Source organism: Streptomyces sp. NPDC007808 (assembly GCF_042868655.1).
Taxonomy (GTDB): Bacteria; Actinomycetota; Actinomycetes; order Streptomycetales; family Streptomycetaceae; genus Streptomyces.
Genome location: NZ_JBIAEQ010000004.1, coordinates 566100 through 623145 on the forward strand (window position 1 = coordinate 566100; position 57046 = coordinate 623145).

Below are 57046 nucleotides of genomic sequence, written 5' to 3' on the forward strand. Positions count from 1 at the left end.
GGTGGTGAAGGGGCTCATGGACAAGATCAAGCCGGAATCCGCCTACTTCACCACCGACCACGGGGTCCGCACGATGTACATGGTCTTCGACCTCCAGGACCCGTCGGAGATGCCGTCGATCGCCGAGCCGCTCTTCTACGAGCTGGGCGCCGATCTGGACTACACGCCGGTGATGAACGCCGAGGACCTGCAGAAGGGTCTCGCCAAGATGAAGTAGGGCGGCTCCGGACGGGTCAGCTGAAGACGATCATCGACCCCTGCGCCAGGCTTCGCGTCGCCGCCGCGTGCAGCCCCAGCCACACATGCCGTTCGCGGGCGAAGGGGCTCGGGTCGTAGGGAGCGGGGACGGCCGGTTCCTCCAGGGCCGTGGGGCCCTGCGGGGGTTGGGGGGCGGCCGGAGGGTTGGCCGGGTCGATGCCGATCGCCTGGCCCACGAACTCCAGCTCGCGCAGGAGGGACTGGGAGGAGCCGAGCGGGCCGCCGCCCGCCAGGAGTTCATCGCTGGAGAGCGGGTCCGGGAAGTCGACGGGTACGTAGGCGCCCGCGTGGTCGTAGTGCCAGACCAGGTGCGACTGCTTGGCCGTCGACTCGAACATCTCCAGAAGCTGCTCGTAGTCGCCGCCCAGTTCGTCGACCGGGGTGACGGGCAGGCCGCAGACCTGGAGCAGGTAGGCGCGGCGCAGGAAGTGCAGTGCGTCGTAGTCGAATCCGGCGACCGGCGCGACGTCACCGGACAGGCCAGGCATGTACTGGTACACCGGCACCGGCGGCAGTCCGGCCTCGGCGAGCACGGTGTTGTATTGCGCGAGTTCCTCGGCGAACGGGTTGTCGGGCGTGTGGCACAACACGTCGACGAGCGGTACCAGCCACAGGTCACAGGCCAAAAGAGGGCTCCTCACACAGCGGTCGCACGGCGTGGCTCAGGCGTAGCACAGTGGTCAGGGAAGGGTAGTCGGTGCGGCTAGGGGGCGGATCCCCTCGCGCGGGCTCGATGTGCGGGTCCTCGCGCGGACTCCACGCGGGTTTCTCATGCGGGTCCCCCTTCGTGCAGGTCCCATACCCATACTCCGTGGCCCGCCTACCGGGTCCGCCCACCGGCTTTTCCGAGCCGTCCCGCGGGGCGCCGTCGTCCGCTCGCGGGACCGGCACCGGCAGGCCCGCTCGCCGGTACGCCGGGAGGATCCGCGCTCACCCGGACGCCAGCCGCTCGATCAGGGCGAGGGAGTCGGCGTCGTAGGCGGCGATGATCGCGCGGGCCGTCACCAGGTCCCGGCGCATCAGGGCCTCGACCAGTTCGGTGTGCCGGGACCACAGCCGGCCGCGCAGGTCGTCCAGGCCGCGCAGGTGCTGCACCGCGCAGACCCAGGACTCCACGCGCAGCCGGTGCAGGAAGTCGGCGAGGTACGGGTTGCCGAAGAGGGCGCCGAGCTCGCGCCAGAAACGCAGGTCGTAGCCGATCAGCACGGTCAGGTCGCCGGCGAGGGCGGCCCGCTGCGCCTCCTCGGCGCGGCGGCGTACGCCGACGACGGCGGCGTGGACGCGCGGGTCGTCGGGGTCACGGGTGCCCGCGGGGTCGGCGGACAGGACCTGGAAGATGCCGTCGACGACCAGGCCGCGGGCCTCGAGGATGCCGCGGTAGTCCTCGACGGAGTACTCGTGCACCCGGAACCCGCGGTGCTGGTCGGCCTCCAGCAGGCCCTGCGCGGAGAGGTCGACGAGCGCCTCGCGGACCGGTGTCGCGGAGACGCCGTACTGCTCGGCGATCTCCTTCACGGTGAATTCCCGCCCCGCCTGCAGCCGGCCTGCCAGCACCTCGTCCCGCAGCGCGTCCGCGATCTGCTGCCGCAGGGTGCTCCGCGTCACGGAGCCGTTGCTGCCGGTGCCGGGCATGGTCAGGACGTCTCCCGTCGTGGCGATGAGGTGGCGTGTGCGTACATGTCTACGAGCACGCCACCTTACGCGTTCGGCCTTCGCCGGACTTTTCGCGGCGAACGGCGTCCGAGCCGCCCCGGCGCCTACTCGGTGTACTCGTCGGCCACGGACAGCGCGGCGTCCAGCACGGCCAGGCCCTCCTTCAGCTCGGCCTCGCTCACGTTGCACGGCGGGACCACGTGCGTGCGGTTCATGTTCACGAACGGCCACACCCCGCCGGCCTTCATGGCGGAGCCGAACGCGGCCATGGGGGCGTTGGCCTCGCCGCTCGCGTTGTACGGCACGAGCGGTTCGCGGGTCTGTCGGTTCTTCACCAGCTCGACGGCCCAGAACATGCCGACGCCGCGCACCTCGCCGACGCTCGGGTGCCGCTCGGCCAGTTCGCGCAAGGCCGGTCCGACCACGTCGGCGCCGAGCCGGGCGGCGTTCTCGACGATGCCCTCCTCGGCCATCACGTTGATCGTGGCGACGGCGGCGGCACAGGCCAGTGGATGGCCCGAGTAGGTCAGACCGCCGGGGTAGGGCCGCCTGCCGAACGTCTCGGCGATCGCGGCGGAGATGGCGACGCCGCCGAGCGGCACGTATCCGGAGTTCACGCCCTTGGCGAAGGTCATCAGGTCCGGCGTCACGTCGTACAGGTCCGCGGCGAACCACTCACCGGTGCGTCCGAACCCGGCCATGACCTCGTCCAGGACGAAGACGATCCCGTACTTGTCGCAGATCTCGCGCACGCCCGCCAGGTAGCCGGGCGGTGGCAGCATGATCCCGGCCGTTCCGGGGATCGTCTCCAGGATGATCGCGGCGACGGTCGACGGGCCCTCGAAGGCGATCGTCGTCTCCAGGTGTTCGAGCGCCCGCGCGCACTCCTGCTCCTCGGTCTCCGCGTAGAAGCGGGAGCGGTAGTGGAAGGGTGCCCAGAAGTGCACCACACCGGCGGTGGCGCTGTCGGAGGCCCAGCGGCGGGGGTCGCCGGTGATGTTGACGGCCTGCTGCGTACCGCCGTGGTACGAGCGGTACGCCGAGAGCACCTTCGGGCGCCCGGTGTGCAGCCGCGCCATCCGCACGGCGTGCTCCACGGCGTCCGCGCCGCCGTTGGTGAAGAAGATCTTGTCCAGGTCGCCCGGCGTCCGCTCGGCGATCAGCCGGGCCGCCTCGGAGCGGGCCTCGACGGCGAAGGCGGGCGCGAAGGTGGACAGGTGTGCGGCCTGCTCCTGTATCGCGGCGACGACCTTCGGGTGCTGGTAGCCGACGTTCGTGTAGACGAGGCCGCTGGTGAAGTCCAGGTAGCGGTTGCCGTCGTGGTCCCAGAAGTACGACCCCTCGGCGCCGGCGACGGCGAGCGGGTCGATGAGCTCCTGCGCGGACCAGGAGTGGAAGACGTGCGCACGGTCCGCGGCCTTCACGGCGGCGCCGACCTCGGGATTCGGATGAGGGGTCATGCGGGCGAGGGTACGGAGCGCGGGGCCGGCCGCGGTATCGGCGTCCTGTCTGCGGTCGCGGGGTTTCCGCGACAGGGTGTCGACGGCACCGTCCACCCAATTGACAGCAGCCTGTCGAACTGACAGTATGTTGTCATATAGGGACGGCGAAGCCTCCAGGAGGAGTCATGGCCAGCAACACCGGCACCACCCGTAAGCCCGTGTACCTCGCGGTCTACGAAACCCTGGCCGACTGGGAGCCCGGCCACGCCACCGCGCAGCTGGCCCGCGCCGGCTACGAGATCCGCACGGTCGGCCCGACCCGCGAGCCCGTCACCACCGTCGGCGGCCTGCGCATCCAGCCCGACCTGGCCCTGGCCGACGTACGGCCGGCCGACGCGTGCCTGCTGATCCTGCCGGGCGCCGACCTGTGGGACGCGGGCGACGAGCTCGCGCCGTTCGCGCGCACGGCCCGCGCCTTCCTGGAGGCCGGCGTGCCGGTGGCCGCGATCTGCGGGGCGACGGCCGGCGTGGCCCGCGAGGGCCTGCTCGACGACCGGGACCACACCAGCGCGGTCTCCTTCTACCTGGCCGCGACCGGATACGGCGGCGGCGCGCGGTACGTGGAGGCCGACGCCGTCACCGACGGCGGGCTCGTCACCGCCGGTCCGACCGAGCCGGTCGCCTTCGCCAGGGAGATCCTGCGGCTTTTGAAGGTCTACGACGACGAGGCCGTGGACGCCTGGTACGGCCTGTTCCACGACTCCGACGCCGAGGCGTACGCGGTGCTGGAGAAGGCGGGCGTCCTGTGAACCGCGAGAACCAGGACCTGCTCAGCCGCAGCGCGCTCGGTGTCTTCCGGCTGAACGGCCAGTTCCTCGGGGTCGCCGAGGAACTGGCCCGGCCCTCCGGACTGACCGCGGCGTGGTGGCAGGTCCTGGGCGCGGTGCTGGGCGAGCCCCTCCCCGTCTCCGGTATCGCCCGCGCCATGGGCATCACCCGGCAGAGCGTGCAGCGCATCGCCGACCTGCTGGTGGACAAGGGCCTCGCCGAGTACCGGCCCAACCCCGCCCACCGCCGTGCGAAGCTCCTCGCGCCCACGGACGAGGGCCGCGCGGCGATCTCCCGCATCGACCCCGGCCACGCGGCCTTCGCGGACCGGCTGGCGAAGGAGTTCGGCGAGGCGGAACTCGCCGATGCCGTCCTGGTTCTGGAACGGTTGTCGGAGGTCCTCGACCAGATCGCCGTTCCTGTCACGGAACCGTAGACCCGGCCCCGTTCACCTCCCCACGGGCCGCACTATCGTGGGGCCGTCGCGTGGGCGGGGGCTTGCGCAGGCGGGGTTGGGGGGCGCGTGATGGAGAAGCTGGGGCCGGGGGATCCACCGCAGATCGGGGCGTACCGGCTGCTGGCGCGGCTGGGCGCGGGCGGCATGGGGGACGTCTATCTCGCCCGCTCCGACCGCGGCCGTACCGTCGCCGTCAAACTCGTCCGGCGGGAGCTGGCCGCGCAGGAGGAGTTCCGGGCCCGCTTCCGGCAGGAGGTGCAGGCCGCACGGCAGGTCGGCGGGTTCTGGACCGCGCCGGTGCTGGACGCGGACACCGAGGCCGAGGTGCCCTGGGTCGCCACCGGGTACGTGGCCGGGCCCAGCCTCCAGCGGGTCGTCGGACACGACCACGGGGCGCTGCCCGAGCGGTCGGTGCGGATCCTGGCGGCCGGGCTGGCGCACGCACTGGGGGACATCCATGCCGCGGGGATGGTGCACCGGGACCTGAAACCCTCGAACGTCCTGGTCACCATCGACGGACCGCGCGTCATCGACTTCGGGATCGCGCGGGCGCTGGAGACGGTCGGCGAGAGCGGGCTCACCCGCACCGGCGCGCTCATCGGCTCACCCGGGTTCATGGCGCCCGAGCAGGTGCGCGGGGACCGGATCACCCCCGCGTGCGACGTGTTCTGCCTGGGCTCGGTCCTCGCGTACGCCGCGACCGGCAAGCTGCCCTTCGGCTCCGTCGACAGCGGCGCGCACGCCGTGATGTTCCGGATCGCCCAGGAGGAACCCGATCTGGAGGGGATGCCCGAGGGCATCGCCGAGCTGGTCCGCGACTGCCTGCGCAAGGACCCCAGGGCCCGGCCGACGCTGGACCGCATTCTCGCGCGCACGGGCGCCGAGGACACCGTCGCCGACGGACGCTCCCGGGACCCGTGGCTGCCGAGCGCGCTGGTGGCCCAACTCGGGCGGCACGCGGTGCGGTTGCTCGACGCGGAGGACCCGGTGTGCCCGGCTGGTCCGGGTGGGGGCGGGCAGCCCGCGGCGGGCCCGCCGGAGCCGACCCCGGCGGCCTCCCCCGAGCACGCGCCGGCCGGCGAAACACCGCCGGACCGACTCCCCACGGTGTCCGCCCCGCAGAGCGGCCCGCCCGCCCCCGCGCGGTCGGGGCCCCCGCCGCACCCGGCGTACGGCTCCGCGCAGCAGCACCCGCAGCAGCCGGCGTACGGCTACCCGCCGGGGGACGTGAACCGGCCCCAGGGCTCGACGCCGCCGTACGGGCCGAACGAGCCGTTCGGCCCCAACCCGCCCCACGCCCAAGGTCCTTACGCCCAGGGCCCGGGACACGGCCAAGGGCCTTCCCGCCCTGCGGGACCGCCGTACGGCCCCCTCCCGCCGCACGACGCGCCCCTGCCGTACCTCCTGCCCGCCGCCCCACCCGAACCGCCCGCCCGCAGTGGCCGTTCCACGGCGGCGCTCGTCCTGGTCGCACTGGTCGTCGCGCTGGCGGCCGGCGGCTCGGTGTACGCCCTCATGAGCGGCGGGGGAGAGAAGCGAGCCGGTGACGACCCGGCCCCCTCGCCGACCGCCACGGCCACCACCACCGGCTCCTCGCCCTCCGCCCCGACGCCGTCCCCGACCCGGCCGGCGCCGGCGGACGGCGTGATCCCCACGGGGTACCTGGGCACCTGGACGGCCTCGATCGACAACGCCTCCGGCGCGAACAAGCGCCGGCTGACGATCCGGCAGGGCGACGTCGGCGACACGGTCCTCAGCCTCGTCGCCGACGGTCCGGCCGGCACCGGCACCTACCACTGCGTGTTCGAGGCGCGTCTGGCCGGACGGCCGGGCGCGCAGGGCCCGTTGGAGATCGGCCCGTCCACCGTGTCCTCCGGCGCCCCGGCGACCGCCTGCTCACCCGGCGCCGCCACCGAGATCACCCTGCTCCCGGACGGCCGTCTGGAACGCGTGAACACGAGCACCGGGGAGAAGCTCACGTACACCCGCCGGTGACGCCGGGCGCTTGTGCCGAGGAGCGCCCGCGGGCGGGTCCCCCTCGGTCAGCGGGGCTCCGGTGGCCGCTGGCGAGGCATGTTCGGCCGCGTCCCGTTCGACGGCGGCACCGAGAACCGCCCCGTCCCCACACCCGCGTCCTGCCGGGGTCCCCCGGCCAGCGCCGACTGGGTCCCCATGGGCGCGGACCCCGTCCGGAACTCCACCATCCAGTCGGCCGTCTCCGCCCGCACCAGCTCCGCCACGTCCTCCGAGAACCGCCGCAGCACCCCCAGACACCGCTCGGCCGCCTCGCTCGCCGTGCCCTCGGTCGGCCCCAGAACCTCCCGCACGCTCTCCGTCGCCCAGTCGAACTGCAGTACCTGAAGCCGCCGCTGCACCGCCTGAGCCGTGGCGACGTCCCTTATCCACCCGGACGTCACCCCGAAGAACCGGTCGACCGCGACACACGCCACCGCCAGCAGCAACGCCAGATACCCCCATGGCGCCGCCCCGCTCACCACGCCCGTCACATCCAGCAGGGGCAGCGCGGCCCCCACCACCGCCCCCGTCGCGGCCCCGCACCGCAGCGCCCGTGCTCCCCGCCGCTTCCACACCCGATCCGCGAGATACCACGTCGCCGTGTCCAGCGCTCCCCGCTCCACCCATCGGTACAGCTCGTGCAGCCGTACCGCGGGCTCCCCCCAGTCCCCGAGCGGAAACGCCCGCCCTCGAAGATCGCCCGGCCGCAGTCCGGCCGCCCCTTCGCCGCCCCGCCCGTCCCGAGGCGACCTGTCGGGCTGCATCTCCGGCTGACCCACCCGGCACTCCCTACTGATCACGGAGCGTGACCCCACGTACGAGCCGGGTACGACCCCCGCCACGTACACGACGTCACGCCACACCTGAGGCTGACGCGCCGGACCCTTCCTACCGCCCAATGGGTGGCGAAGAGATGCCTTTCGCCTCTTTTCCGCCCGGAAGTGGGGTCTTGGTCAGGTATAGGACTCCAGTTCCTCTCACTCGAAAGAGTGCTGCGGCGACGGCTGCCCGGACCACGTAGGCTCGTGCTGAACGGGAATCCGAGCGGGAAGACCCGTACAGAGCCCCGTTGCAGACCCGTACAGAGGCAAGGAGCTGATCGTGATCCCCGGTGGTGGCCAGCCCAACATGCAGCAGCTGCTCCAGCAGGCCCAGAAGATGCAGCAGGACCTGGCGCGGGCGCAGGAGGAACTGGCGCAGACGGAGGTCGAGGGCCAGGCCGGCGGCGGTCTGGTGCAGGCGACCGTGACGGGCTCCGGCGAGCTCAGGGCGCTGCGGATCGACCCGAAGGCGGTGGACCCGGAGGACACCGAGACCCTCGCCGACCTGGTCGTCGCGGCCGTCCAGGCGGCCAACGAGAACGCGCAGAACCTCCAGCAGCAGAAGCTGGGCCCGCTGGCCCAGGGCCTGGGCGGCGGCAGCGGCATCCCCGGTCTGCCCTTCTGACTCTCCGGGCGTTCCCCGCCTTGTCTTTCTAAGAGGGGCCGCCGCCAACTACCGTACGTACCGTAAGGAACCCCAGGAAGGACGGCAGTCCGTTGTACGAAGGCGTGGTCCAGGACCTCATCGACGAGCTGGGGCGGCTGCCCGGCGTCGGTCCCAAGAGCGCGCAGCGGATCGCCTTCCACATCCTCCAGGCGGAACCGACGGACGTACGGCGCCTCGCCCATGCCCTGCTGGAGGTCAAGGCGAAGGTCCGCTTCTGCGCGACGTGCGGGAACGTCGCACAGGAGGAGCTGTGCAACATCTGCCGGGACACGCGTCGTGACCCGGCGGTCATCTGCGTGGTCGAGGAGCCGAAGGACGTCGTGGCGATCGAGCGGACCCGGGAGTTCCGCGGTCGTTACCACGTCCTCGGCGGGGCGATCAGCCCGATCGAGGGTGTCGGGCCTGACGACCTGCGTATCCGGGAACTTCTCGCGCGGTTGGCCGACGGGACGGTCACGGAGCTCATCCTGGCCACGGACCCGAATCTGGAAGGCGAGGCCACGGCCACGTACCTCGCCCGCATGATCAAGCCCATGGGCCTGAAGGTCACCCGCCTGGCCAGCGGCCTCCCGGTGGGTGGCGACCTGGAATACGCGGACGAGGTGACCCTCGGCCGCGCCTTCGAGGGGAGACGACTCCTAGATGTCTGACGCCACGCTGCACGCGACCGGCCGGAATCCGGACGACTTCGCGGTCCAGATCGCCGACCAGATCGAGAGTTTCCTGGTGGCCGTGACGGAGGTCGCGAAGGGCGACGAGCCTGGCTCGACCGTGCCCTTCCTGCTCCTGGAGGTCTCCCAACTCCTCCTGGCCGGCGGCCGCCTGGGTGCGCACGAGGACATCGTTCCCGATGAGCGCTACGAGCCCGACCTGGGCCCGGAGCCGGACGTCGACGAACTGCGCGAGCACCTCGCCCGGCTGCTGGACCCGGTGGACGTCTACTCGGAGGTCTTCGACCCCTACGAGCCCCGCAAGGCCCCGGTCCCGGCCCGTATCTCCGACGACCTGGCCGACGTCATCACCGACCTCCGCCACGGCATGGCCCACTACCGTGCCGGCCGCACCACGGAGGCCCTGTGGTGGTGGCAGTTCTCGTACTTCTCCAACTGGGGGAGCACCGCGTCGGCGACCCTGCGGGCCCTGCACTCGGTCCTGGCCCATGTCCGCCTGGACCAGCCGCTGGAGGAGCTGGACGGCCTCGACACCGACCAGGCGATGGGCGACGACACCCTGGAGTTCGAGGCCGGCAAGGTGATGGAACAGGAGATCGGCGGCCCGCTGGGCCTGCACTCGGCGCAGTGAACTCGCCTTCTCGGGCGAGCGGTTGACGGCGGCGGGCCCGGCGGCCCGGCACGCCGTGACCTCGACTTCCGTGTGTGATCGGGTCGGTACACGCCGTGAATTGGGTCGGCCTTGTCCCGGGCCTGTACGTCCGCTGCACGGACGCTAACCGGCCGAAAGCGAGTCTGGAGTCACTCCCGCAGAGAACACCGCAGACGAAGCGGAGGGAGTCCACCCCCACCACGACTCGCTCGGAGACGCGATGACCCGTCGTTCCCTACGCAAGCACGCCGCTCTCGCCGCCGTAGCGACCCTGGCCGCCGCCGGCACCCTCGCCGCCGGTGTCGGCGTCGCCGGAGCCTCGCCCGCCGCGAAGCCGCAGACGAGGCACGGCAAGCCGGTCACCGAGGCGCAGGTGCTCGGGCTGTTCGACGAGTGGAACGCGGCTCTGCAGACCGGCGACCCGCAGAAGGTGGCCGCCCGGTACGCGAAGGACGCGGTCCTGCTGCCGACCGTCTCCGACGACGTCCGCTCGGACCGCGCCGAGATCGTCGACTACTTCGAGCACTTCCTGCGGAACAAGCCGGTCGGCACGAAGATCGAGTCGCACGTCGACGTCCTCGACAGGAACACGGTCATCGACGCCGGTACCTACGAGTTCGCGCTCACCGACCCAAGGACGGGCCGGGAGAGCACCGTCGAGGCCCGCTACACGTACGTGTACGAGAAGCAGGCGAACGGGCAGTGGCTGATCGTCAACCACCACTCCTCGAAGATGCCCGAAGGCTGATCGTCACCGACAGCCCGCCCCCGGGCGCGTCCCCGAGGGCGACGGTCCCGCCGTCGTCGGTCACCAACTGCCTGACGACGGCGAGGCCGAGGCCGGAGCCGGCCTTGCCGGTCAGGCCCTGGCCGCGCCAGAAGCGGTCGAAGGCGCGGGACTTCTCGGCGTCGGACATGCCGGGACCCTCGTCCAGGATCGAGACCCCGACCACGTCGCCGTGGGGCTCCACGAGGACGGTGATCGTCCCCCCGTCCGGTGAGACCTCCAGCGCGTTGGAGAGCACGTTGTCCAGTACCTGGTCCAGAGCACCGGGACTGGCCAGCACAGACAGCCGGCCGTCGATACTCCCCCTGAGCGTGATGGTGACTCCACGCTCGTCGGCGGCCGGCCTCCACACCGCGAGCCGTTCCCGCACGACGTCCATCAGCGGGAGCGGCTCGGCCGCCGCCACCTGGGCCTCGGCCCTGGCCAGTACCAGCAGGCCGTTGACCAGCCGGCTCATCCGGACGACCTCCGCGGTCGCCTGCTCCACGTCCTCGCGGACGAACTCGTCGTCCACGCCGTCCGCGATGTTGTCCAGGGACAGCCGCAACGCCGTGAGCGGCGTCCGCAGCTGGTGCGAGGCGTCCGCGACGAAGATGCGCTGGGCCGCGATCAGCGTGTCCAGACGTTCGGCGCCCTGGTTGAGGGTGCGCGCCAGCGTCTGGGTCTCCGGTGGGCCCGTCACGGGGGAACGGGCCGTCAGATCGCCGTCGCTGAACTTGCTTGCCATCTCGTTGAGTTGACGCAGGGGCCGGGTGAGCCGGCGGGCGGCCACGGCACCGATGACAGCGGCCACACCGAGCACCAGCAGCGCGAGGATCGCCCGGAAACCCCAGATCGTCCACAGGCGGCGGGTCATCTCGTCGGTCTGGTAGACGATGCGTACGGCCCCGACCACCGGGCCGTCCTTGCCGCCCGCTCGGGCGGGGACCGTGATCACCAGCTCGGGGCCCCAGATGAAGGACGAGCCCCAGTCGGTCGTGGCACCGCCCCGGTCGAGCGTCTTGGCCAGGGCCGCGTCCCGCCGCGGGCGTTCCAGGTCGGGCGCACAGTCCGCGGAGCCGGACACCTGGACGTCGCCGGGTGTCTCCTTGGCGTAGGCGACGGCCATCTTCTGCAGGGCCTGGCAGGAGGTGGGGTCCCCGTTGGCCAGCAGCAGGGCCATGGTGTTGGCCTCACGCACCACGGACGCCCTGGTGTCGCCCCGCAGCTGGGCGGTGAGCGAGAAGGCCACCGGCACCGTGAACAGGGCGACAGCCACCGCGACGAGCAGGATGTAGCTGCGGACGAGCTGGCGGATCATGAGGCGTCGCTGCCGCTCTCGCCGGCCCTGACGACCTCCAGCCGGAAGCCGACCCCGCGCACCGCCTCGATCGTGATCGCGCCGGCCAGCTTGCGGCGCAGCGCCGCCACATGCACGTCCAGCGTCTTCGTCGGCCCGAACCAGTTGGCGTCCCAGACCGCTTCCATGATCTGTTCACGCGACATCAGGGCCCCTGGCTCCTCGGTGAGGAAGGCCAGCAGGTCGTACTCCTTGGGCGCGAGGGCCACCTCCGTGCCGTCCAGACGGACGCGGGCGGCCTTGCGGTCGATGGTCAGGCGCGGGCCGTAGCGGTCCGGGCCGGCCTCGGCGGCGGCAGCGGGAGTACGGGGCTGCATCCGGCGCATGACCGCCCGTATCCGCGCGATGACCTCGCGGACGCCGAACGGCTTGGACACGTAGTCGTCCGCCCCGATCTCCAGCCCGACCACGCGGTCCGTCTCGTCGCTGCGGGCGCTGATCACGATGATCGGCACATCGCCGCGCTCGCGCAGCGCCTTGCAGACGTCGAGCCCGTCGGTGTCGGGCAGGCCGAGGTCGAGGAGTACGACGTCGTAGGGATCGTCGTGGCTCAGCGCGGCGGCACCCGTGCTGACCCACGCCACCTCGAAGCCGTAGCGCAGCAGCCCTCTTCGCAGGGACTCGGCGACCGGTTCGTCGTCTTCCACCAGCAGTACGCGCACATGCGAACCATAGTGTTTGAACTTTAAAGACGTCCGGCCGCCTGGCCCGGCAGTGATCAATGGGGGGACATCACGCGTCGCGTCCCGCTCACCACATCATCGGCAGCCGTTCCGGGATGCGCTTCATGAACCCGGTCCGCCACACCAGCTGCTCGATCGGCACCGCGAGCCGCAGCCCGGGCATCCGCTCCAGCAGGACCTCCAGGGCGATCTCGGCGTGTTTGCGGCCGAGGGCCGTGGCGGGGCAGTAGTGGCGGCCGCCGCCGAAGGAGAGGTGGGCGGTGGGGTTCTCCCGGCCGAGGTCCACCGTGTGGGGGTCGGGGAAGGCGTCCGGGTCGAAGTTCGCGCCCTCGACCAGCACCAGGACGAGCTCGCCCGCCCTGACCGGCACGTCTCCCAGCCGCACGTCCTCGGTCGCCAGCCGCGGCAGGCCGTCGCCGATGGACAGGTTGATGCGCAGGAGCTCGTCCACGGCGGCGGGGACCAGGGTGCGGTCGGCCAGCAGACGGGCGTGCAGCTCGGGGTGCTGGATCAGTGACACCAGCGCCATGGTCAGGAAGCCCGAGGTGGAGATGACCCCGGCGCCGAACATCGTCACCCCGACCGTCGCGAGCATCTCGTCGGTGAGGTGGCCGTAGTCGGGATCCTCGCGCAGGGCGGCCAGTTCGGCCATCAGGCCCGTCGTCGCCGGGTCGTCGAGCCGCTCGGTCATGTAGGCGATGTCGCGGTCCCAGTTCAGCCGGGCGCCCGCGACCGGGCAGGCCGAGTTCATGAACGCGATGTCCAGGCTCCGCATCAGCCGGGGGGCGTCCGCCGGCGGGACACCGAGGATGCGGCAGTGCATGCCCGCCGAGTACGGGTCGGCGAAACCGCCGCGCAGGTCCGCCGGGGCGCCCTCGCGGACCAGCCCGTCGACGAGTTCCGCGGCGTACGCCCGCATCCACTCCACCAGACCGGGGTTCTTCGGGTTCAGCGCCTTGAGCACGGCCTTGCGCAGCCCGGCCCCGGTGATGTTCCCCATGTTGTTGACGACCTCGGGCGGGATCGTCAGCGCGTACTGACGGGGCACCCCCGGGGCCGAGGTCTCCTTCAGGCTGAACCGCGGGTCCTCCAGGACCTGTTTGCACAGCTCGTACGAGGACACCAGCCAGGCCTGGTCACCGGCGATGGTGCGGACGCGCCGGACCGGGGTGGCGGCGCGCAACTCCTCAACCTCCTGCGGGAGTTGGTCGCCGCGCCAGGAGAACGGGAAGTCGATGAGGGTCTCAGTCGGCATCGGTGGCCCCTTCCGCCGGCGTGACGATGGCGTGGCCCTGGTTGCGGGAGGCGCGCAGGCCGGCGCCGCGGGAGTAGAGGAGCTCGGCCATCGGCAGCAGCTGGTGGTAGCAGTTGAGGGAGGAAGGGACGCCGAGGATGGCGGGGGTGTCCAGGAAGAGGGGGGCCTCGGCGCAGACGTAGGCGAGGCAGACCTCGCGCTGGGCGTCGCCCGAGCTGCCCGCCTTGCCGGCCAGGAAGGAGTCGACGAGCTTCTCGCAGGTCGTGCGGAACTCGTCGTCGGTGGCGAGCCGGGCCTGAAGGTGGTCGTGGATCTCGCGGTACGCCGGGTTGCCCCGGAAGTCGGACATGGCGTGCGCGCGCAACCGGGTGCCGTCGGGGTCGACGGCCCGGACGGCTCCGAGGACCTTGGCCCGTACACCGCGCAGGTTCTTCACCGCCTTGCGGCGCGCGTCGTCCGGCGGATAGCCGGAGGCCGCGTACATCTCGGCCACGTACAGGTCGGTGTGGACGAAGTCCACACGCTCGAAGTGGGCGAGGCCCCAGCGGGCGAGGTCGTGGACGCGGCGGGCGGAGAAGTAGCTGTTGCCCGGGGAGATGCCGATGACGGCGTGGTCGGCGGCGGTGCGGATGACTTCGCAGTGGGGGGTGAAGGGCCGTATCTCGAAGAGGTCCGCCGCGGAATCGGCCGCCGTGTCGGCCCGGGTGACGTGCTGAGAACTGATCGCAGTCGTCAAAGGAGGAGAGTCCTTCGCGTCGCTAGTCCCTGGGGAGCCTTGTGCTCCTGGTGTGGCGACGACGACGCAAAGTTAATCGGCGACTACGGAGAGCGTCAACGGCCTTCCGGTGGCCGACGGGCGCCGGTAGTGACCTGCCCCACTTTCCGGAGTGCTCCGCTCCTCACCGGGCAGAGACCATCCCGGAGCGCCCGAATCTCACCATCTGGGAACCCCAAGGTCATTTTCGGACGCTCGATAGACTGAGCCGACACACACGGACTGAGCGAGGAGCGCACGTGGGCCTTGTCGTGCAGAAGTACGGAGGCTCCTCCGTAGCCGATGCCGAGGGCATCAAGCGCGTCGCCAAGCGGATCGTGGAAGCGAAGAAGAACGGCCACCAGGTGGTCGTCGTCGTTTCCGCGATGGGCGACACGACGGACGAGCTGATCGATCTCGCCGAGCAGGTATCGCCGATGCCTGCGGGGCGTGAGTTCGACATGCTGCTGACCGCCGGGGAGCGTATCTCCATGGCGCTGCTGGCCATGGCGATCAAAAACCTGGGCCACGAGGCCCAGTCCTTCACCGGCAGCCAGGCAGGCGTCATCACCGACTCGGTCCACAACAAAGCCCGGATCATCGACGTCACGCCGGGCCGGATCCGGGAGTCGATCGACCAGGGCAACATCGCCATCGTCGCCGGCTTCCAGGGCGTCAGCCAGGACAAGAAGGACATCACCACGCTGGGCCGTGGCGGTTCCGACACGACCGCGGTGGCGCTCGCGGCGGCGCTGGACGCCGAGGTGTGCGAGATCTACACCGACGTCGACGGTGTGTTCACCGCCGACCCGCGTGTGGTGAAGAAGGCGAAGAAGATCGACTGGATCTCCTTCGAGGACATGCTGGAGCTGGCCGCGTCCGGCTCGAAGGTGCTGCTCCACCGCTGTGTGGAGTACGCCCGCCGCTACAACATCCCGATCCACGTCCGGTCGTCCTTCAGTGGACTTCAGGGCACCTGGGTCAGCAGCGAGCCGATTGAGCAAGGGGACAAGAAGGTGGAGCAGGCCATCATCTCCGGTGTCGCGCACGACACCTCCGAGGCCAAGATCACGGTCGTCGGTGTGCCGGACAAGCCGGGCGAGGCTGCCGCGATCTTCCGCACGATCTCCGACGCCGAGATCAACATCGACATGATCGTGCAGAACGTGTCCGCCGCCTCCACGGGCCTCACGGACATCTCCTTCACCCTGCCCAAGGCCGAGGGCCGCAAGGCCATCGACGCCCTGGAGAAGAACAAGCACGGCATCGGCTTCGACTCGCTGCGCTACGACGACCAGATCGGGAAGATCTCGCTGATCGGCGCGGGGATGAAGACCAACCCGGGCGTCACCGCCGACTTCTTCACCGCGCTGTCCGACGCCGGTGTGAACATCGAGCTGATCTCGACCTCCGAGATCCGTATCTCGGTCGTCACCCGCGCCGACGACGTCAACGAGGCCGTGCGCGCCGTGCACACCGCCTTCGGGCTGGACTCCGACAGCGACGAGGCTGTCGTGTACGGAGGCACCGGACGCTGATGGGCGGGCTCGGATCCCGTCGGCCGACGCTCGCGGTCGTGGGGGCGACCGGAGCCGTCGGCACGGTCATGCTCCAGATCCTGTCCCAGCGAGCGGACATCTGGGGTGAGATCCGCCTGATCGCCTCCCCGCGCTCGGCCGGCCGCAAGCTGGCCGTGCGCGGCGAGGAGGTCGAGGTGGTGGCGCTCACCGAGGAGGCCTTCGCCGGGGTGGACGTCGCGATGTTCGACGTACCCGACGAGGTGGCCGCCCACTGGGCGCCGGTCGCCGCCGCCGCGGGCGCGGTGGTGGTGGACAACTCGGGTGCCTTCCGGATGGACCCGGAGGTGCCCCTCGTCGTCCCCGAGGTCAATCCGCACACCGTGCGGATGCGCCCGCGCGGGATCGTCGCCAACCCCAACTGCACCACCCTCTCCATGATCGTGGCGCTGGGCGCGCTGCACGCCGAGTTCGGGCTGCGCTCCCTGGTGGTGTCGTCGTACCAGGCGGTGAGCGGGGCCGGGCGGGCCGGCGTGGAGACGCTCCGGCAGCAGCTGTCGCTGGTCGCCGGGACGGAACTGGGGACCAGCCCCGGTGACGTGCGGCGGGCCGTCGGCGACAACACCGGGCCGTTCCCGGAGCCGGTCGCGCTGAACGTCGTGCCGTGGGCCGGGTCGCTGCGGGAGGACGGCTGGTCGTCGGAGGAGATGAAGGTGCGGGACGAGTCCCGCAAGATCCTCGGACTGCCGAAGCTGCCGGTCGCCGTGACCTGTGTGCGGGTGCCCGTGCTGACCGGGCACTCGCTGACCGTGCACGCCCGCTTCGAGGGCGAGGTGACGGTCGCCAAGGCGCGCGAGATCCTCGCCACGGCGCCGGGGGTCGTGCTGTGCGACGACCCGGGGGCCGGGGAGTTCCCGACGCCCGCCGATGTGGTGGGGACGGATCCGACCTGGGTCGGTCGGGTGCGACGCGCCCTCGACGACCCCACCGCGCTCGAACTCTTCGTCTGCGGCGACAACTTGCGCAAGGGCGCCGCTCTCAACACCGCGCAGATCGCCGAGCTCGTGGCGGCGGACTTTGCGTGAGGCGGCCTTTGCCACCGGAAAAGCAGTGGGCCTCGGCTGAAACGTTTGTAGGATCTGTGTGAAGAGTGTGAGCCGAACGATGGCCCGGACCACTTGATCCAGACCTCGACGGCAGCAGAAGATTTCCTCCCCGCCCTGCAACCGCTTGCAGGGCGGGGAGCGTCTTTGCGGTCGCCCTTATGGGGCGCGAGGCGCGTTTTCTGGCGTGGGGACGCCATGAGCAGGGCGTGGGGACGCCCGTTCATATGGACATAAGGGAAGAGCGGGTAGGCATGTGGGCGTTTGACGCACTGTCAGCTGTGCTGCCTGGCACGAGAGGGCCGGCCGTGAGAACCGCGGCCGCGGGCACGGCCGCAAAAGTGACGTCAGGCACGTACAACCCTCACGGGGGTAAGCGTGTCCAACTGGCGTGGCAGAGGTACTCGACTTCAGCGCGGCGACCCGCGGTACGGCTCTACGGCCGCCCCGCCGGCCCCGTATGCCCGGGGCGCCCGGCGGCATGCCGGTGATCGCGCCCATGCCCGCAGCGCGGCCCGCCCGCATCCCCAGTCAGCGCGACGGCGCCGAGCATGCCGAGAACACCGCGGCCGCCGGTACGACCGTCGACCACCTCACCGAGACCTACCGGGCGCACTACCGCTCGCTGCTGGGACTCGCGGCGCTCCTCCTCGACGACACCGCCTCCTGCGAGGACGTCGTCCAGGAGGCCTTCATCCGCGTCCACTCCGCGCGCAAGCGCGTCCGGGACCCGGAGAAGACGCTGGCGTACCTGCGCCAGACCGTCGTCAATCTGTCCCGCTCCGCGCTGCGCCGCCGGATACTGGGCCTGAAGCTGCTCTCCAAGCCGATGCCCGACATGGCGAGCGCGGAGGAAGGGGCGTACGACCAGCTGGAGCGCGACTCGCTGATCCGGGCCATGAAGGGTCTGCAGCGGCGTCAGCGCGAGGTGCTGGTCCTGAGGTACTTCGCGGACATGACCGAGGCGCAGGTCGCCGAGACGCTCGGCATCTCGCTGGGTTCGGTCAAGGCGTACGGCTCGCGGGGCATCGCGGCGCTGCGGGTCGCCATGGAGGCGCCGGCATGAGCGGGGACCGCCACGAACACGAGGGGCGGCGTCATCTGCACGTCCCCCACGAGCCCTCCGGGGACCCCCCGACGCCGTTCGGGCAGCGGGGGATACGTGAGCCGACCGGTCGGCCGGACAAGCAAGAGCCGAAGCAATCGCACGCTGGGAACGGAACTGTGAACCACGGCCCCGACGACCAGGGCCCCGAGGGGCTCGACTCGGACGAGCTGGCACTGCGACGCCTGCTGCACACGGCGGTCGAGGAGATCGAACCGCGCGACGGCACCCTGGACCATCTGCGGCGGGCGGTGCCCGCGCGACGGGCGCGCAAGCGGCAGGCGCTCGTCGGCGCGGCGGCCGCGGTGCTCTTCGTCGGCACCGCCGTCCCGGCCCTGGTGCACGTGTCCAACGCCACCGGCGCCAGCGTGAACTCGTCGAACGCCGGACACGGTGAGCAGGCCCAGGGCGGGGCCGGTCAGGGCAAGGAGACCGCGGGCGGCGAGAGCACCGCCGGCGGCTCCTCGGGCAAGAGCCAGGACACGGGCAAGGGCAGCGACAAGGAGAAGGACGAGGACACCGCCGGAACCGGTACGGGTACCGGCCCCGGAAGCTCCGGCGACCCCTTGGCGACCAGCACGGCCGGCGTCCCGGTCTGCACCGCCGAGCAGGTCGGCACCTCCGGTGGGACCGCCGATGTCCCCGACTCGTCCGGCGCGGTGTACGGCACCTTCACCTTCAGCAACGTCTCCACCGCCGAATGCACGGTGGGCGGCCCGGGCACGCTCGGCTACGCCACGGCCGGCGCGGCGGACGCCACGAAGATCGGCGCGGTCAGGCATGTCGCCGGCGACCCGGCGGTCAACCTGCCCGACCCGTCCCAGGAACTCCCCTCGCTCGTCCTGAAGCCGGGCGCCTCGTACCAGGTGAAGTTCGCCTGGGTCCCCACGGACACCTGCCCCACGACGGGCGACAACTCCGGCGGCAGCACGGGCGGCCCCGGCGAGCCCACCTCCGAGCCGACCCCGACCGAGACCACCCCCACCGGGACCGAGGGCACCTCCACGGGCGGCGACACCGGCACGTCGACGCAGTTGCTCACCGCGGAGGGCACGGCGGACGGAAGCGTCACGATCTCCAACACGGCGGAGGCGGGAACGACGGCTTCGGTGACGGTGTCCAACGCGTGCGCGGGCACCATCTACTGGACGGGTCTGCTGGCGGGAGCGTAGGCAGCGGCGAGGCGCAGGGCAGCGGGGGCGCTCACGGAAGGTGCGGCGCCCCGCGGGCCGCGCGCTCGCGGGCCGCGCACGGCACCCGGCCCTCCAGGGGCGCGAGCGGCCACGGGGGCCGTGCGCCCGGCCCGTCGTCCGGACGGACCCTAGGCGTTCGCCCGCTCCTGCGGCTGGTCCTCGGTCGGCGTCCTCGGGTGGTCCTCGTCCGCCACCAGGCCCAGTTCCGCGTCCCGGGCGAACTCCAGGTCGCGGCGCAGCAGCCGGAACCACATGAAGACCACGAAGCCCGCGAAGACGAACCACTCGCCGGTGTAGCCGAGGTTCTGGAACGCCTTCAGGTCGAGGCCGGTGTCGTTGGCGGCGGTCACCGGCACCGGCTTCATGCCGGAGTCGGCCTTGCCGAGCGTGATCCAGGCGTCGTAGACGTCGTACGAGACCAGGTTCACGAGTGATGCCGCGCTGATCGCCGCCGTCTGGCCGGACGGCAGGCCACCGCGGGCCGGAACGCCGTTCTCACCCGGTACCTCGGACGCCTGGAGCGCGCCGGTGACCGTGACCTCGCCGGTGGGCGCGGCGGGGGCCTGCGCCCGCTCGGCGTCACCGGGCAGCCAGCCCCGCACGACCGGTAGCGCCTTGCCGCCGTCGGTGCGCAGCAGCGTCAGCACGTAGAAGCCGCGCTTGCCGTCGAGCTCCCGGTCCGGCACCAGCAGCTGTTCGCCGTACCGGCCGCTCGCGGTGGCCTGCCTGCCCACCGTCGCCTTGTCGACGGGCAGCAGCTCGGCGAGCGGACGAGCCGGCTCCCGCTCGTTCTCCGCGGCCTGCTCACCGGCGTTGCGATGGTCCTCCACGCGCGCCTCGAACCGGCTCAGCTGCCAGGACCCCATGAACACGCAGAAGGGGATGGCGAGCAGCACGAAGACGTTGATCCCCCACCAACGGGGCGTCAGCAGAAACCGGTACACACCCTCCACGGTACGGGGCTCCCGCGCGGGGACCGGCCGCGGGGTCGGTACCGCTGGGTGAGGTGATCGCCCCCCGGCGGCGGCTCGTACGGCTCCGGCCGGAAGTCCGGGACGGTGAGGACGCGGCCGCTCCCTGCCCCTCACGTCCTCGGCCGGCGTGCCGGCGTGACGGCGAACGCGGCGGGCCGCTGTGCGCGGGGAGGTGGCGGGTCCGGGCGCAAGTTATCCACAGGCTGGGGGTCCGGCCAGCGGGTTGTCGGCCGGGCCGGGCACTATGGGGCCATGACTGAGAGCCACGTGTCCGATTCGCGGGATCACCTCAAGCACGACAAGGACATGCCGGACTGGGAGAGACGCTTCAGGGCACCCCGGGTGTCGCTGCCGGACTGGGCGGAGGACGCCCCCGACCGCGCCCTGTTCATCTCGAACGCGACCGGGACCTACGAGCTGTACGCCTGGGACCGCGCGACGGGCGAGCAGCGCCAGGTGACCGACCGGCCGAACGGCACCACGGACGGCGTGCTCTCCCCTGACGGCGCGTGGATCTGGTGGTTCGACGACAAGGACGGCGACGAGTTCGGCGTCTGGCGCCGTCAGCGCTTCGACGGCGGCGAGGACGAGCTCGCGGCGCCGGGCCTGGACCCGTCGTACCCGGCGGGCCTCGCCCTTGGCCGGGACGGCCGCACGGCGGTCGTGGGCCGCTCCACCGACGAGGACGGCACGACGATCCACCTGGTGCGCACCGGCGAGCCCCCGGTGGAGCTGTACCGCCACCGGGAGTCAGCGGGCGTCGGCGACCTCTCGCACGACGGCAGGCTCATCGCCGTCGAGCACACCGAGCACGGCGACGCGATGCACTCGGCCCTGCGCGTGCTTCGGCCCGACGGCTCGACGGTCGCCGAACTCGACGACACCAAGGCAGGCACCGAGGAGCTGGGTCTTGAGGTCCTGGGCTTCGCTCCGGTCGACGGTGACACACGCCTGCTCATCGGTCACCAGCGGCGCGGCCGCTGGGAGCCGCTGGTGTGGGACGTGGCGACGGGCGAGCAGAGCGTTCTCCCGCTGGAGCTGCCCGGCGACGTGAGCGCGGAGTGGTATCCCGACGGCACCGGTCTGCTGATCGTGCACAGCTTCGAGGCGCGCAGCGAGCTGTTCCGGTACGACCTGGCCGCGCGTGAGCTGGAGCGGATCCCGACCCCGGCGGGCTCGGTGTCGGGGGCGACGGCCCGTCCGGACGGCAGCGTGGAGTACCTGTGGTCGTCGGCGGCGGAGCCGTCGGTGGTGCGCTCGACGACGGGACGGGTGGTGCTGGACCCGCCCGGCATGAAGTCCCCCGGCTCGGTGCCGGTGCGGGACGTGTGGGTGCAGGGACCGGGCGGCCGTGTCCACGCGCTGGTGCAGCGGCCGGAGGGCGTGCAGGGCCCGCTGCCGACGGTGTTCGACATCCACGGCGGCCCGACCTGGCACGACAGCGACGCCTTCGCGGCCGGGCCGGCGGCCTGGGTGGACCACGGGTACGCGGTGGTGCGGGTGAACTACCGCGGCTCCACGGGGTACGGGCGCGCGTGGACGGACGCGCTCAAGCACCGGGTCGGCCTGATCGAGCTGGAGGACATCGCGGCGGTGCGCGAGTGGGCGGTGACGTCCGGGCTGGCCGACCCCGAGCGGCTGATCCTGACCGGCGGTTCGTGGGGCGGTTACCTCACCCTCCTCGGCCTCGGCACCCAGCCGGACGCCTGGGCGCTGGGCATCGCGGCGGTCCCGGTCGCCGACTACGTCACGGCCTACCACGACGAGATGGAGTCGCTGAGGGCCCTGGACCGCACGCTGCTGGGCGGCACCCCGCAGGAGGTGCCCGAGCGCTTCGAGGCGTCGTCGCCCCTGACGTACGTCGACCAGGTCAGAGCGCCGGTGTACATCTCGGCGGGGGTGAACGACCCGCGGTGTCCGATCCGGCAGATCGACAACTACGTGCAGCGGCTCCAGGCACGCGGGGCGGTGCACGAGGTGTACCGGTACGACGCGGGGCACGGATCGCTGGTGGTGGACGAGCGGATCAAGCAGGTCCGGCTGGAACTGGACTTCGCCGCACGGCACCTGGCGGGCGGGGCGCCGAAGTAGGACGGCTCGTCCGTGCGGTGACGCGCCCCGTGCGCGTCGCCGCGCGCGGCGGCCCACGCGGCCGCTACGCCCCCGACCGTTGCCGTGACCGCCTGCCCAGCAGGTCCGCCAGTCCTCGCCGCGTCGCGGCCAGCACCACACGGTCCTCCTTCTGCAGGACGTACGTGTCGGGCAGGTCCCACACCCACCCCGATGCGCGGCCGGCCAGGGCGTCCTCGTACGCCTCCTCCACCGCGGTCTCCTCCCGGCGGTCGTCGCGAGCCGTCCGGTCCAGGGCCAGGACCCGCCAGGAGCCCGGCCGGAAGGCCTCGCCCACGGTCTTGTCCTCCAGTTGCGGATGGCCGGCCACCTCGACCGCCGCGAACAGCAGCACGCGCCGCTCGACGGGGATCGCCCCCAGGATCTGGCGGCCCATCATCGCTCCGGCGAAGGCGGGCGCGGCCAGATGGGTCACGCTGCGGCTGCGGGTCAGGGCGTGGGGGTGCGCGGCGCGCAGGGTCCGGTAGACGGCGGTGGCGAAGTCGTCGTCGTACAGGCGCAGGACCACGCGCAGGTCGGGGCGGACCGAGCGGGCGTACAGGGCCGCTTCGAGGTTCGTCGTGTCCTCGCTGGTCACCGCCAGGAGCGCGTGCGCCCGGTGGATCTTGGCGGACTCCAGCACGCCCTCCTGAGTGACGTCCCCGAGCACCACCGGCACCCGCAGCCGCCGTGCCGTCGCCATGCCGCGCGCCTCGGGGTCGGCCTCGACGCACACCACGGGGATGTGCAGTTCCCGCAGCCGGGTCAGCACCCGGGTGCCGATCTTGCCCAGGCCGAGCAGGACCACATGGCCGCCCAGTCCCCGGGGCGGTTTGCGCAGCGCGGACGCGGAACGGAAGGTGCCGAGGGCCTCCAGCACCGCCGCCAGCAGCACCGGAAGCAGCAGCAGGCCGATCAGCCCGGACAGCAGCTGGAGCACCTGACGGGCCGTGGACTGGTGGAGTGCGGGTTCGTTGATGGCGAAGAGGTCGAGGAGGGTCATGTACGTGGCGTACAGGGGGTGTTCGCCGGTCACCACCGTCAGCGCGACGGCCAGCGCCGCCACACAGCCCACGAGTCCCGCCAGCGACCACCTCAGCCGCCGCGAGAACAGCGAGGCGAACGACGGGACGGCGCCGCGCCCCGACGACAGTGAGGGCCCCGCGTACGACACCTGCTCCAGGACGACGGTGCCCCGGCCCCTCGCCGCTCGCACGGCCTGCGGGTCCGGCAGCAGGATCGGCCCCTGCTCGCCGCTGCCCTCCGAACCGTCCGCTCCGGCCGGGTCGTTGCTGGTCGTGGACAGCAGCGCGAGCGTGGCCAGCCCGGACGCGGGGGACTGCCCGGGGCGCAGGGGCGGACGCTCGACGGCGCGCAGCAGCAGGCCGTCCGTCTGCACGACCTTGGTGGTGCCGACGACGGCGGTCGCGGCCAGCGCGGGGGCCGCCGTGTCGGCGTCGGACAGCACCGTCGTGGAGGCGTCCAGGTCGAGGTCTCCGGTACCCGACGCCAACGCGGCCGCCTGGTCGAGAAGTTCCTCGATGTGCTGGCCCAACCGGCGGTTGTACAGGCGCAGCACGAGCCGCAGCCGGGGGTTGAGGCGGCGGGCGGTGAGGGCGGCGCGGATGTTGGTCTCGTCGTCGTCGTACACGAGGGCGAGTGCCGCGGCGCGTTCCACGCCCGCGTCGGCGAGGGCGGCCTCGGTGGCCTCTGCGGCCTCCACCACCCGGACGCTTCCGACGGGTTGGCCGCCGCCCGACGCCGCGCCGTTCGCGCGGGCGACCGCCGCGGTCACCACCCCGAGCAACGCCGCCGACGCCGCCCGGGCCCGGCCCACGACCGGCGTACGTACCGTGCGTTCGGAGGGCGGCACGAGGAGCGTGACCTGTTCGCCGTACACCCCGCGCAGTTCGGCGGCCAGCCGGTGCGCCAGCCCGTCGTCGCCGCACACCACCATGGGCGCGGCGGCGTCAGCGCCTAACCCCTGAGACCCCTGATTCGGAACGCTCCCCACGAAGGGACAGACTGCCTCATGGTGACGGGTGGTTCCAGAAGGGGCCCCCGGAGCCCGTGCAGCACCTGAACACCCGCGCCCCCGCGGCCGTACCGCAGGGGAGGGAAACCGCGCCCTTCCGCACCACCGGAGGTACCTCGCCCGTGGCGATCACCAAGAGCGTCCCGCAGCGGACCGACGACCGCGGGAAACCGGCGGGGCCCAAGGACGAGGGCCGGCACCTCAACTCGTCCCTCCTCCTCACCATGCTCATGGTCGTGCTGGTGCTCCTGCAGGGCCCGATCCGCGGCGCGCTGTCCGCGCCGGTCATGCAGAGCTGGACGACGGTCTTCGTCGCGGTGATGGTCCAGGCGCTGCCCTTCCTGGTGCTCGGGGTGCTGCTCTCGGCGGCGATCGCGGTGTTCGTGCCGCCGTCGTACTTCGCCCGCGCCCTGCCCCACCGCCCCGCCCTCGCCGTGCCGGTGGCCGGTGCGGCCGGCGCGGTTCTGCCCGGCTGCGAGTGCGCGTCCGTCCCGGTGGCCGGGGCGCTGGTCCGACGCGGGGTGACCCCGGCGGCGGCGCTGACGTTCCTGCTGTCCGCCCCCGCGATCAATCCGATCGTGCTGACCGCGACGGCCGTCGCCTTCCCGGGCAACCCGGAGATGGTCCTGGCCCGCCTGGTCGCCAGCCTCCTCGTGGCCTGCGCGATGGGCTGGCTGTGGTTGCGCCTGGGCCGTACCGACTGGCTGCGCCCGCCGGCCCGTACGTCCCACGACGGCCAGAGCAAGGGCGAGGCCTTCTGGGACTCCGTGAGGCATGACGTGATGCACGCGGGTGGCTTCCTGGTCGTCGGCGCGATGGCGGCGGCGACCCTGAAGGCGGTGGCCCCGGAGAGCTGGCTGCGCGCGGCGGCCGACGATCCCGTGCTGTCGGTGCTCGCCCTCGCGGTGCTCGCCGTGGTGCTGTCGATCTGCTCGGAGGCGGACGCGTTCGTCGCGGCGTCGCTGTCGCAGTTCTCGCTCACGGCCCGGCTCACCTTCCTCGTCGTGGGCCCGATGATCGACCTGAAACTGTTCGCGATGCAGGCGGGAACCTTCGGCCGCGCCTTCGCCCTGCGCTTCGCCCCGGCCACCTTCGTGCTGGCCGTGTCCGTGTCCGTGCTCACCGGGTGGGTGATCCTGTGAACCGCCAGGCCCAGTCGGCGGTGCTGTTCCTGCTCGGCGCGTCCCTGCTGCACGCGGGGAGCACCGACCTCTACCTGCGGTACGTCAAGGAGGGCCTGCGCCCGCTGGTGCTGGTGTCAGGCGCGGTGCTGGTCGCGGCGGCGGTGGCGACGGTCTGGTACGAGCGCAAGCGGTCGCGGCGGCACGACCACCGCGCGGAGGACCATGCGCACCCCGAACCCCGGGTCGCCTGGCTCCTCGTCCTCCCCCTCTTCGCCCTGATCCTCGTCGCCCCACCGGCACTCGGCTCCTACAGCGCCACCCGCACCGGAACCGCCCTCCAGGAGCCTGTCGCCTATCCCGGCCTCCCGGCCGCCGACCCGCTGCGCCTCAGCGTGGTCGACTACGCGGGCCGCGCCGTCTACGACCACGGCCGCACCCTGCGGGGCCGCCGCGTCCAGCTCACCGGCTTCGTCGCCCTGGACCGCGACGGCACCCCCTACCTCGTCCGCATGGCCCTCAACTGCTGCGCCGCCGACGCCCAGCCGGTCAAGGTCGCCCTCACCGGCGAGGTCCCGCCGGTCCTGCGGCCGGACACCTGGCTCCGGGTCACCGGCACCTACACCCCGCGCCGTGCGCAGGACCCGGTCAACGGCGGTCCCATCCCGTTCGTGAAGGTCACGGAGGCGGAACCGGTGGAGGCGCCGAAGGATCCGTATGACGAGAGCTGGAACGGCTGAGCCCTTGGCGTGGCTCCGGCGCGAGCACTACCCTGGCCCTAAATCTGATGACCCGTCAGATAAAGCGCTTCAAGGCACCGGCAGGCAGCAGCGCAGCAGCCAGGAGGTAGGCGTGGCCAGTACCGAGAGCGGCACCAGGGACCTGCCCAAGGTCATCAGCGTGGACGATCACGTGATCGAGCCCGCGCACCTCTTCGAGACCTGGCTCCCGGCCAAGTACCGGGACCGCGGCCCGAAGCCCCTCACCGCCGGGATCGGCGACCTCGCCTACGTGGGCGGGAAGTACCGGTTCACCACGGACCCCGACGGCCAGATCACCGACTGGTGGGAGTACGAGGGCGACCTCTTCCCGTACAAGCGCATCATCGCGGCCGTCGGCTTCTCCCGGGACGAGATGACGCTCGACGGCATCACACGCGAGCAGATGCGGCGCGGCTGCTGGGACCCCAAGGCGCGCCTGGCGGACATGGACATCAACCATGTCGAGGCCTCGCTCTGCTTCCCCACCTTCCCCCGCTTCTGCGGCCAGACGTTCGCCGAGGCCAAGGACAAGGAGGTCGGTCTGGCCTGTGTGCGCGCCTACAACGACTGGATGGTCGAGGAGTGGTGCGGCGACAGCGGCGGCCGGCTCATCCCGCTGTGCCTCATCCCGCTGTGGGACATCGACCTCGCGGTCGCCGAGATCCACCGCAACGCGGCGCGCGGGGTGCGCGCGGTGACGTTCAGCGAGATCCCGACGTACCTCGGGCTGCCGTCCATCCACTCCGGCTACTGGGACCCGTTCTTCGCGGCGTGCGAGGAGACCGGCACGGTGGTCAACATGCACATCGGCAGCAGCTCCCAGATGCCGGCCGCCTCCCCGGACGCCCCGCCCGCCGTCCAGGCGTCGCTGTCCTTCAACAACGCCATGGCGTCGATGATGGACTTCCTCTTCTCCGGGGTCCTGGTGAAGTTCCCCCGGCTGAAACTGGCCTACAGCGAGGGGCAGATGGGCTGGATCCCGTACGCCCTGGAGCGCGCGGACGACGTGTGGGAGGAGCACCGGGCCTGGGGCGGCGTGAAGGACCTGATCCCGGAGCCGCCGTCGACGTACTACTACCGCCAGATCTTCTGCTGCTTCTTCCGCGACAAGCACGGCATCGAGGCGATCGAGACGGTCGGTGTCGACAACGCGACCTTCGAGACGGACTATCCGCACGTCGACTCGACCTGGCCGGAGACCAGGCGGGTCGCCGAGGAGCACGTCGGCGGGCTCCCCGAGGAGGTCGCCTACAAGCTGCTGCGCGGAAACGCGATCCGGATGCTCGACCTCCCCTTCGACCGAGGCGATTGAGGCGATCGAGGCGACCTGAGGAGCTCCGGGGAGCTCCGGGGACGACCGGGGGCGACCGGGGGCGACCGGGGAGGACCGGGGAGGACCGGGGACGACTGAGGGCGCCCTGGGCCGACCGGGGAGGGTTGAGGAGGGCCACCCGCGGGGCAGTGCAGTCATGGACGGCCCATGGCGGGAGTGCGTACGACGGGAGCGCGGATGAAGGTCTCCATCGACCCGAACCTCTGTTACGGCTCGGCCGAGTGCGTCCACCGCGCCCCGTCGGTCTTCGCGTTCGTGGACGAGTACGGCGTCGTACGCCCGGGACAGCAGGACAGCGGCGACGACCCGCGGGTGCGGGAGGCCGCCGAACGGTGCCCGTCCCAGGCCATCTCCGTCACCGAGTAGCGGGCGGATACCCCCAGGCGAAGGAGCCCAGCGCCCGCGCCCTGGCCTCCACCACGGCCATCCGCGCCGCCCGCTCGACGGGGTCGACATGCGCCGCCTGCCCTGTGGCCTGCCCCTCCCACTTGCGGTACAGCAGTCCCACCTCGGCCGAGAACCAGCCCCGGCTCACCGCGTCGAGCGCGAGCAGCAGACCCGTGTCCTCCGACGCGGGCAGCGCCATCCAGCCGCCGAGGCCGAGCAGCAGTTCGCGGCGTACGCACAGGGTGGCCGGATGGACCTGGGCGAGGAAGCCGTTCGCCTTCCAGAAGTCGAGCACGGACCCGCGCTCGATCGGCCCCTCCTCGGGGTCGCCGGGGAAACCGGCCGTCGAGCCGTCCGGCAGCAGGTCCAGGGCCCGGGAGGTCGTCCAGCCGACACTGCCGTCGGCCTCCAGGGCGGCCACGTCACGGGTCAGCGCCCCCGGGGTGAGCCGGTCGTCGGCGTCCAGGATCTTCACGTACTCGCCCTCGGCGTGCGCCAGCGCGATGGTGCGGGCCACGCCGGGGCCGCCGGAGCGGCCCTGACGGAAGGTCACCCGCGCGTCGTCGGGGACGTACGGCCGGACCTCGTCCGTCCACCCGTCCTCCTGGATCACCCAGTGCCACTCCCACCCGGCCGGTAACTCCTGTTGCACCAGCGACGTGTGGGCCTCGGGCAGGAACCGTGCCGAGGGGCCATGGACGGCGGTGACGACGATGACGCGCCGGGTCACGGCGGCGTTCACCACCTTTCCAGGTGCTGGGTGAAGACCGTCCCCTCGGCCGCCCGGCGGCCGCCGGGCCGGACCGCCGGTCGGGCGGCGCCGCGCCGGTGGGCTCGCGGACATGCGAAGGCCCGATCGCTGGCGACGGGGGATGCACCAGCGATCGGGCTGTTCCCACAGTAACAAGGCTGCCTGCCCGGTGGGACCCGCCTGATCGGCTGTGACGAGGGGTTGTGATCGGGATCACGGAAACCGCTGTCCGTCCGTGCGGTGTCATACCACTTGCGTTCCCGCCCGGTCACTGTGCGCGCGCAAGCGACGCCGGCGCCGACATCCGCCGTGCTCCGCATCGCTATCACTGTGCGCACGGCGGCTCGTACGACAGCCGAGGCAGGTACTCGTGCCACCGCTCCCGGGTCAGCACGCCCCGCGTGGTCGAGCAGATGCGCCGGACCGCGTGCTCGACGTCCAGGTCCCACAGCCGGACGGTGTCGGTGCCGCTGGAGACGCCGAGCATGGGGCTCGTCGGGCTGAACGACAGGAAGCTGCCCGTCGTGGCGTTGGGGCTCATCGCCTGGCCGACGGGGGAGGCGTCGGACGGGTCGGAGACGTTCCACAGCCGTACGGTGTTGTCGTTGCCGCCGCTGGCCAGATAGTGCCCGCTCCTGCTGAACGTCAGCGACACGACGGCCTCGGTGTGCCCGGTGAGGGGCGAACCCAGCGGGGACGCGCGGCGCGGCTCGGTCACGTCCCACAGCCGTACGGTGTCGTCGTCGCCGCCGCTGGCCAGGGTGCGGCCGTCCCGGCTGTAGGCGAGCGCGTTGACCGGCCCGGTGTGACCGGTGCGCGGGGCGCCGAGCAGGGTGGGACGGCGGGGGTCGGTCACCTTCCACAACCGGATGGTGGCGTCCGCGCTGCCGCTGGCGAGGGTGCTGCCGTCAGGGCTGAAGGCGAGCGCGTTGATGTAGCCGGAGTGCCCGGTGATGGGCGGGCCGAGCGGCACGACATGGGCGGGGTCGCTGACGTTCCACAGCCGGATGGTGCGTTCGTCGTAGGCGGTGGCCAGCGTGCGCCCGTCCGGGCTGTAGGCCAGCGCGTCGGGGCCCATGAACCGGGTGCGCAACACGATGGGGGAGCCGTGGGAGACCGGGCGTGCCGGGTCGCTGACGTCCCACAGGCGCACGCTCTGCTCGCCCGTCGTCACCGCGAGCGTGCGGCCGTCCGGGGAGAACACCTGGGAACGCTGCCCGGTGTCCCCCGGGCGGAACGGCTTGCTCAGCGCCACCGGCCGGGCGGCGTCCCGTACGTCCCACAGCCGGATCCGTCCGTCGCGCGCGGCCGTGGCCAGCACCTTGCCGTCCGGGCGGAACGCCCCGTTGCCGCCGACCATGTCCGCCGTCGGGATCGACCACAGCCGCACCTTGCTGTCGCCGCTGCCGGTGGCGAGCGTACGGCCGTCGGGGCTGAAGCCGAGCGCGTACATCTCCCCGCTGGCTCCCGCGAGGGGCTCGCCGACCTGGGAGGGATACGCCGGGTCGCTGACGTTCCACAGGCTCGCGGTGCTGTCCGCGCTGGCGGCGGCGAGCATGGTGCCCTCCGGGTTGAAGGCCACCGACCAGATGGGGCCGGTGTGCCCGTTGAGCGGGGCGCCGAGCCGGGTGCCGTGGGCTGGATCGGAGACGTCCCACAGCCGGATCGTGTCGTCCGCGCCGCCACTGGCGAGGGTGCGGCCGTCCGGGCTGAAGGCCACGGAGTGCACCAGGTCGGTGTGCCCGGTCAGCTCGGAGCGTTGCCGCGGCCGACCCCGGTCCGCCACGTCCCACAGCCGTACGGTGTCGTCGTCACCCCCGGCCGCCAGCGTCCTGCCGTCCGGGCTGAACGCCACGGACCGCACGGCGGCGCGGGCACCGGTCAGCGTGGCGAGCGCCTCCGGCCGCCCGGGGTCGGCCACGTCCCACAGCCGCACGGTCCGGTCCTCGCTCACGGAGGCGAGCGTCCGGCCGTCCGGGCTGAAGGCGACCAGGTAGATCGTCCCCTCGTGCCCGGTCAGGGGTGCCGCGAGCGGACGCGGCCGGCCCGGGTCGGCCACGTCCCACAGCCGGACGGTGCCGTCGTCGGAGGCGCTGGCGAGGACACGTCCGTCCGGGCTGAACACCGCGCTGCTCACCCAGCTCCGGTGCCCGGTGAGGGGGTGGCCCAGGGCCTTGGGTCGCCCCGGGTCCGCGACGTTCCACAGGCGTACGGTCCGGTCGTAGCTGGCGGTGGCCAGGAGCCGTCCGTTCGGGCTGAACGTGGTGAGGTAGACGGCGCCGGAGTGGCCGCGCAGCGGCGTGGCCAGCGGCGCGTTCACGATCGAGATCAGCCGGCTGTTGGTGTCCGCGTCGTCCGGGCGCAGCCGGTGCGCCACCAGGTCGAGTTGGGCGGACAGCGAGGGGTCCGTGTACTGGAAGCGGTCGGCCTCGGCGAGCACCTGCGCGAACACGGCGTCGTCGCGCTGCTGCCAGGCGACCACCGCCGCGCCGACCGCCAGCATCGCCAGCGCGACCAGCGCCGCCACCGCACCGCGCAGGAACCACACCGTCCGCCTGCGCAGGCGGACCGAGGCGGCCAGGAACTCCACCGCCCCCCGGGTCAGGAAGGTGTCCCCGGCCGACCGCGCCCAGCCATGGGCCTGCTCCAGCCGTGACCCCCGGTACAGCAGCGACGAGTCCCGCCCGGACTCCTCCCAGGCCCGGCCGTCCTCCTCCAGGCGCTGGCGCAGCAGGTTGCCCTGACGGTCGTCGTCGATCCAGTCCCGCAGTCGGGGCCAGGCGTGGAGCAGCGCCTCATGGGTGATCTCCACGGTCTCGGCGTCCAGCGTCACCAGCCGGGCCTGGACCAGCGCCTCCAGCGACTCCTCCGTCTTGCCGGGGTCGGTCGACTCCGCGGCCAGCTGCCGCCGCGTCCCGCGCCGCCGGGTCGCCTGGGTGTCCTCGCCCAGCCGGACCAGCCTGAGCAGCAGCAGCCGGGCGGCCGTACGCGCCGCCGGATCGAGACCCGACCAGGCCCGCTCGGCGGTCGCCGCCACCGCGCCCTGGATCCCGCCGGCCGCCCGGTACCCGGCCACGGTCAGCCGCCCCGCCTTGCGGCGCTGCCAGGTGGCCAGCAGCGCGTGCGACAGCAGTGGTAACGCCCCCGCGTCGTGCGTCCCGCGCGGGCCGTCCGCGCTGACCTCCCGCACGATCAGCTCCGCCAGCCCCGGCTCCAGTTCCAGCCCCACGGCCTTGGCCGGCCCGGTCACCGCCTCCCGCAACTCCGATGCGGTGAGCGGTCCGAGCACCATGTGCCGGTGCTGGAGCGCGTCGGCCAGCTCCGGGTGGCCCAGGCACTGCTCGTAGAAATCGGCACGGACGCCCAGCACGACGAGGGCGGGGGCCGGGCCGCCGGGTTCGGCGGGCGTGCAGGCCGCATGCAGGAGTCGGACGAAGGTACGGCGGTCGGCCTCGTCGGCGCAGAGGGTGAAGGTCTCCTCGAACTGGTCGACGATCAGGACGGGAGGGCCGGGCCCCGTGGAGCCGCCTTCACGCCGGGCCCAGGCACGGACGGCGTCACGGGTGGCACGTACGACATCCTCACGGAGCCCATGGGCGCCGACCGCCGGCAGCCCTCGGGCACCGCCCGCCGCATCACCCGTCCCGGACGGCTCCTGCGGTTCCCCGCCTTCCGGCTGTTTCACGGCGGAGACGACGCCGGCCAGCTCGGGCACCCGCCGGACCAGTTCGTCGAGCGGATCGCTGCCCGGCACGAGGTGCACGACCGGACTGGCCCGGCCGCTCCCGCCGTCCAGGGCGCCGTTCTCCAACGCGGGCACGAGGCCGGCGTGCAGCAGGGAGGACTTCCCGGCCCCCGAGGCGCCGACCAGCATGACCAGACCCCCGGACCGCTCCACCGTACGCAGCTGGGCGACCAGGACGTCCGTACTGCGTTCGCGGCCGAAGAACCACCGTGCGTCCTGCTGCCGGTACGCGGCCAGCCCCCGGTACGGACACACCCCGCCCGCCACCGGAGGGGCCTCGACCGGAGCGGGCTGCTCCTCCTCACCGGCCGTCGCCCGTTCCCACAGGCGCTGCCACTGGGCCAGGTCGTACAGCCCGGGCGAGACCGGCGCGGGACGGTCGCGCCGCGCCAGAGGGATCAGGACATGCAGTACGGCCGACAGGGCGGCGAACTGGGCGGGCACGTTCTTGGCCCGACGCCAGTCACTGATCCGCTGGGCGGACACCCGCACGGGCCGCCCCCGCTCGTCGACCCGCTGCTGCCGGACGACCGCCTCGGCCACGCTCTTGAGGGGTGGGTTGCCCGCCTCCTTGTAGAGCAGCGCGAGCCGTTCCGCGAAGGCGGAGCGTGCCGCCGAGTCGGAACCCAAGCCTCCACTCCCTTGCTTCCGCCGCACCGGACAACCGGACCGGACCTTCGGACACCAGGTCCGGACATCCGGACCGGAAAACTCACTTTATATGGCTGACCTGCGGATAAGGCGGCGTCCGGAGACCGGAACCTCCTCGCGGGCACGCGCGACTGGCAGGATCACGACGCACGTGCGCATCACTCGCGCGTCACCCAGGCAGGCCACCAGCCAAGAGCTTGGAGAGACCACTCATGGCGCCGCATGTTCTCGGACACCTTCCACCGGATCTCCCCCTGCGGGAGCAACGGCTCCCGCAGGAGCCAGGGATGCCGTAGGAGCCACGGGCCCGGCCCGCACCGGAGCCACGGGAGCCATGGGCACCTCGCCCGGCTCTCCCTCCACTCCCCCCCAGCTCTCCTCCCGCTCGATCCACGCCGACCGACCGCGGCAGCCCCGCGCCCGGCAGGTCACGGATCGACACCGCCCCCGCCGTCCGGCACCGGTCCCCACGAGGGGAGGGACCGGTGCCGGACGACGCGGTCCTGCGAGCCGGGTTCCGGTACGCCTTCGTCGGCAACCATCCCCGGCTCAGTGGGCGACGGAGGCGGCGGACACGGGCGTCGCGGCGGCGAGGCTGCCCCACGGGGCGGCCAGTTCCAGCACAGCCCGACGACGGTCCCCGCAAACGCCTCCACGTATGCCCGCTACCCGCCCGCCCCGAACGGCGTGGCCGTCAGTCATCGCAGCCGCGCGTCGCGCCGCCTCGCCGGACCGATCAGGGCCCTTGTCCGACCGTAAGTGCCCAGCGCACACCCGACGGAGCAGTCACACTCACGGTGCCGTGATCGCGGGCGCGCTTCACCCCGAGCTGGTGGAAAGCGCTGCTGACCTCCCCCTCCTCGCATGCGAGGGGAAAGGTCAATCCGTCCGGTTCCACGGAGACGGTGAGTGCGCCCTCGCCCTGGCAGTTCACGAGGACCGACAGCGGCTCGGCTCTGATCCCGCCTCGGATCGCCAGCTCTCGGTTGCCCATGGCGTTGACGGCTTGCGCCACGACTTCTCCCTCCGAGAGGACCGGCGCCTTGGTCACGGACTCCCCCGGAATGCGCTCAGCACGGTCCGAACTCGGCGAACCAGTCGCAGACGTCGTGGGCCGGGACGGCGACGCGTGACCGGAGGACGCGCCCCGCTCGTGGCCGGCGGTGCAGCTCGCCAGCGCCACCAGAGCTGCCATGCAGCACCGACCACATAAGCATGCACACTTCAAAGCCGGCGTCGTTCATCCCCAGCGCAGGAACGGCTGAACCAATTCACCTGGTGGTCCATGCCCGACGGCGTCTACCGCCGCGCCCGAGCCGTGCAGCGCGAGCTCACCGACAAGGGTGAGCTGGTTCAAATCCCGCCACCCCGGCGCTGGTCAGAGGGCCAATCGCGTGATCGCGATTGGCCCTCTGACGTGCTCGGGGGGCCACAGGGGGCCAAACGAAAGGAAGCCATGGATTCCCGTCCGTTGCTGTGTCACGTAGCGGCACAGCAACGGACGGGAATGCCGGAATTCTCGGGCTTCAGCCCGAGGAGCAAGTCAGCGCGGTGCAGTTACGCGGCGCGGGTGAACTGCCACCAGTTGACATTGAACAAGAAGCCGCTGCCGCCGCTGAACGTCAGGTAGAGGTCACGGGTTCCCGTCACGCCGCTCACTGGGCAGTTCACCGTGGTCCAGGACTGCCAGCCACCGGTGTTCGGCACACCGCACCGGCCCACGATCGACCCGCTCGGACTGTCCAGGCGCACTTCGAGGGTGCCGCCGCTGGTGGCCGAGGCGACGCGTGCGGCGAAGGAGGAGGCGCCGGCCCCGAAGGCCACTCCCTTGACCTTGATGTAATCGCCGTTCTCGATCCAGCCGACGTTCATTCCGCCGTCACTGGTCCATTCGGTCTCGATCCCGGAACCCCAGGCCATCGTCTCGGCCTCCTGGCGGACGTACGGATCGAGTGAGCCGACCTGCGGGGCACCCGCGCTCGTCATGTTGATCGTCGGAATGCTGCCGTCGGCGTTGTAGGAGAACTTCTCCACCGCAACCGAGCGGGTGAAGCCGCCTCCGCCCGGGAGGGCGCCGTTGTGGTAGAAGAAGTACGAACCGCCCTTGAAGTCCACGATGCCCGCGTGGTTGGTGAAGCTGTTGCCCTGGGCGGGCATGACTGTTCCACGGTAGGTCCACGGCCCGGTCGGGCTGGGTGCCGTGGAGTAGGCGATGAACTCCTGGCAGCATCTGGCCGCGTACACCAGGTAGTACAGACCGTTCCGCTTGTAGACCCACGGCCCTTCTTCGTACAGCGTGGGACGGTCGGGGTTGTCGGTGCGGGTGCCGAATCCCGCGGTGGTGAGCGGGATCTTGGTGGGGCTGCCCGAGTAGGAGATCATGTCGGCGTTCAGCTTGACGTACCACAGGTTGGGGTTGCCCCAGTAGAGGTAGGCCTGACCGTCGTCGTCGATGAAGACGGTCGGGTCGAACTCGGTGTTCTCCAGCAGCGGGCGGCCGAGGGCGTCCCGGAACGGTCCGGTGGGGCTGTCCGCCACCGCCACGCCGATGGCGAATGCGCCGGTCGCCCGGACCGTCACCGGTACGTACCAGTAGAACTTGCCGTTCCGTTCGATGGCCTGGCCGGCCCACGCGTTGGCGCCCGCCCAGCTGAAGGTGTTCAGGCTGAGCGGTGAGCCGTGGTCGGTCCAGTTGACCATGTCGGCGGAGGAATACACCCGCCAGTCCTTCATCACGAAGGAGGAGGTGGAGCCGTCCTCGTCGTGCCCGGTGTAGAGGTAGACCCGGCCGTTGTGCACCAGCGGGGCCGGGTCGGCGGTGTAGACGTTCTGCACGATCGGGTTGTCGGCCCTGGCCGCCGTGGGATGCACCGCGGCAGGAAGGACGGCGAACGCCAACATGAGGATCAGCACCCAGGTTGCCCGGGCGAGTCTCGTACCGGTGGCGGGTGATCTCACCGCGGTCGGGGGAGCCGTTGGCCTGTGGACGTCGGTACTGGACATGGTGTGGTCCTTCCTGGTGCTGCGGGTCGGGGACTGAGCAGCCGGTCAGATGCGGGGAGAGGGACGTTGCTGCGCTCGGGGTGTGGTCAGCGAACCGAGCGATGCGGACGGAGCCGCCGAGTGTCCGCGTGGCGTGGTCGGTAAGGGCGAAGCGGCAGCCCATGAAGAACTGCCAGGTGTCGCCCACGGTGAACGCGGGCTCCAGGCGGGTGAAGTCGGTGCCATCGGTGCTGTGGAGAAGGTTCCCGGACGGGAGGCGCCGGGGCGGATGTCGGCCGCCGCGCGCAGCCAGATGCGACCGCCCGTGACGTTGGCGCTCGCGACTTCGGTGCTGGTGCCGGTGCCGACGGTGCTCCAACTGCTGTCCATGGTCAAGCCGTTGACCATCACTACCGTGTTGTGCCGCTGTCTCGTTCGATGCCGATCCACGCGGAGAGGCCGCGCAGCAGGGCGAGTCCGGCCCGTTCGCCGTCGCGCATCGTCGCGTAGTCCAGCTGGATGGTCGCGGTGGAGGTGGTGAGGGGAGGAACCCCGGCCGACGCGCGGCTGGGGTTCCTCAAGGTGGTGGGTCGGTCAGCGGGTGGGTTCGCCCACGTCGTGGACAGCTCGTCCACGCGTCGGCGGGTCGACCCGGGTCGCGCTCACCGTTGAGCGGGCGGGGTCAACGCTGCAGGGTGAGCAGGGCCGGCCGGTACGGCAGCGACAGGTAGTCGGTGCCGTCCGATGAGGGAGACCTGCCCTGGTAGAGGAACTGCAGGTTGCAGGGGTCGATGGTCATGGTCTGGTCGGAGTTGACACGGATCATGTCACCGTGGCTGATGTCGTTGGTCCAGGTCTGGTTGGTGTTGACCTTGCCCGCGAAGGGGTTGCTCTCGGTGCCGGCCTGCTCGGTCCACTTGTTGTCCTCCAGGCTGGAGGCGGTGAAGGAGCGGAAGTAGCGCCCGTTGGCACCCCGCGCCTCGACGATCATGAGGTACTGGTTCTGGCCCTGGACCTTGTAGACCTCCGGGGCCTCGAACAGGCGCTCCTCGGTGTCGCTCATGACCGTCTCGTACGACGAGCCGAAGCTGCTGGGGAAGTTCGCGAGCGGCATGGTCGACTTGAAGATGCCGCCCTTGTCGTTGGCGAAGAACAGGTACATGTTCTGGTCGTCGGCGATCAGGGTCGGGTCGATCGGGCCGCCGACAGGGAGGCTGCCGGTGAACAGCGGCTGCGGCGCGGACCAGCTGTTGGGGTTGGTGGGGTCGCTGGACGTGCGGTAGGTGAAGGGCCAGGCGGTGTCCCACCCGTTCGAGGCCATCACCCAGATGTTCTTGGTCGAGAGGTAGAACAGTTCGGGCGCGATCACCGACCCGCTCACCTTGGACTGGGTGGCTGTCCCCATGTCCGACCAGTTCGAGAAGGGACTGAACATCGTCGCGCCCCACCCCTTTCCGTCGGAGGTGGTGGCGTAGACCAGGTTCTGGCCGTTGATCTTCGCGGTGGTGAAGTCCTTCACCGCGAGCGCGCCGTTCTGCGGCTGCGCCAGCGGGCCGGTCGAGGACCACCGGTACGTCGACGGAAGTGCGCACGTGGTGGGCGTCCCGGACAGGCCGGTCCACTTCTGGTTGTTGCCGCCGTTGCAGTCCCACAGCTGCACCGCCGTGCCGTTGGCCGTGGCGCCGCCGCTGACGTCCAGGCACAGGTTCGACTCCACGGCGACGATCGTGCCGTCGGCGTTCGCCCGCCACTGCTGGTTCGTGCCGCCGTTGCAGGACCAGAGCACCGGCCGGGTACCGGCCGTGGTGGCGTGGTTCGGGACGTCCAGGCACTTGTTGCCGTACACGGTCAGCTGGTTGTTGTCCGTCAGCGTCCACTGCTGGTTGGTACCGCCGTTGCAGTCCCAGATCTGCACGTTCGTGCCGTCGGTCTGGCTGGCGCCCGGCACATCGAGGCACCGGTTGGAAGCGACGCCGCGCACGGCGCTGGTGGTGGCCGCCTGAGCGGGGCTGGCGAGGAGCGTCGCCGCCAAGGCGGCCAGGGCCGCAACCGCGGCCGCGAGCACCGCAGACGGGTGTTTGCGGCTGAAACTACGTCTGTGCATGCGAACCTCGTCATCATTGGAGCTGGCGGTACCGGTTCGCCCGTCAGAGGCTGTCCGGAATCCGGCGGGGGTGCGGCCTCGTTTGTTCGAGATAACGAACGATGGTCGAAGTGTCGATCGACTGGATCTTAAGGTTCCGGTGAACTGCGTCAATACTTTTCGCACGATTCGCTAGCCGAAATCGCAGATTGAACCAAGCGGCTTCGGGTTCCGTGGTTATGCGGGTCTCTTGTCGTGAGGGAGAGGTAGCAGCGCGTGCGGGCGCGGGCTTGGTGATCATTACGGGCCGCGACGGCGGGGGCCCGGGCCCCGACCGATCAGGCGCGCGTATGAAGGAAACTCCTGTTGTCAGACCTGCGTCACGAGTTGATCGAAGACCGGGCAGATGTACCCGTGTCGGTTCGGTCATCGAGCTGGAAACGATTCCCTGGTACGCGGTTGTCGACGGTGAGGGCACCGCGCTGATGGCTCAGGCCGACGCTGACGAGGACCTCAACTGGGCTGTCTCGGTGGACTCCACCATCGTGCGCGCTCACCAGCACGCGGCCGGGGCTCGCAAAAAGGGGCCCCGGCCGGCGAACCGACGATCACGCCATCTGCCGGTCCCGCGGCGGACTGACCACGACGATCCACCTGGTGGCCGACGGTCGCTGCCGGCCCCTGGCGTTCGTCGGGCCTCAAGCAGTGGCGCGGCATCGCCATCCGCTACGAGAAGACAGCCACGATCTACCTGGCCGGACTCCACATCGCAGGCATCCTTCTGTGGTCCGCACGGTGATCCAAACGAAAGCCCCTAGATGCTTGATCCGCCGCCGGAGGTGTTGCTCCACCAGGCGCTGTAGGAGTTCAGCGAGTACCGCTTCTGTACGCCGCTGGTCGAGCTGATCTCGAGGCCGAACTGCATCGTGTCGAAGGTGGTGTTGCGCAGGAGGTTCTGCGACGCGGCCCATCGCCAGACCGCCGCGGCGTCGATGGTGCCGGTGTTGCTCTGCTGGGCGGGGATGAACTGCAGGACATTCCAGCCGGGATCGGCCTGCCAGACCGACGCGTACCGGACGCCGCCGATGGTCACGTTGGACGCGACCTGCCTTCCCCAGCCGCCCAGCGGTCCCGGGGTCCAGCTGGTGAAGACCATGATCTCGTCCTGGTTGTTGGTGGACCAGAGGTCGGCCGTCCAGCCCCAGTTGTCACCGCCGGCGGCGGGAGCCGACGACGTGTTGTACCAGAAGCCCGCCGAGTTCAACTGCGACAGCGGCGTCTGGGGCCGGACCGAGGTGTTCGAGTAGGACTTGATCCCGCCGCCGGAGTGGTTCGCATCGATGTACCAGGACTTGATGCTGTCGACGGTCAGGCACTGCCTGCCGTGGTTGTCGCCCCATAGGTTGTTGTGGATCGTCCAGGTGCCCTGGGTGTACTGACCGTACCGCTCGCAGGTGGAGTACACCGCTGCCTGCGCCGGAGACGCGAAGCTCAGGAACCCGGCGATCACGGCGACGATCAGGGCCAGGCGGCCGAACCCGGCCGACTTGCCGCATATGGATTTACGGGCTTGCCATCTCATGTGTCCCTCCAAGGACGGCGATGGGTGGTTTTTCCGGCCCCCCGGTCTGGTGACGGACTCTGGCGCCGCGAGGTGTCGCTCGCAGGCGAGTCCGGGCTCGGGACGGCGCGACTCAGCTCCGTCCGAGGTGCTTGCGAAGTCGGCCGACTGATCGCCTTGATGGCCCGCCCTGGGCGAAGTGGTTCCTTCCACTGCTCGCAGTGGGAGTCCACGCCGAAAGCGAGGCGGCCGAGACGGTCGGTCAGTTGACGTGTTGACACCTTCGCTCCGTTCACATGCGGTGCTGCTCGCGATGGTGAGTGGCTCGTGTCGTCGAAGTGGCGCGCTCAAGAACTGCGGGAACGGTGCTCGGTCCCCTTGCTTCAAGCACCACGCTGGCCAGACGTAGGTGCGAAGTGTCGAAGCGCTTGCGTCTCCGGGGACAGTAATGATGGAGTGTTTGAACAGCAATACTCTGCGCACGAAGACACATTTCTTTCACCTGACGACATCATTGTCGAAGCGCATCGAATGGCATCGATCGCGCCCGCCACCTGGCTTTCGCTGAACCGCTACTGGTCCTGGTGGATGTGGCGGAAGGTGCCGGGGCAGGTGCCGATGAGACGGGTGAAGAACTTCCCGAACCTGGTGGGGTCGGGAAAACTCGGACGGCAGGCGATGGTCGCCATCGGCTCATCCGTGTGCGCCGGCAACCGCTGCACCTCCCACGCTGCACGGGCATTGATAACAGCTTCACCGGCTGTCCGATGGAAGCCATGCACGCACGGGTCAGGGTCTTGACCGTGTAACCCAGACGGTGCGCGTGCCACCGGTCGTACCCGGCCGCACATACCGCCGCACCTGTGCAGATCACCATCATCGGCGCCCGGAACATGGCCTGGGGTATCGCCACACGGGCCCCGGTGGGCGGGCACACAGTGACCGTCACCGCCAAGGTCCCGCCAAAGCCGCGCGACTCGCCGGCGAGTTGGGCGCGCACCCAGGAACCCGCCCCCCAACACCGCCACGGGATACGGCGACGGCATGACCCTGAGTCGTGTCCCGGCCTCGCCCATCTACAGCGCCCTGGTCAACGCGGCCTCCAGCAGTTGCCTGGAGATCTACGGCGGCGGCACGGCCGCGGGCTCGGCCTCGGAGATCCACGCTGACCGGTTGCGGCTGCCTGGGCTCGACCCCGACCGCCGCTACACGGTGCAGGTGCGTAACGACGTCGGCCCACCACGGACCGAGTGGGCGCTCCGAGCTGGCTGAGCGCCACCGCACCACTCGTGCTCTCAGGCCGGTTGCTCGCCGAGGTGGGTCTCCAGCTCCTCACCCTGCTGCCTGTGCAGCAGGCCCTGGTCTTCCACCTCACCGCCGTCGTGTGACGACGGCACCCGGACCTCCTACCAGGTCCGGGGGTCGCCCAGGCCGTTCGCCGATGCCGTCAGCCCGAGGTAGGGCCTGTCCTCCGCATCAGGGCACCACCACTTCGAGGCGAACGTCGGTCAGTTCCTCTCGCAGGTCGCGGGCCGGGCTGAGGTTGAAGACGGGAACTCCGTCCCTGCCGAAGTGGACTCGGTGCATCGCGGACGAGACCACGTCGTGACCCACGGGCGAGGCGACCGCGTGGTAGCAGATCCAGGTGTTGCCGTCGTAGTCGGTGAAGAGGGAGTTGTGCCCGGCACCATAGAGCCCTTCCACCGACTGGTAGTTCAGGACCGGCGTGATCGCCTTGGACCATGCGGAGGCATCCAGGTAGTCACCGCCTCGGGGAACACTCAGCATCCCGATGGAGTAGGTGTAGCCTCTGGCCGCTCCACCGGAGTACGTGATGTACACGGTGTCGTCGGTCAGGAACGGGTACGGGCCTTCGTTGTTGATCGTCCCCTGCACGTTCTCCCAGCCGTACAGCGGGCGCGTCAGCAACACCGGTTCGCTGATGAGACGAGTGGGATCAGCCTCGGTCGTCTCCGCGATGTAGACCATGCTGCCCGAGTCCATCGGCGAGCCCAGACCTGCCCGGAACGACCAGACGAGGAAGCACCTCTCGTCAGCTTTGAAGTAGGTCATGTCCAGCGTGATGCTGCCACTCTCGGCCAAGTAGGAGCCGTCGGCCTTCCGGACCCGTACCGGGGTCTCCCAGCTGTCGGCCTGCATGATGTCGTGACCCTTCTTGAGTCGCATCATGTGGCACTGTGGCCCCCACTCGGTGCCGCTGACAGCGAACAAGATATAGAGGTCGTTGCCGATCTGGTGGAACTCAGGGGCCCAGAAAGTCTGCACGAAGCCCTTGCTCTCGTCCACGTCGAGGATCACCTGCTCGCGAACCCCGTCGCCGAACAAGCCGTTGATCGTCTCGGACTCTCGGACGTAGAGGCCGATCGCGTCCACGTTGTCGTTGGTCGCGATGAAGTAGTACTTCCCATCCCAGGGCAGAACCACCGGGTCCGCGTACCCACGCGCCAATGGGAAGGGGTGAACGGGAGTCTGCACCGTGCCGGAGACTCGGTAGGTTCCCGGCGCCGAGAAGTCCACTGCACTGGTGTCCCAGGCGACAGACTTGTCGGCTGTGGAGCCGTCGGAGTAGACGGCTGTCACCTTCACCGCGGCCAGTTCCGACAGGGAGGACGCGACGACAGTCTTGGGGACGCGGGTTTCCGTATGCGCCAGGGGCGTCCACCGGTCCCGAACGGCTTGCGTGATTGACGGTTCCACCGCGAGCACGTTCCCCGGGTTGATGTCCGTCAGGTTGCAGGGGTCCGCAACCTTCGGGAACCGGGATGCCGGCCGAGGCCCCTTTGATCCTCCTCCTGCGAGGTCGACAACCTGGTTCACGTACACGTTTCCGTCGGCGTCTCGCCACAGAAACTCGTACGCGCCGACCGCCTCGTCGTACTGACACGCGACGGCATCGACATGCAGGGAGTTGTGTAATCGAAGGAGCCCTCGGGATCGGAACTCCGTCAGATCGGTCGACGTCCACACCAGGACACAGCCACGGCTTTCCTCGTCCTGTGCTCCCCGGGCTGCGACACGGACGGCGACCAGCCCGAACCCGCCTTCTCTCGTGCGGAACAGGAAGGGGTTCTTGGCGCCCTTCTCCAGGATCGTGTTGTGCTCGCTCACCGTGGCTTCGGGAAACAAGATCCCGTAGTTCTGGTTGAGAGGCTCAAACGGTGCTCCGTCTTCGCTCAACGCGAGGTGGATGCTGTTGCTCAGCGAGTCCGTGTACTCGTCGAGCGGTGTTCGGGTGTAGACGAGAACTCTGTCTTCCATGAGTACCTGTGCCGTTCAGTGTCTGGCGTTGATGAATGGCCTCTGGATCCGACGACGGTTTTGGGCGAAGGGCGATGTGTAGTCGGTGAGCAACCCTATAAAGCGGGGCCTCCCTGTTGGGGGCCCCGCTTCGTGCTGCGGTGCCTTGCTCCGCCCGCTTTGCGGGTCAGCGCCGACGGCTGGAGTCGTTCACCGCGCTGGTGGCCGGTTGGGTCGTGGGCGCCGGGGACGCGGTGGATGGCGCTGAGGAGGTGGCGGTGTCGCTCGCGCGACCCTGGCGCTGCGTGCGCGGCTCGTCGCTCCTTCCCTCTCCAGCCGGGCCAGCGTTCCAACGGCGATGCCAGCTTCTTTGGCGAGCCGCTCCCGCGTCCACCCACGGGCCTCCCGCAGCGCACGGACCCGCTCGGCGAGTGCTCGGGCGTGGTCGTGGGGACGCGCTGAGTGGCGGCTTGCCATGTGTCGTGGTTCTCATGGCGGTTGAGGCGGGGCGGCATGGTGTTCTTGGCCGACTGCGGGGCTGGATTCGCGTACGGGCAGGTCCGAGTGCCCTCAGCCGCCGCACTCCAGACGGCCTCACCAGTCACCCCCTGGGAGACCCCGACCAAGATCTGCTCCCAGATTTCTCCCAAACGATCTCCAGAAACCCGTCAGGGGCCTGATCCACTTGGTGGATCAGGCCCCTGACCTGGTATTTCTCTGTCGGGGTGGCGGGATTTGAACCCACGACCTCTTCGTCCCGAACGAAGCGCGCTGCCAAGCTGCGCTACACCCCGATGTCACTGCTTGTCGCGGCGACGACGTTTACTTTAGCCCACCGGTGGCTGGAGACGAAATCCGGTTTTCGCGCGGCGGCGGAGGCGGTGGCGGATCGGGTTGGGGCGGACGTGGTCCAGGGTCACGAGGGCGAGGGCCAGGGCGTAGATGGCCAGGCCGATGAGGAGGGCGTTGCCCAGGACGCTCTTGTAGCCGTGCCGGTCCACGTCGAGGAAGGGGTAGAGGTAGTGGGCCGGCGTGCCGGGGAGCAGGAGCTCGCCTCGGATGAAGGTGAACGCCAGGTAGGCGAGGGGATACAGCATCCAGGTCGCCGCCCGGCGCAGACGTAGTTGGCCGGGGGCTGTCAGGAGCAGCCAGTCCAGCAGGGCCGCGAGAGGTGTCACCGTGTGCAGGACCTGGGTGGTGATCGCGTGCCAGCCCGTCGGCGGGGTCGCCTCGCTCGTGAGGACGCCCGGGAGCGCGAAGGGCCCGGCGCCTTTCGCCAGGAGCAGGTGGTAGACGATGCCCGTGACCACTGCGTAGAGCAGCGTGGCGCCCGTCAGGGCTGAGGGGAGGGGGCGCCGCGCGGTCCAGGCGCGGCGGGCCGACGGGACGAAGACGAGGGCCAGCAGGATGTTGCTCTGGATCGCGAAGTGGCTCAGGGTGCGCATGGGGCTGCCGAGGGCCAGCTCGACCGCTACCGCTCCGGCCGCGGCCAGCGCGACCAGCAAGCGGTAGGCGGCGGCCGCGGGGCGACGCACGGGGGCCCGCACCGCGGTGGCCGGGACGTGGGAGGGCATCAGCACGGGTATGCCCGGTATCGCGGGGAGATCCGGGATGTCCCTGGGTATCGGGGCGGTCATACCCTCACGCTAAGCAGGGTGGGCAAAAGGGGCGATACGGGTAGTCCGTGCGGGTTAACCGCACGGCGTCCGCGGCTTGCCGTCCGCCGCTCGCCCCCGGCCCCTGGCGTCCGCCGCTCGCCGTCCGGTGCCCGCCGCTCGCCCCCGCCTCCGCCCCCGGCGTCCGCCGCTCGTCATCCGGCGTCCGCCGCTCGCCCCCGCCCCCGGCGTCCACCGCCCGCCGCCCGCGGGCTCGGCGTCCCCCGCCCAGCGCCCGCCGATCGCCCCCTCAGGCCCCTCGACCCCTCCGAGGACGACCCCTACTCCCGCCCCACCAACGTCAACAACGTCGCCTCCGGCGGACAGGCGAACCGGAACGGGGTGTAGCGGTTCGCGCCGCAGCCCGCCGAGACATGCAGGTACGCCGTACGGCCCCGCGACGTGTGCGTGGACAGGCCCTTCACGCGGTCCGTGTCCAGGTCGCAGTTGGTGACCAGGGCGCCGTAGAAGGGGATGCAGACCTGGCCGCCGTGGGTGTGGCCGGCCAGGATCAGCGGGTAGTCGTCCGCCGTGAAGGAGTCCAGGACGCGCAGATACGGCGCGTGGACGACACCCATGGCGAAGTCGGCGGCGCCGGACGGGCCGCCGGCCACCTGCTCGTAGCGGTCCTTCTTGATGTGCGGGTCGTCCAGGCCGGTCAGCTCCACCGACACGCCTTCGACCTTCAGCGTCCCGCGCGTGTTCGTCAGGTTGAGCCAGCCCGCGGCGTCGAAGCCGTCGCGCAGGTCCTCCCAGGGATTGTGGATCGCCCCGACCACGGGCGGGTTGCCGTTCAGGCCGTGGCGGCCCTGGACCTTCTCCAGCAGGTAGCGGGCGGGGTTGCGGGGCTTGGGCCCGTAGTAGTCGTTCGAGCCGAAGACGTACGCGCCCGGGAACTCCATCAGCGGGCCCAGCGCGTCCAGGACCTCCGGTACGCCCTCCGGGTCGGACAGGTTGTCGCCGGTGTTGATCACGAAGTCCGGGCGCAGGCCGGCCAGGGAGCGCAGCCAGCGCTGCTTCTTGCGCTGACCGCCGACCATGTGGATGTCGGAGACCTGCAGCACACGCAGCGGGCGCATCCCCGCGGGAAGGACGGGAACCGTCACCCGCCGCAGGCGGAAGGAACGGGCCTCGAATCCCGCCGAGTAGATCAGACCGGCGGCACCAACCGCCGTGATTCCCAGGGGTACTCCGTATCGCGCGCGCATACGTCCATCGTGTCAGACCGCTGGAGCGCCCCGTTCCGGGCGCCCGGCCGAGCCCGTCGTCCGCGACGGCACGGGCCTGCCCCCTGCGCACTGCGCCCCCTGCTCTCCCGCCTCCCACCCGCCCGCCCGTTACGCCCCCTTGAAATCAACGGGCGTACGACCCCTCACACCTGCGACAATCAACCCCATGACCACGCTCAAGTCGAAGCTGCAGGAAGACCTCAACGCCGCGATCAAGGAGCGCGACGAGCTCCGCTCCTCGACGCTCCGGCTGACGCTCGCCGCGATCACCAAGGAGGAGGTCGCGGGCAAGGAGAAGCGCGAGCTCTCCGACGACGAGGTGCAGAAGGTGATCACCCGTGAGGCGAAGAAGCGCCGTGAGGCCGCCGAGGCCTTCGCGCAGGGTGGTCGTGCCGAGCAGGCCGAGCGGGAGAAGGCGGAGGGCGAGGTGCTCGCCGAGTACCTGCCGAAGCAGCTCAGCGACGACGAGTTGAACCGGATCGTCGCCCAGGCCGTCGAGGAGGCCAAGGCGGCCGGCGCCGAGGGTCCGCGGGCCATGGGTGCGGTCATGAAGATCGTGAACCCGAAGGTGGCGGGGCAGGCGGAGGGCGGTCGTGTCGCCGCCGTCGTGAAGAAGCTGCTCGCCGGCTGAGTCCCCGCTCGGGCGGGACCGGGACGGAAACACCCTCGTGACGGGCGCCGGTGCGTAGGAACCTACGCACCGCGGCCCTCGTCATGAGGGTGTTCTCATCGAGGGGTTGGGGGCGTTCGGAGGGGGCGGGCACTTCGACGACCTGGTTGCCTCGGGCGGCCTCAGGCCGCCTGAGGCGGCCCGACCCGCCCGCCGACCCGTCCGTCAGCCACGTCCGTCAGTCACGTCCGTCAGCCACGCCCGTCAGTCACGTCCCCCGTTGCCGTTGCCGCTCGTCTGGCCCCGCCACCAGCCCTCCGGGATGGAGAACGAGGGCGTCGGGAAGGCGCCGCCGTCCGTGCCGCCGTCGGTCAGGCCTCCGAGGAGGCCGCCGTTGTTGCCGTTCCCGTTCCCGTTGCCGTCACCGTTGCCGTTGTCCTCGTCGTCGTCCTCGTCGCGGTCCCGGTCCTTGTCGCCGTCGGGGATGTGGACGATGTTGAAGTTCGGTGCCTCCTTGCCCGCGAGGGCGCCCTCCATCATGTCCCGCCAGATCGGGCCGGGGACCTTGCCGCCGAACACCTTGCTGTGCCAGACACCGCCGATGCTGATGGACTGCATCTTGCGCTCGTGCTTGGGGTCGCCGACCCAGACCGCCCCGGCCATGTTCGGCGTGTAGCCCACGAACCAGGCGGCGTAACGCTCGTCCGTCGTACCGGTCTTGCCCGCGCTGGGACGGCTCGCGCCGAGGCCCGCCTCGGTACCCGTACCGTCCTCGACCACGCCTTGGAGAAGCGTGTTGATGGTGTCGGCGGTGGTCTCGGACATCGCGCGACGGCAGGTGGACTTCGGGACCTCCAGGGACTTGGTCTTCCCGCCCGCCTTCTGGGTGATCGACTCGATGGCGATCGGCGTGCAGTACATGCCCCGCGAGGCGAACGACGCGTACCCGGCCGCCATCGTCAGCGGAGACATCTCCATGGTGCCGAGGGCGATGGACGGTGCCTGGGCGAGGTCGCCGCCGTCGGCACGCTCGACGCCCATCTTCTTCGCCATCGTCGTCACCGGGCAGATACCGATGTCCGAGATCATCTCCACGAAGTAGGTGTTGACCGACTTCGCGGTGGCGTCCTTCATGTCGTACGGGCCGACCTCGGACGTGTTCTCGTTCTCGACCGGGACGCCCTTCTCGTTCCAGGTCCTGCCGTCACAGGCGGAGACCGGGCTCGGGTAGTCCATCTTGTACGGCGAGGGGTACACCTGGGTCGGCGGCATGCCGTCCTCCAGGGCCGCCGCGGCCACGATCGGCTTGAACGTCGAACCCGGCTGGTAGCCCGCGCCGCCGTTCATGTTCTGGTCGACGGAGAGGTTGATCGAGGTCTCGTTCTTCTTGACGTCGATGCCGTACGGCCGGGACTGGCCCATCGCCAGGATCTTGCCGGTGCCGGGCTCCACGATGGTGGCGGCGGTGGCGACCTCGTCCTTCTGGTAGACGTGCTTCTTGACGGACCGCTGCACCGACTTCTGCGCCTGTGGGTCCATCGTGGTCCGGACCGTCAGACCGCCCTGGTTCCAGATCTTGGCCCGGTCCTCCTTGGTCTTACCGAAGACCGGGTCCTTCAGGAACACCTGGCGTACGTAATCACAGAAGAAGCCGCCGCCCTTGACCGCGGTGATGCAGCCGTTCTTGGGCTTGCTGACCTTCAGGCCCAGCGGCGTCCGCTTGGCCTTGTCGGCCTCCGCCTGGGAGATGTCGCCGAGGTCGGCCATGCGCTGGAGGACGATGTTGCGCCGCTTGGTGGCCTCGGCCTCGTCGTTGACCGGGTCGTAGCGGCTCGGCGACTGGACGATGCCGGCGAGCAGGGCCGCTTCCTGGACCTTGAGTTTCTTGGCGGACTTGGAGAAGTAGCGCTGGGACGCGGCCTCGACGCCGTACGCCTGCTGGCCGAAGAACGTGATGTTCAGGTAGTTCTCGAGGATCTTCTTCTTGCCGAGCTCCTCCTCGACCTGGATCGCGTACTTCAGCTCCCTGATCTTTCGGCCGAGGGTCTGCTGGGTGGCCTGCGCGACCTTCTCCTGGTCGTCGCCGGCCTCCTCCACGAAGACGTTCTTCACGTACTGCTGGGTCAGCGTGGACGCGCCCTCGGCGACGCCACCGCTCTGGGCGTTGCGGTTGAGGGCGCGCAGCACGCCCTTCAGGTCGATCGCGCCGTGCTGGTAGAAGCGGGCGTCCTCGATCGCGACGATCGCCTTCTGCATGTACGGCGAGATGTCCTTGAGGTCGACCACCGTGCGGTCACGCGAGTAGACCGTGGCGATCTGGCCGCCCTCGGCGTCCAGGATCGTGGTGCGCTGGCTCAGCGGCGGGCGCTTGAGGTTGGCCGGGATCTCGTCGAAGCCCTCGACCGACCCCTTGGCCGCAAGCCCCAGCGCGCCGGCCGCGGGCAGCGCGATGCCTGCCATCACTGCTCCCGCGAGCACACTGACACCGAGGAACTTCGCGGCCTGCTGCGTCGTCGACAGACCACCGCCCGAACGCTTCTTTGGCATGGGTGCAGCCTAATCCGTACGCATGAGCGTTCCGGGAGAGCGGTTGCCTGTCGGGTGGTTCGGAGCGAGATCGTGACGTGCGGCGGAGTACCGCATCCGCGCGGATGGGGACGAGGCGGACTGTGACGTACCTCGCGGTCCTCGGTGGGCAGCGGACCTCAGCCGCCTCCGCGTGGGAACGGAGCCCGCTTCCGTGGCACGGCAAAGTCGGGCACCTGGGTTCTCATTTGCCGGACACACGTCAATGCCTTGGCCTAAGCTGCTCTCAACTGTCACAGCAGTGCGGCCACGTATCAATACGTCCGACGACCCCGAATCGTTTCGGAGGTTGCTCACTTTTTTGGTGAGCGCGTGTCCGAATCCGCCTTGTGTGTCATCCGGCGTCCGTTGTGACGCAACATAACTGTCCCGGTTTGCCGGGAAAGTCACGCATGTCGCCAGCTCACTCCCCCGGGTGATCTGCCGCTTACGCATAGTCCGTTCGGGCCATTCAAGATTGGGCCCGAAGGGGGTGTTGCGCTGTGCCCACCTTCCGTAACGTCCTCAACTGGCGGCGGTGAATATGCCGCTGCCGCCGTGGGGGAGCCTCGATTCGGGAGAGGACGGCGCCGGTATGGGCTGGGTAGTCGACTGGAGTGCGCAGGCGGCCTGCCGCACTACCGATCCGGATGAACTGTTCGTTCAGGGAGCAGCGCAGAACAGGGCCAAGGCGGTGTGCACCGGATGCCCGGTGCGCACGGAGTGCCTGGCGGACGCGCTGGACAATCGCGTCGAGTTCGGCGTGTGGGGAGGCATGACGGAGCGGGAGCGCCGCGCGCTGCTGCGCAGGCGGCCGACCGTCACCTCGTGGCGCCGGCTGTTGGAGACCGCGCGTACGGAGTACGAGCGAGGGGTCGGCCTGGTGCCCCTGGACGACGACCAGGTGTACGAGAACTACGCGGCGGTGAGCTGAGGGGGCCACGAGGTCTCCCCTCGGGCGGGATCCAACGGGCCTTCCGCGGAGGCAGGCCCAGAAGGACTCCCTCAGTCACGCTGGTCACGAGCGCTCGTAGGCGTGGGCCCCGGGTTTCGGTAGACGGACCCGGAGGTTCGCGGAAGAGAAGACGGGCCAGGCGGGTCAGAGGGGCTCAGCGGGTCAGACGGCTCAGCGGGTTCGCACGGGCCCCACGGCCCTCTCTCAGGCGCCGGCCGTGGGATCGGGCAGCTCCGGTCGGTGGGCCGCGAGCCGGTTTCCGATGTCCCGTAGCCCCGCGAGGTCGTGCACGTCGCCGGGCAGCGCGGCCACTTCGGCCACCGCCACCTCGGGGTGGAGTGCGGTGAAGCGGTCACGTGTGCGCTGCTCGCGGGAGAGCAGCTGCATTCGCTCGGCGTGCAGCCTCAGCAGGCCTGCGGTGAGCTGGTCGACGGACCGCTCCAGATGCGGGGCGACGGGTCGGGGTCCGTCCGTGGCCGCGGTGTGCTCCATGTCCGTGACGGCGGGGGAGCCTTCGTCAGGAGCCGGTGCCTCGGAAGCTGCTGATTCTGAACTGTCGTACGTGTCGGGGGAGTTACGAAGTCCAGCTTTCCCGCCCTCCTGATCCACAATGCGGGGCTCTTCAAGATTTTCCGCGGCGGCGAGCGCCCGCTCGGCCGACAACCGGTCGGCGCCGCTGCCGTGGACGCGGTTGAGCACCAGCCCGGCGAGCGGCATGTCCTCGGCGGCCAGTCGCTCCACGAAGTACGCGGCCTCGCGCAACGCGTCCCGCTCCGGCGCCGCCACCACCAGGAACGCCGTCCCGGGCGCCTGCAGCAGCTTGTACGTGGCGTCCGCGCGCGTGCGGAACCCGCCGAACATCGAGTCCATCGCCGCCACGAAGGTCTGGACGTCCTTCAGCAACTGACCGCCGAGCAGCTTGCCCAGCGCGCCCGTCATCATCGACATGCCGACGTTCAGGAACTTCATACCGGCGCGCCCGCCCACCTTCGCCGGCGCCAGCAGGACGCGGATCAGCTTGCCGTCCAGGAACGAGCCGAGCCGCTTGGGCGCGTCCAGGAAATCCAGCGCGGAGCGGGACGGCGGGGTGTCCACGACGATCAGGTCCCATTCGTCCCTCGCCCGCAGCTGCCCCAGCTTCTCCATCGCCATGTACTCCTGCGTGCCCGCGAAGCCCGCCGAGAGCGACTGGTAGAAGGGGTTGCCCAGGATGGCCGCGGCCCGCTGGGGGTCGGCGTGCGCCTCGACGATCTCGTCGAAGGTGCGCTTCATGTCGAGCATCATGGCGTGCAGCTCGCCGTCGCCCTCGACGCCCTTCACCCGGCGTGGGGTGTTGTCCAGCGAGTCGATGCCCATCGACTGGGCGAGCCGACGCGCCGGGTCGATGGTCAGCACCACGACCTTGCGCCCGCGCTCGGCGGCCCGCAGGCCCAGGGCGGCCGCGGTGGTCGTCTTGCCCACGCCGCCCGAGCCGCAGCAGACGACGATCCGGGTCCGCGGATCGTCGAGCAGGGGGTCGAGATCGAGCACGCGGGTGGGGGAGAGGTGCGCGGGATGGCGGGCGGCGTCATGCGCGTGTGCCGGTTCCGGACGACTCATGACATCCCCTGCTTCCGACGTACGGCGGACGGCTTCCGGGCCACCGCGAACGGATCCCGACGTACCGCGAACGGCTCCCGATCTGTGAACGACCTCATGACAGGCCCTGTTCCCGCAGCTCGCCCGCGAGTTCGTACAGGCCCGCCAGGTCCATGCCCTCGGCGAGGTGGGGCAGCTCGTGCACCGGCAGCCCCAACTCCTGCAGGACCGCCCGCTGCTCGTGCTCCAGCGCGTGCCGCTCCGCGTACTCGTCGGCCTGCGTCAGCAGCGGACCGACCAGCCGCTCGGCGTTCCCGCCGCGCCGTGCCCCGCCCAGCCCGGCCGAGGACAGCGCCTTGGCGACGGCGGCGCGCGGAACGCTCCGTACGAGTTCCAGATCGGCCGCGTCCAACACCTCCGGCCGCACCATGTTCACGATGATCCGCCCCACCGGCAGCCGTGCCGCCCGCAGCTCGGCGATGCCGTCCGCCGTCTCCTGGACGGGCATCTCCTCCAGCAGCGTCACCAGGTGCACGGCCGTCTCCGCCGACTTCAGCACCCGCATCACGGCTTGGGCCTGATTGTGTATCGGGCCGATCTTGGCGAGGCCGGCCACCTCGTCGTTGACGTTCAGGAAGCGGGTGATGCGGCCCGTGGGAGGCGCGTCCATCACGACGTAGTCGTAGGCGAACCGCCCGCTCTTGTCCTTCCGCCGCACGGCCTCGCACGCCTTGCCGGTCAGCAGGACGTCTCTGAGGCCCGGCGCGATGGTGGTGGCGAAGTCGATGGCGCCGAGCTTCTTCAGGGCCCGGCCGGCACCGCCCATCTTGTAGAACATCTGGAGGTAGTCCAGAAGGGCCAGTTCGGGGTCGATGGCGAGGGCATACACCTCCCCGCCCCCAGGAGCGACGGCGATCTTCCGCTCCTCATAAGGCAGCGCCTCTGTTTCGAAGAGCTGCGCGATGCCCTGCCTGCCCTCGACCTCGACGAGAAGCGTCCGCTTCCCCTCGGTGGCGAGGGCGAGCGCGAGCGCGGCGGCGACCGTGGTCTTTCCGGTCCCGCCCTTGCCGCTGACGACCTGGAGCCTGCTCACGTCTTCGAGCCTAACCAGTCGGCGCGCCGACTACGCGGCGGCCTGTGGACAACGTGACCGCGGTCGGCCGCTCGGGCCCCGGCGGGCAGCGGATAAAGTCGGCCACATGACCAAGTGGGAATACGCAACCGTGCCGCTGCTCGTCCACGCCACGAAGCAGATTCTGGACACCTGGGGCGAGGACGGCTGGGAGCTCGTCCAGGTCGTGCCCGGGCCGAACAACCCCGAGCAGCTCGTGGCCTACCTGAAGCGGGAGAAGCAGGCGTGAGCGCGGTCGAGGCGAAACTGGCCGAGCTGGGCCTCAGACTCCCGGAGGTGGTCCCTCCGCTGGCCGCTTACCAGCCGGCGGTCCGTTCGGGCGTGTACGTGTACACCGCCGGCCAGCTCCCCATGGTGGAGGGCAAGCTTCCGGTCACCGGGAAGGTGGGCGCCGAGGTCACCCCGGAGGAGGCCAAGGAACTCGCCCGTACCTGTGCCCTGAACGCGCTCGCGGCCGTCAAGTCGGTGGCCGGTGACCTGGACCGGATCGCGCGCGTGGTGAAGGTGGTGGGCTTCGTGGCCTCGGCCTCGGACTTCACCGGCCAGCCGGGCGTTCTCAACGGCGCGAGCGAACTGCTGGGCGAGGTCCTCGGCGACAAGGGCGTCCACGCCCGCAGCGCCGTGGGTGTGGCCGTGCTCCCGCTGGACGCGCCGGTGGAGGTCGAGATCCAGGTGGAGCTGACGGAGGCGTAGGACCTCCGCCGGCGGCGGCCCGCTCCGGGAACGGTCCGGGCCGGCCGCCGTACGCCCGCTGAGCGGTGCCGCAGCGACGCGAGCGGTGCCGTCTCACCGGGATCAGCCACGGGCGCGTGCGGGCGGGCGGGCAGGCGTCGGAAGGCTGACGGTGGCTCTGTGGACGGTTCCGGCGTCGGCTGGACGGTTCCGGGCCGACTGGACGGTTCCTGCGTCGGCTGGACGGTTCCTGCGTCGGCGCGACGGTTCCGGCTAGATGAGGCCGTGCTCCTCCAGGTAGTCCAGCTGGGCCCGCACCGACAGCTCGGCCGCCGGCCACAGGGAGCGGTCCACGTCCGCGTACACATGGGCCACGACCTCGGCCGGTGTGCGATAGCCGTCCTCCACCGCGGTCTCCACCTGGGCGAGCCGGTGGGCGCGATGGGCGAGGTAGAACTCGACGGCCCCCTGCGCGTCCTCCAGGACCGGCCCGTGGCCCGGCAGGACGGTGTGCACGCCGTCGTCGACCGTGAGGGACCTCAGGCGGCGCAGCGAGTCCAGGTAGTCGCCCAGGCGCCCGTCGGGATGCGCCACCATCGTCGTACCGCGGCCCAGGATCGTGTCGCCGGTCAGGACGGCGCGGTCGGCCGGCAGGTGGAAGGAGAGCGAGTCGGCGGTGTGGCCGGGCGTCGCGACGACACGCAGCTCCAGCCCGCCGACACCGACCACGTTCCCGGCCCCCAGCCCCTCGTCGCCGAGCCGCAGCGCCGGATCGAGGGCACGCACGCGCGTACCGGTCAGCTCGGCGAAGCGTGCGGCACCCTCGGCGTGGTCGGGGTGGCCGTGCGTGAGCAGGGTCAGGGCGACGCGCTTGCCGGAGTTCTCGGCCGTGTCGATGACATGGCGCAGGTGCGCCTCGTCCAGCGGGCCGGGGTCGACGACCACGGCCAGATCCGAGTCCGGCTCGGAGAGGATCCAGGTGTTGGTGCCGTCCAGGGTCATCGCGGACGGGTTGGGCGCGAGGACGTTCACGGCGCGCGGGGTGGCGGGGCCGGAGAGGACCCCGCCGCGCGGCTGGCCGGGGAGGGCGGCTGCGTCCGTCATACGAGGGGGCCTTCCGGGGCTTCGGGTGCTGCGGGCGCTTCGGGCACGGTCATGCGGGAGCTCCGCCGGTCGGGATGTGCTTGGTGAACTCGTCGTGGCCCGGCCAGGAGAGCACGATCTCGCCGTCCTCCAGCCGGGCCTGCGCCAGCACGGGCGTGAGGTCGCGTCCGGGGGCGGCGGCGAGGGCCTGGGCGGCGCTGTCGTACGGCGTCAGCTGGCGCAGGGTCGCGATGGTGGGCGGCATCATCAGCAGCTCGCCCTTGTCGTAGGAGGCGGCGGCGTCCGCGGGGCGGATCCACACCGTCCGGTCGGCCTCCGTGGAGGCGTTGCGGGTGCGCTGGCCTTCCGGGAGGGCGGCGACGAAGAACCACGTGTCGTAGCGGCGGGGCTCGAACTCCGGGGTGATCCAGCGGGTCCAGGCGCCCAGCAGGTCCGAACGCAGCACCAGGCGGCGGCGGTCCAGGAACTCGGCGAACGACACGTCCCTGGCGACCAGCGCGGCGCGGTCCGCCTCCCACTCCTCGCCGGTGGTGTCGCCCACGACGGAGTCGTCGGTCGGCCCGGCGAGCAGGACGCCCGCCTCCTCGTACGTCTCCCGCACGGCCGCGCACACGATGGCCTGGGCCGCCGCCTCGTCGACGCCGAGCCGGCGCGCCCACCACGCGCGCGTGGGGCCTGCCCAGCGGATCGGATGCTCGTCGCGCGGATCGACGCCGCCGCCCGGGTAGGCGTAGGCCCCGCCGGCGAAGGCCATGGAGGCGCGGCGGCGCAGCATGTGCACGGCAGGGCCGGCCTCGGTGTCCCTGAGCAGCATGACGGTCGCCGCCCGCCGCGGAGCGACCGGGGTGAGGTCTCCTTCGGCGAGCGCACGGATACGGTCCGGCCACTCCGGTGGGTACCACTGCCCGTTTGCCATGGGCGGAGGCTATCTCCTGGTGCGCGGATGTTCGAGAGGTGGCCGGTCCCGGTGGCTGTACGCACCGGGGCCCCGCCTCGCAGTGAGACGGGGCCCCGGCGTCGTACGGGAAGCGCGGGTCACCGCGACCGCTTGGCCAGCCGTTCCACGTCCAGCAGGATCACCGCGCGGGCCTCCAGGCGGAGCCAGCCGCGTCCGGCGAAGTCCGCCAGAGCCTTGTTGACCGTCTCGCGGGACGCGCCGACGAGTTGGGCCAGCTCCTCCTGCGTCAGGTCGTGGACGACATGGATGCCCTCCTCCGACTGCACGCCGAAACGGCGCGAGAGGTCGAGCAGCGCGCGGGCCACACGGCCGGGGACGTCCGAGAAGACGAGGTCGGACATCGCGTCGTTGGTGCGGCGCAGGCGGCGCGCGACGGCGCGCAGCAGCGCGGTGGCCACCTCGGGGCGGGCGTTCAGCCAGGGCTGGAGGTCACCGTGGCCCAGGCCGAGCAGCTTGACCTCGGTCAGCGCGGTCGCCGTCGCCGTACGGGGACCCGGGTCGAAGAGGGACAGCTCGCCGATGAGCTCGCCGGGACCGACGACGGCCAGCATGTTCTCCCGGCCGTCGGGTGAGGTGCGGTGGAGCTTCACCTTGCCCTCGGTGACGACATAGAGCCGGTCACCGGGGTCGCCCTCGTGGAACAGGGAGTCACCGCGTGCGAGGGTCACCTCACTCATGGAGGCGCGGAGCTCCGCGGACTGCTCGTCATCGAGCGCCGCGAAGAGCGGGTTGCGCCGCAGAACGTCGTCCACGAGTTCTCTCCTTGTCGACCTGCTCAGGGGGTCTTGCTCCCCCGCGTACCAGGGGACCGTGGTGCCCATTTTGCCGGACAGTCCAAACAGTGTGATCTGTCACAAGGATGCCGCACAGGTGTCCCGGGGTAAGCGGCAGGGGTCCAATTGGGGGCCGATCTTCAGGGTCCGGGGCGGATGTCGGTGCCGGGCTTTAGGCTGGCCGGGTGTCCAAATCGCCGGTGAGAGCACAGGCCAAGGGGGCTGGGCGGGTGGTTGTACGTCGCGATTCCGCTGTGGGCGAACAGGACCCTGGTGGCGGAAGGAAGACCGCAAAAGCGGCGAAGAAGACGGCGGGTGAGACGACGGCAGGTGGCGAGAAAGCGGCGGTGAGGAAGACGGCAGCCGCGAAGAAGGCTACGGCTGCCGGGAGGACGCCCGCCGGGAAGGCCGACGCCGGGAAGACATCCGCCGGGAAGGCGCCCGCCAAGAAGGCCCTGGCGAAGAAGGCCCCGGCGAAGAAGGCGCCCGCGGCGAAGGCGACGGCGAGCAAGCCGGCGGCCGGCGCGAAGAAGGCGGCCGGGGTGAAGAAAGCGGCCGGCGCGAAGAAGGCGGTCGCGAAGAAGGCGATCACCAAGAAGCCCGCAGTCCTCCCCGAGAAGGCCACCGCTGCGGTGAAGTCCGCCTCCTCCGTCAGGACGGTCACGCCGAAACCCCCCACCGCCGAGTCCCGCACGGCCCTCGTCCGCCGGGCCCGCCGTATCAACCGCGAGCTCGCCGAGGTCTACCCGTACGCCCACCCCGAGCTGGACTTCGACAACCCCTTCCAGCTCCTGGTCGCCACGGTCCTGTCCGCCCAGACCACCGACCTGCGCGTCAACCAGACGACCCCGGCGCTGTTCGCC

The 57046-nt window shown here is 70.9% G+C and carries 50 protein-coding genes, 1 tRNA gene and 2 pseudogenes (2 of these 53 only partly in view); 25 read left to right on the forward strand and 28 right to left on the reverse strand.

Going from position 1 to position 57046, the window contains the following annotated elements; translation table 11 throughout:
• Positions 1–217: the 3' portion of a hypothetical protein gene (locus ACFYNL_RS18375; RefSeq protein ID WP_388804100.1), read on the forward strand. 74 nt of this gene lie to the left of the window's left edge; only the last 217 of its 291 coding nucleotides appear in the window; its start codon lies beyond the left edge, outside the window; the stop codon is at positions 215–217.
• Between the two features lie 16 nt (positions 218–233).
• On the opposite strand, the gene ACFYNL_RS18380 is transcribed toward ACFYNL_RS18375, so the two are convergent.
• From ACFYNL_RS18380 to ACFYNL_RS18390, 3 genes are all read right to left on the reverse strand, one after another.
• Positions 234–884, reverse strand: a complete 651-nt coding sequence (locus ACFYNL_RS18380; protein ID WP_388804102.1) for a hypothetical protein — start codon at positions 882–884, stop codon at positions 234–236.
• 304 nt (positions 885–1188) lie between these two features.
• Entirely contained in the window at positions 1189–1890 is a 702-nt protein-coding gene (locus ACFYNL_RS18385) for a GntR family transcriptional regulator (protein WP_388804105.1), read from the reverse strand.
• 125 nt (positions 1891–2015) lie between these two features.
• Positions 2016–3371 carry an aspartate aminotransferase family protein gene (locus ACFYNL_RS18390; RefSeq protein ID WP_388804108.1) on the reverse strand — a complete coding sequence of 452 codons (1356 nt, stop codon included), beginning with the start codon at positions 3369–3371 and terminating at the stop codon, positions 2016–2018.
• A 167-nt stretch (positions 3372–3538) separates the two neighbouring features.
• Here ACFYNL_RS18390 and ACFYNL_RS18395 point away from each other — a divergent pair, with 167 nt between their 5' ends.
• From ACFYNL_RS18395 to ACFYNL_RS18405, 3 genes are all read left to right on the forward strand, one after another.
• Positions 3539–4162, forward strand: coding sequence for a type 1 glutamine amidotransferase family protein (locus tag ACFYNL_RS18395; RefSeq protein ID WP_388804111.1), 624 nt, complete (start codon positions 3539–3541; stop codon positions 4160–4162).
• Positions 4159–4617, forward strand: a complete 459-nt coding sequence (locus ACFYNL_RS18400) for a MarR family winged helix-turn-helix transcriptional regulator (RefSeq protein ID WP_388804114.1) — start codon at positions 4159–4161, stop codon at positions 4615–4617. The genes ACFYNL_RS18395 and ACFYNL_RS18400 overlap by 4 nt, the downstream gene beginning before the upstream one ends.
• Positions 4618–4707: 90 nt before the next feature.
• Complete coding sequence (locus ACFYNL_RS18405; RefSeq protein ID WP_388804117.1) at positions 4708–6633, forward strand: protein kinase; 1926 nt, start codon at positions 4708–4710, stop codon at positions 6631–6633.
• Between the two features lie 47 nt (positions 6634–6680).
• On the opposite strand, the gene ACFYNL_RS18410 is transcribed toward ACFYNL_RS18405, so the two are convergent.
• Entirely contained in the window at positions 6681–7433 is a 753-nt protein-coding gene (locus ACFYNL_RS18410) for an SLATT domain-containing protein (RefSeq protein WP_388804120.1), read from the reverse strand.
• A gap of 322 nt (positions 7434–7755) precedes the next feature.
• On the opposite strand from ACFYNL_RS18410, the gene ACFYNL_RS18415 reads away from it, so the two are divergent.
• The 4 genes from ACFYNL_RS18415 (at position 7756) to ACFYNL_RS18430 (ending at position 10213) form a co-directional block, all read left to right on the forward strand.
• On the forward strand, positions 7756–8100 hold the full coding sequence (locus tag ACFYNL_RS18415; protein WP_388804123.1) for a YbaB/EbfC family nucleoid-associated protein: 345 nt from the start codon (positions 7756–7758) through the stop codon (positions 8098–8100).
• Positions 8101–8192: 92 nt separating this feature from the next.
• A complete protein-coding gene (gene recR, locus ACFYNL_RS18420; RefSeq protein ID WP_019753753.1) occupies positions 8193–8792 on the forward strand; it encodes a recombination mediator RecR in 600 nt (199 codons plus the stop codon).
• Positions 8785–9444: a DUF5063 domain-containing protein gene (locus ACFYNL_RS18425; protein ID WP_388804127.1), complete on the forward strand. Its 660-nt coding sequence runs from the start codon at positions 8785–8787 to the stop codon at positions 9442–9444. Before recR ends, ACFYNL_RS18425 begins: the two co-directional genes overlap by 8 nt.
• Before the next feature lie 241 nt (positions 9445–9685).
• Positions 9686–10213 carry an SgcJ/EcaC family oxidoreductase gene (locus ACFYNL_RS18430; RefSeq protein ID WP_388804130.1) on the forward strand — a complete coding sequence of 176 codons (528 nt, stop codon included), beginning with the start codon at positions 9686–9688 and terminating at the stop codon, positions 10211–10213.
• On the opposite strand, the gene ACFYNL_RS18435 is transcribed toward ACFYNL_RS18430, so the two are convergent.
• From ACFYNL_RS18435 to ACFYNL_RS18450, 4 genes are all read right to left on the reverse strand, one after another.
• Complete coding sequence (locus ACFYNL_RS18435) at positions 10179–11552, reverse strand: sensor histidine kinase (protein WP_388804133.1); 1374 nt, start codon at positions 11550–11552, stop codon at positions 10179–10181. The two genes, ACFYNL_RS18430 and ACFYNL_RS18435, sit on opposite strands and share 35 nt — an antisense overlap.
• Entirely contained in the window at positions 11549–12253 is a 705-nt protein-coding gene (locus ACFYNL_RS18440) for a response regulator transcription factor (RefSeq protein WP_388804136.1), read from the reverse strand. The genes ACFYNL_RS18435 and ACFYNL_RS18440 overlap by 4 nt, the downstream gene beginning before the upstream one ends.
• An 88-nt stretch (positions 12254–12341) precedes the next feature.
• The gene (locus ACFYNL_RS18445) at positions 12342–13529 is read right to left on the reverse strand and encodes a cytochrome P450 (protein WP_388804139.1); all 1188 of its coding nucleotides are present in this window, start codon (positions 13527–13529) and stop codon (positions 12342–12344) included.
• A complete protein-coding gene (locus ACFYNL_RS18450) occupies positions 13519–14265 on the reverse strand; it encodes a tRNA-dependent cyclodipeptide synthase (RefSeq protein ID WP_388804142.1) in 747 nt (248 codons plus the stop codon). Before ACFYNL_RS18450 ends, ACFYNL_RS18445 begins: the two co-directional genes overlap by 11 nt.
• Positions 14266–14543: 278 nt before the next feature.
• Here ACFYNL_RS18450 and ACFYNL_RS18455 point away from each other — a divergent pair, with 278 nt between their 5' ends.
• From ACFYNL_RS18455 to ACFYNL_RS18470, 4 genes are all read left to right on the forward strand, one after another.
• A complete protein-coding gene (locus ACFYNL_RS18455) occupies positions 14544–15821 on the forward strand; it encodes an aspartate kinase (RefSeq protein WP_388804145.1) in 1278 nt (425 codons plus the stop codon).
• Positions 15821–16885 carry an aspartate-semialdehyde dehydrogenase gene (locus tag ACFYNL_RS18460; RefSeq protein ID WP_388804148.1) on the forward strand — a complete coding sequence of 355 codons (1065 nt, stop codon included), beginning with the start codon at positions 15821–15823 and terminating at the stop codon, positions 16883–16885. The genes ACFYNL_RS18455 and ACFYNL_RS18460 overlap by 1 nt, the downstream gene beginning before the upstream one ends.
• Before the next feature lie 409 nt (positions 16886–17294).
• Positions 17295–17969: a SigE family RNA polymerase sigma factor gene (locus ACFYNL_RS18465; RefSeq protein WP_388804151.1), complete on the forward strand. Its 675-nt coding sequence runs from the start codon at positions 17295–17297 to the stop codon at positions 17967–17969.
• Positions 17970–18127: 158 nt separating this feature from the next.
• Entirely contained in the window at positions 18128–19180 is a 1053-nt protein-coding gene (locus ACFYNL_RS18470; RefSeq protein ID WP_388804154.1) for a hypothetical protein, read from the forward strand.
• A gap of 149 nt (positions 19181–19329) precedes the next feature.
• Here ACFYNL_RS18470 and ACFYNL_RS18475 read toward each other — a convergent pair whose 3' ends face one another.
• Entirely contained in the window at positions 19330–20145 is an 816-nt protein-coding gene (locus ACFYNL_RS18475) for an SURF1 family protein (RefSeq protein ID WP_388804157.1), read from the reverse strand.
• A 282-nt stretch (positions 20146–20427) separates the two neighbouring features.
• Here ACFYNL_RS18475 and ACFYNL_RS18480 point away from each other — a divergent pair, with 282 nt between their 5' ends.
• Entirely contained in the window at positions 20428–22266 is a 1839-nt protein-coding gene (locus tag ACFYNL_RS18480) for a prolyl oligopeptidase family serine peptidase (RefSeq protein WP_388804160.1), read from the forward strand.
• 64 nt (positions 22267–22330) lie between these two features.
• Here ACFYNL_RS18480 and ACFYNL_RS18485 read toward each other — a convergent pair whose 3' ends face one another.
• Positions 22331–24241, reverse strand: coding sequence for an NAD-binding protein (locus ACFYNL_RS18485; protein WP_388804163.1), 1911 nt, complete (start codon positions 24239–24241; stop codon positions 22331–22333).
• Between the two features lie 200 nt (positions 24242–24441).
• Here ACFYNL_RS18485 and ACFYNL_RS18490 point away from each other — a divergent pair, with 200 nt between their 5' ends.
• From ACFYNL_RS18490 to ACFYNL_RS18505, 4 genes are all read left to right on the forward strand, one after another.
• A complete protein-coding gene (locus ACFYNL_RS18490; RefSeq protein ID WP_388804604.1) occupies positions 24442–25461 on the forward strand; it encodes a permease in 1020 nt (339 codons plus the stop codon).
• A complete protein-coding gene (locus ACFYNL_RS18495; protein ID WP_388804166.1) occupies positions 25458–26180 on the forward strand; it encodes a TIGR03943 family putative permease subunit in 723 nt (240 codons plus the stop codon). The genes ACFYNL_RS18490 and ACFYNL_RS18495 overlap by 4 nt, the downstream gene beginning before the upstream one ends.
• 112 nt (positions 26181–26292) lie before the next feature.
• On the forward strand, positions 26293–27513 hold the full coding sequence (locus tag ACFYNL_RS18500) for an amidohydrolase family protein (protein ID WP_388804169.1): 1221 nt from the start codon (positions 26293–26295) through the stop codon (positions 27511–27513).
• Positions 27514–27711: 198 nt separating this feature from the next.
• Complete coding sequence (locus ACFYNL_RS18505; protein WP_388804607.1) at positions 27712–27900, forward strand: ferredoxin; 189 nt, start codon at positions 27712–27714, stop codon at positions 27898–27900.
• On the opposite strand, the gene ACFYNL_RS18510 is transcribed toward ACFYNL_RS18505, so the two are convergent.
• From ACFYNL_RS18510 to ACFYNL_RS18525, 4 genes are all read right to left on the reverse strand, one after another.
• Positions 27890–28663, reverse strand: a complete 774-nt coding sequence (locus ACFYNL_RS18510) for a glycosyltransferase family 2 protein (protein ID WP_388804172.1) — start codon at positions 28661–28663, stop codon at positions 27890–27892. The genes ACFYNL_RS18505 and ACFYNL_RS18510 overlap by 11 nt on opposite strands.
• 334 nt (positions 28664–28997) lie before the next feature.
• On the reverse strand, positions 28998–33047 hold the full coding sequence (locus ACFYNL_RS18515; RefSeq protein ID WP_388804175.1) for an AAA family ATPase: 4050 nt from the start codon (positions 33045–33047) through the stop codon (positions 28998–29000).
• 757 nt (positions 33048–33804) lie between these two features.
• Positions 33805–34083, reverse strand: coding sequence for a hypothetical protein (locus ACFYNL_RS18520; protein WP_388804178.1), 279 nt, complete (start codon positions 34081–34083; stop codon positions 33805–33807).
• Between the two features lie 542 nt (positions 34084–34625).
• On the reverse strand, positions 34626–35969 hold the full coding sequence (locus tag ACFYNL_RS18525; RefSeq protein ID WP_388804181.1) for a glycoside hydrolase family 43 protein: 1344 nt from the start codon (positions 35967–35969) through the stop codon (positions 34626–34628).
• Between ACFYNL_RS18525 and ACFYNL_RS18530 the strand changes: the two genes are divergently transcribed.
• On the forward strand, positions 35968–36108 hold the full coding sequence (locus ACFYNL_RS18530) for a hypothetical protein (protein WP_388804184.1): 141 nt from the start codon (positions 35968–35970) through the stop codon (positions 36106–36108). The genes ACFYNL_RS18525 and ACFYNL_RS18530 overlap by 2 nt on opposite strands.
• A 39-nt stretch (positions 36109–36147) precedes the next feature.
• Here the strand turns inward: ACFYNL_RS18530 and ACFYNL_RS18535 are convergent.
• A pseudogene (locus ACFYNL_RS18535) lies at positions 36148–36586 on the reverse strand (xylosidase); the annotation flags it as partial.
• A gap of 146 nt (positions 36587–36732) precedes the next feature.
• Positions 36733–38154 (reverse strand): non-reducing end alpha-L-arabinofuranosidase family hydrolase, encoded by a 1422-nt coding sequence (locus tag ACFYNL_RS18540; RefSeq protein WP_388804186.1) that lies wholly within the window; start codon positions 38152–38154, stop codon positions 36733–36735.
• A gap of 509 nt (positions 38155–38663) precedes the next feature.
• On the opposite strand from ACFYNL_RS18540, the pseudogene ACFYNL_RS18545 reads away from it, so the two are divergent.
• A pseudogene (locus tag ACFYNL_RS18545) lies at positions 38664–38823 on the forward strand (IS5/IS1182 family transposase); the annotation flags it as partial.
• A 124-nt stretch (positions 38824–38947) separates the two neighbouring features.
• Here the strand turns inward: ACFYNL_RS18545 and ACFYNL_RS18550 are convergent.
• A complete protein-coding gene (locus ACFYNL_RS18550; protein WP_388804189.1) occupies positions 38948–39715 on the reverse strand; it encodes a hypothetical protein in 768 nt (255 codons plus the stop codon).
• 1023 nt (positions 39716–40738) lie between these two features.
• Here ACFYNL_RS18550 and ACFYNL_RS18555 point away from each other — a divergent pair.
• Complete coding sequence (locus ACFYNL_RS18555; RefSeq protein WP_388804192.1) at positions 40739–40966, forward strand: hypothetical protein; 228 nt, start codon at positions 40739–40741, stop codon at positions 40964–40966.
• 204 nt (positions 40967–41170) lie between these two features.
• Here the strand turns inward: ACFYNL_RS18555 and ACFYNL_RS18560 are convergent, their stop codons facing one another.
• The 5 genes from ACFYNL_RS18560 to ACFYNL_RS18580 form a co-directional block, all read right to left on the reverse strand.
• Positions 41171–42973, reverse strand: a complete 1803-nt coding sequence (locus ACFYNL_RS18560) for a family 43 glycosylhydrolase (protein WP_388804195.1) — start codon at positions 42971–42973, stop codon at positions 41171–41173.
• Between the two features lie 189 nt (positions 42974–43162).
• The gene (locus ACFYNL_RS18565; protein ID WP_388804198.1) at positions 43163–43429 is read right to left on the reverse strand and encodes a helix-turn-helix transcriptional regulator; all 267 of its coding nucleotides are present in this window, start codon (positions 43427–43429) and stop codon (positions 43163–43165) included.
• Positions 43430–43672: 243 nt separating this feature from the next.
• Positions 43673–43746, reverse strand: a tRNA-Pro gene (locus ACFYNL_RS18570).
• Between the two features lie 33 nt (positions 43747–43779).
• Positions 43780–44589, reverse strand: coding sequence for a Pr6Pr family membrane protein (locus tag ACFYNL_RS18575; protein WP_388804201.1), 810 nt, complete (start codon positions 44587–44589; stop codon positions 43780–43782).
• 299 nt (positions 44590–44888) lie between these two features.
• Positions 44889–45815 (reverse strand): metallophosphoesterase, encoded by a 927-nt coding sequence (locus ACFYNL_RS18580; protein ID WP_388804204.1) that lies wholly within the window; start codon positions 45813–45815, stop codon positions 44889–44891.
• Between the two features lie 187 nt (positions 45816–46002).
• Between ACFYNL_RS18580 and ACFYNL_RS18585 the strand changes: the two genes are divergently transcribed.
• Positions 46003–46467: a GatB/YqeY domain-containing protein gene (locus tag ACFYNL_RS18585; protein ID WP_019754122.1), complete on the forward strand. Its 465-nt coding sequence runs from the start codon at positions 46003–46005 to the stop codon at positions 46465–46467.
• Between the two features lie 243 nt (positions 46468–46710).
• On the opposite strand, the gene ACFYNL_RS18590 is transcribed toward ACFYNL_RS18585, so the two are convergent.
• The gene (locus ACFYNL_RS18590; protein WP_388804208.1) at positions 46711–48993 is read right to left on the reverse strand and encodes a transglycosylase domain-containing protein; all 2283 of its coding nucleotides are present in this window, start codon (positions 48991–48993) and stop codon (positions 46711–46713) included.
• Positions 48994–49606: 613 nt separating this feature from the next.
• On the opposite strand from ACFYNL_RS18590, the gene wblA reads away from it, so the two are divergent.
• On the forward strand, positions 49607–49945 hold the full coding sequence (gene wblA / locus ACFYNL_RS18595; protein ID WP_388804211.1) for a transcriptional regulator WblA: 339 nt from the start codon (positions 49607–49609) through the stop codon (positions 49943–49945).
• A 225-nt stretch (positions 49946–50170) separates the two neighbouring features.
• Here wblA and ACFYNL_RS18600 read toward each other — a convergent pair whose 3' ends face one another.
• Both ACFYNL_RS18600 and ACFYNL_RS18605 read right to left on the reverse strand, forming a co-directional pair.
• Positions 50171–51565, reverse strand: a complete 1395-nt coding sequence (locus ACFYNL_RS18600) for an ArsA family ATPase (protein WP_388804213.1) — start codon at positions 51563–51565, stop codon at positions 50171–50173.
• Positions 51566–51659: 94 nt separating this feature from the next.
• Positions 51660–52637: an ArsA family ATPase gene (locus ACFYNL_RS18605; protein ID WP_388804216.1), complete on the reverse strand. Its 978-nt coding sequence runs from the start codon at positions 52635–52637 to the stop codon at positions 51660–51662.
• A 106-nt stretch (positions 52638–52743) separates the two neighbouring features.
• On the opposite strand from ACFYNL_RS18605, the gene ACFYNL_RS18610 reads away from it, so the two are divergent.
• A complete protein-coding gene (locus ACFYNL_RS18610; RefSeq protein ID WP_003975360.1) occupies positions 52744–52905 on the forward strand; it encodes a DUF4177 domain-containing protein in 162 nt (53 codons plus the stop codon).
• On the forward strand, positions 52902–53369 hold the full coding sequence (locus ACFYNL_RS18615; protein WP_019754118.1) for an Atu1372/SO_1960 family protein: 468 nt from the start codon (positions 52902–52904) through the stop codon (positions 53367–53369). Before ACFYNL_RS18610 ends, ACFYNL_RS18615 begins: the two co-directional genes overlap by 4 nt.
• Positions 53370–53621: 252 nt before the next feature.
• Here the strand turns inward: ACFYNL_RS18615 and ACFYNL_RS18620 are convergent, their stop codons facing one another.
• The 3 genes from ACFYNL_RS18620 to ACFYNL_RS18630 all read right to left on the reverse strand — a co-directional run bounded on the left by ACFYNL_RS18620 (position 53622) and on the right by ACFYNL_RS18630 (position 56162).
• Entirely contained in the window at positions 53622–54452 is an 831-nt protein-coding gene (locus ACFYNL_RS18620; protein ID WP_388804219.1) for an MBL fold metallo-hydrolase, read from the reverse strand.
• Positions 54453–54501: 49 nt separating this feature from the next.
• Positions 54502–55368: an NUDIX hydrolase gene (locus tag ACFYNL_RS18625; protein ID WP_388804222.1), complete on the reverse strand. Its 867-nt coding sequence runs from the start codon at positions 55366–55368 to the stop codon at positions 54502–54504.
• 119 nt (positions 55369–55487) lie between these two features.
• Positions 55488–56162 carry a Crp/Fnr family transcriptional regulator gene (locus tag ACFYNL_RS18630; protein WP_053750087.1) on the reverse strand — a complete coding sequence of 225 codons (675 nt, stop codon included), beginning with the start codon at positions 56160–56162 and terminating at the stop codon, positions 55488–55490.
• A 368-nt stretch (positions 56163–56530) separates the two neighbouring features.
• On the opposite strand from ACFYNL_RS18630, the gene nth reads away from it, so the two are divergent.
• On the forward strand, positions 56531–57046 hold the 5' end (the start) of the coding sequence (gene nth, locus ACFYNL_RS18635) for an endonuclease III (protein WP_388804226.1). The gene runs 591 nt beyond the window's last position; 516 of the gene's 1107 nt are visible here — the first part of the coding sequence; its start codon is at positions 56531–56533; its stop codon lies beyond the right edge, outside the window.

Coding starts and splice junctions, on each gene's coding strand:
- ACFYNL_RS18385 (WP_388804105.1), bottom strand. CDS start 1,890: ATGCCCGGCACCGGCAGCAACGGCTCCGTGACGCGGAGCACCCTGCGG.
- ACFYNL_RS18390 (WP_388804108.1), bottom strand. CDS start 3,371: ATGACCCCTCATCCGAATCCCGAGGTCGGCGCCGCCGTGAAGGCCGCG.
- ACFYNL_RS18395 (WP_388804111.1), top strand. CDS start 3,539: ATGGCCAGCAACACCGGCACCACCCGTAAGCCCGTGTACCTCGCGGTC.
- ACFYNL_RS18405 (WP_388804117.1), top strand. CDS start 4,708: ATGGAGAAGCTGGGGCCGGGGGATCCACCGCAGATCGGGGCGTACCGG.
- ACFYNL_RS18425 (WP_388804127.1), top strand. CDS start 8,785: ATGTCTGACGCCACGCTGCACGCGACCGGCCGGAATCCGGACGACTTC.
- ACFYNL_RS18430 (WP_388804130.1), top strand. CDS start 9,686: ATGACCCGTCGTTCCCTACGCAAGCACGCCGCTCTCGCCGCCGTAGCG.
- ACFYNL_RS18435 (WP_388804133.1), bottom strand. CDS start 11,552: ATGATCCGCCAGCTCGTCCGCAGCTACATCCTGCTCGTCGCGGTGGCT.
- ACFYNL_RS18445 (WP_388804139.1), bottom strand. CDS start 13,529: ATGCCGACTGAGACCCTCATCGACTTCCCGTTCTCCTGGCGCGGCGAC.
- ACFYNL_RS18460 (WP_388804148.1), top strand. CDS start 15,821: ATGGGCGGGCTCGGATCCCGTCGGCCGACGCTCGCGGTCGTGGGGGCG.
- ACFYNL_RS18480 (WP_388804160.1), top strand. CDS start 20,428: ATGACTGAGAGCCACGTGTCCGATTCGCGGGATCACCTCAAGCACGAC.
- ACFYNL_RS18485 (WP_388804163.1), bottom strand. CDS start 24,241: ATGGTGGTGTGCGGCGACGACGGGCTGGCGCACCGGCTGGCCGCCGAA.
- ACFYNL_RS18505 (WP_388804607.1), top strand. CDS start 27,712: ATGAAGGTCTCCATCGACCCGAACCTCTGTTACGGCTCGGCCGAGTGC.
- ACFYNL_RS18530 (WP_388804184.1), top strand. CDS start 35,968: ATGAGGATCAGCACCCAGGTTGCCCGGGCGAGTCTCGTACCGGTGGCG.
- ACFYNL_RS18525 (WP_388804181.1), bottom strand. CDS start 35,969: ATGTTGGCGTTCGCCGTCCTTCCTGCCGCGGTGCATCCCACGGCGGCC.
- ACFYNL_RS18540 (WP_388804186.1), bottom strand. CDS start 38,154: ATGCACAGACGTAGTTTCAGCCGCAAACACCCGTCTGCGGTGCTCGCG.
- ACFYNL_RS18550 (WP_388804189.1), bottom strand. CDS start 39,715: ATGAGATGGCAAGCCCGTAAATCCATATGCGGCAAGTCGGCCGGGTTC.
- ACFYNL_RS18555 (WP_388804192.1), top strand. CDS start 40,739: ATGACCCTGAGTCGTGTCCCGGCCTCGCCCATCTACAGCGCCCTGGTC.
- ACFYNL_RS18560 (WP_388804195.1), bottom strand. CDS start 42,973: ATGGAAGACAGAGTTCTCGTCTACACCCGAACACCGCTCGACGAGTAC.
- ACFYNL_RS18565 (WP_388804198.1), bottom strand. CDS start 43,429: ATGGCAAGCCGCCACTCAGCGCGTCCCCACGACCACGCCCGAGCACTC.
- ACFYNL_RS18575 (WP_388804201.1), bottom strand. CDS start 44,589: ATGACCGCCCCGATACCCAGGGACATCCCGGATCTCCCCGCGATACCG.
- ACFYNL_RS18580 (WP_388804204.1), bottom strand. CDS start 45,815: ATGCGCGCGCGATACGGAGTACCCCTGGGAATCACGGCGGTTGGTGCC.
- ACFYNL_RS18585 (WP_019754122.1), top strand. CDS start 46,003: ATGACCACGCTCAAGTCGAAGCTGCAGGAAGACCTCAACGCCGCGATC.
- ACFYNL_RS18590 (WP_388804208.1), bottom strand. CDS start 48,993: ATGCCAAAGAAGCGTTCGGGCGGTGGTCTGTCGACGACGCAGCAGGCC.
- wblA (WP_388804211.1), top strand. CDS start 49,607: ATGGGCTGGGTAGTCGACTGGAGTGCGCAGGCGGCCTGCCGCACTACC.
- ACFYNL_RS18600 (WP_388804213.1), bottom strand. CDS start 51,565: ATGAGTCGTCCGGAACCGGCACACGCGCATGACGCCGCCCGCCATCCC.
- ACFYNL_RS18610 (WP_003975360.1), top strand. CDS start 52,744: ATGACCAAGTGGGAATACGCAACCGTGCCGCTGCTCGTCCACGCCACG.
- ACFYNL_RS18620 (WP_388804219.1), bottom strand. CDS start 54,452: ATGACGGACGCAGCCGCCCTCCCCGGCCAGCCGCGCGGCGGGGTCCTC.
- ACFYNL_RS18625 (WP_388804222.1), bottom strand. CDS start 55,368: ATGGCAAACGGGCAGTGGTACCCACCGGAGTGGCCGGACCGTATCCGT.